Annotated in this window: 50 protein-coding genes and 2 pseudogenes; 28 read left to right on the top strand and 24 right to left on the bottom strand. The window is 63.2% G+C overall.

Translation table 11 applies throughout. The annotated features are described in order from the left end of the window. Positions 1-635: IS3 family transposase (locus CQW31_RS26190; RefSeq protein ID WP_143524246.1), on the top strand; the 635-nt coding region annotated here is incomplete at its 5' end. Positions 636-745: 110 nt separating this feature from the next. Here the strand turns inward: CQW31_RS26190 and CQW31_RS26185 are convergent. Both CQW31_RS26185 and olsB read right to left on the bottom strand, forming a co-directional pair. After that, positions 746-1534, bottom strand: a complete 789-nt coding sequence (locus CQW31_RS26185; RefSeq protein WP_054885080.1) for a lysophospholipid acyltransferase family protein — start codon at positions 1532-1534, stop codon at positions 746-748. Continuing rightward, positions 1534-2289, bottom strand: a complete 756-nt coding sequence (gene olsB / locus CQW31_RS26180) for an L-ornithine N(alpha)-acyltransferase (protein WP_054885079.1) — start codon at positions 2287-2289, stop codon at positions 1534-1536. Before olsB ends, CQW31_RS26185 begins: the two co-directional genes overlap by 1 nt. A 147-nt stretch (positions 2290-2436) precedes the next feature. On the opposite strand from olsB, the gene CQW31_RS26175 reads away from it, so the two are divergent. The 6 genes from CQW31_RS26175 (at position 2437) to CQW31_RS26150 (ending at position 7179) form a co-directional block, all read left to right on the top strand. Next, positions 2437-3324 carry an acyl-CoA dehydrogenase gene (locus CQW31_RS26175; protein ID WP_099815766.1) on the top strand — a complete coding sequence of 296 codons (888 nt, stop codon included), beginning with the start codon at positions 2437-2439 and terminating at the stop codon, positions 3322-3324. Between the two features lie 68 nt (positions 3325-3392). After that, on the top strand, positions 3393-4472 hold the full coding sequence (locus CQW31_RS26170) for a serine hydrolase (RefSeq protein WP_099815765.1): 1080 nt from the start codon (positions 3393-3395) through the stop codon (positions 4470-4472). Next, a complete protein-coding gene (locus tag CQW31_RS26165; protein WP_054885076.1) occupies positions 4469-4765 on the top strand; it encodes a hypothetical protein in 297 nt (98 codons plus the stop codon). Before CQW31_RS26170 ends, CQW31_RS26165 begins: the two co-directional genes overlap by 4 nt. A 44-nt stretch (positions 4766-4809) precedes the next feature. Next, complete coding sequence (locus CQW31_RS26160) at positions 4810-5391, top strand: YceI family protein (RefSeq protein ID WP_099815764.1); 582 nt, start codon at positions 4810-4812, stop codon at positions 5389-5391. A 1-nt stretch (position 5392) separates the two neighbouring features. After that, a complete protein-coding gene (locus CQW31_RS26155; protein ID WP_054885074.1) occupies positions 5393-6550 on the top strand; it encodes a phosphatidylserine/phosphatidylglycerophosphate/cardiolipin synthase family protein in 1158 nt (385 codons plus the stop codon). 50 nt (positions 6551-6600) lie between these two features. Then, on the top strand, positions 6601-7179 hold the full coding sequence (locus tag CQW31_RS26150; RefSeq protein WP_054885073.1) for a DJ-1/PfpI family protein: 579 nt from the start codon (positions 6601-6603) through the stop codon (positions 7177-7179). On the opposite strand, the gene CQW31_RS26145 is transcribed toward CQW31_RS26150, so the two are convergent. Beyond that, positions 7176-7574: a nuclear transport factor 2 family protein gene (locus CQW31_RS26145; protein WP_054885072.1), complete on the bottom strand. Its 399-nt coding sequence runs from the start codon at positions 7572-7574 to the stop codon at positions 7176-7178. The two genes, CQW31_RS26150 and CQW31_RS26145, sit on opposite strands and share 4 nt — an antisense overlap. Before the next feature lie 115 nt (positions 7575-7689). On the opposite strand from CQW31_RS26145, the gene CQW31_RS26140 reads away from it, so the two are divergent. Beyond that, complete coding sequence (locus CQW31_RS26140) at positions 7690-8280, top strand: GNAT family N-acetyltransferase (protein WP_054885071.1); 591 nt, start codon at positions 7690-7692, stop codon at positions 8278-8280. Next, positions 8277-9149 (top strand): carbon-nitrogen hydrolase family protein, encoded by an 873-nt coding sequence (locus CQW31_RS26135; protein ID WP_099815763.1) that lies wholly within the window; start codon positions 8277-8279, stop codon positions 9147-9149. The genes CQW31_RS26140 and CQW31_RS26135 overlap by 4 nt, the downstream gene beginning before the upstream one ends. A gap of 119 nt (positions 9150-9268) precedes the next feature. On the opposite strand, the gene CQW31_RS26130 is transcribed toward CQW31_RS26135, so the two are convergent. Next, positions 9269-10792, bottom strand: a complete 1524-nt coding sequence (locus CQW31_RS26130; RefSeq protein WP_099815762.1) for a fumarate hydratase — start codon at positions 10790-10792, stop codon at positions 9269-9271. A gap of 250 nt (positions 10793-11042) precedes the next feature. Here CQW31_RS26130 and CQW31_RS26125 point away from each other — a divergent pair, with 250 nt between their 5' ends. After that, complete coding sequence (locus CQW31_RS26125) at positions 11043-11963, top strand: iron-sulfur-binding ferredoxin reductase (protein ID WP_099815761.1); 921 nt, start codon at positions 11043-11045, stop codon at positions 11961-11963. A 123-nt stretch (positions 11964-12086) separates the two neighbouring features. On the opposite strand, the gene pyk is transcribed toward CQW31_RS26125, so the two are convergent. Then, positions 12087-13541 carry a pyruvate kinase gene (gene pyk, locus CQW31_RS26120; RefSeq protein WP_054885067.1) on the bottom strand — a complete coding sequence of 485 codons (1455 nt, stop codon included), beginning with the start codon at positions 13539-13541 and terminating at the stop codon, positions 12087-12089. 181 nt (positions 13542-13722) lie between these two features. Between pyk and CQW31_RS26115 the strand changes: the two genes are divergently transcribed. The 3 genes from CQW31_RS26115 (at position 13723) to sbcB (ending at position 16078) form a co-directional block, all read left to right on the top strand. Beyond that, positions 13723-14109 carry a hypothetical protein gene (locus CQW31_RS26115; protein WP_099815760.1) on the top strand — a complete coding sequence of 129 codons (387 nt, stop codon included), beginning with the start codon at positions 13723-13725 and terminating at the stop codon, positions 14107-14109. Positions 14110-14233: 124 nt separating this feature from the next. Continuing rightward, positions 14234-14593 (top strand): PilZ domain-containing protein, encoded by a 360-nt coding sequence (locus CQW31_RS26110; protein WP_054885065.1) that lies wholly within the window; start codon positions 14234-14236, stop codon positions 14591-14593. A gap of 45 nt (positions 14594-14638) precedes the next feature. After that, positions 14639-16078, top strand: a complete 1440-nt coding sequence (gene sbcB, locus CQW31_RS26105) for an exodeoxyribonuclease I (RefSeq protein WP_099815759.1) — start codon at positions 14639-14641, stop codon at positions 16076-16078. Positions 16079-16145: 67 nt separating this feature from the next. Here sbcB and mvaT read toward each other — a convergent pair whose 3' ends face one another. Beyond that, entirely contained in the window at positions 16146-16523 is a 378-nt protein-coding gene (gene mvaT / locus CQW31_RS26100; protein ID WP_099815758.1) for a histone-like nucleoid-structuring protein MvaT, read from the bottom strand. Positions 16524-16820: 297 nt separating this feature from the next. Here mvaT and purU point away from each other — a divergent pair, with 297 nt between their 5' ends. Next, positions 16821-17672 (top strand): formyltetrahydrofolate deformylase, encoded by an 852-nt coding sequence (purU, locus tag CQW31_RS26095; RefSeq protein WP_023378897.1) that lies wholly within the window; start codon positions 16821-16823, stop codon positions 17670-17672. Between the two features lie 147 nt (positions 17673-17819). Beyond that, positions 17820-18050, top strand: a complete 231-nt coding sequence (locus CQW31_RS32270; RefSeq protein WP_099815757.1) for a hypothetical protein — start codon at positions 17820-17822, stop codon at positions 18048-18050. Here CQW31_RS32270 and CQW31_RS26085 read toward each other — a convergent pair. From CQW31_RS26085 to CQW31_RS32260, 5 genes and pseudogenes are all read right to left on the bottom strand, one after another. Beyond that, positions 17956-18948, bottom strand: a complete 993-nt coding sequence (locus tag CQW31_RS26085; protein ID WP_099815756.1) for a lysylphosphatidylglycerol synthase transmembrane domain-containing protein — start codon at positions 18946-18948, stop codon at positions 17956-17958. The two genes, CQW31_RS32270 and CQW31_RS26085, sit on opposite strands and share 95 nt — an antisense overlap. Further along, positions 18945-19709 (bottom strand): DUF2334 domain-containing protein, encoded by a 765-nt coding sequence (locus tag CQW31_RS26080; RefSeq protein ID WP_099815755.1) that lies wholly within the window; start codon positions 19707-19709, stop codon positions 18945-18947. Before CQW31_RS26080 ends, CQW31_RS26085 begins: the two co-directional genes overlap by 4 nt. Next, entirely contained in the window at positions 19702-20823 is a 1122-nt protein-coding gene (locus CQW31_RS26075; RefSeq protein ID WP_099815754.1) for a glycosyltransferase family 1 protein, read from the bottom strand. Before CQW31_RS26075 ends, CQW31_RS26080 begins: the two co-directional genes overlap by 8 nt. A gap of 198 nt (positions 20824-21021) precedes the next feature. Beyond that, a pseudogene (locus CQW31_RS32265) lies at positions 21022-21618 on the bottom strand (methyl-accepting chemotaxis protein); the annotation flags it as partial. 261 nt (positions 21619-21879) lie between these two features. Next, a pseudogene (locus CQW31_RS32260) lies at positions 21880-22896 on the bottom strand (cache domain-containing protein); the annotation flags it as partial. Positions 22897-23060: 164 nt separating this feature from the next. On the opposite strand from CQW31_RS32260, the gene CQW31_RS26065 reads away from it, so the two are divergent. Then, a complete protein-coding gene (locus CQW31_RS26065; RefSeq protein WP_099815752.1) occupies positions 23061-24536 on the top strand; it encodes a helicase HerA-like domain-containing protein in 1476 nt (491 codons plus the stop codon). A gap of 158 nt (positions 24537-24694) precedes the next feature. On the opposite strand, the gene CQW31_RS26060 is transcribed toward CQW31_RS26065, so the two are convergent. Beyond that, positions 24695-26167: an inorganic phosphate transporter gene (locus CQW31_RS26060; protein ID WP_099815751.1), complete on the bottom strand. Its 1473-nt coding sequence runs from the start codon at positions 26165-26167 to the stop codon at positions 24695-24697. Positions 26168-26483: 316 nt separating this feature from the next. After that, positions 26484-26684: a hypothetical protein gene (locus CQW31_RS26055; RefSeq protein ID WP_027917930.1), complete on the bottom strand. Its 201-nt coding sequence runs from the start codon at positions 26682-26684 to the stop codon at positions 26484-26486. Between the two features lie 454 nt (positions 26685-27138). On the opposite strand from CQW31_RS26055, the gene pcaR reads away from it, so the two are divergent. The 7 genes from pcaR to pcaC all read left to right on the top strand — a co-directional run bounded on the left by pcaR (position 27139) and on the right by pcaC (position 35053). Then, positions 27139-28014, top strand: a complete 876-nt coding sequence (gene pcaR, locus CQW31_RS26045) for a pca regulon transcriptional regulator PcaR (RefSeq protein ID WP_054885056.1) — start codon at positions 27139-27141, stop codon at positions 28012-28014. 291 nt (positions 28015-28305) lie between these two features. Next, positions 28306-29649 (top strand): MFS transporter, encoded by a 1344-nt coding sequence (locus CQW31_RS26040; RefSeq protein ID WP_099815750.1) that lies wholly within the window; start codon positions 28306-28308, stop codon positions 29647-29649. A 152-nt stretch (positions 29650-29801) separates the two neighbouring features. Next, positions 29802-31007, top strand: a complete 1206-nt coding sequence (pcaF, locus tag CQW31_RS26035) for a 3-oxoadipyl-CoA thiolase (RefSeq protein WP_177332383.1) — start codon at positions 29802-29804, stop codon at positions 31005-31007. A 188-nt stretch (positions 31008-31195) separates the two neighbouring features. Then, on the top strand, positions 31196-32485 hold the full coding sequence (locus tag CQW31_RS26030; protein ID WP_054885053.1) for an MFS family transporter: 1290 nt from the start codon (positions 31196-31198) through the stop codon (positions 32483-32485). Between the two features lie 9 nt (positions 32486-32494). Further along, positions 32495-33847 (top strand): 3-carboxy-cis,cis-muconate cycloisomerase, encoded by a 1353-nt coding sequence (locus CQW31_RS26025; RefSeq protein ID WP_099815749.1) that lies wholly within the window; start codon positions 32495-32497, stop codon positions 33845-33847. 11 nt (positions 33848-33858) lie between these two features. Continuing rightward, on the top strand, positions 33859-34650 hold the full coding sequence (gene pcaD / locus CQW31_RS26020) for a 3-oxoadipate enol-lactonase (protein WP_099815748.1): 792 nt from the start codon (positions 33859-33861) through the stop codon (positions 34648-34650). 10 nt (positions 34651-34660) lie between these two features. Beyond that, the gene (gene pcaC, locus CQW31_RS26015) at positions 34661-35053 is read left to right on the top strand and encodes a 4-carboxymuconolactone decarboxylase (RefSeq protein ID WP_099815747.1); all 393 of its coding nucleotides are present in this window, start codon (positions 34661-34663) and stop codon (positions 35051-35053) included. Here the strand turns inward: pcaC and CQW31_RS26010 are convergent. The 6 genes from CQW31_RS26010 to ttgA form a co-directional block, all read right to left on the bottom strand. After that, positions 35050-35562, bottom strand: a complete 513-nt coding sequence (locus CQW31_RS26010; protein ID WP_099815746.1) for a DUF962 domain-containing protein — start codon at positions 35560-35562, stop codon at positions 35050-35052. The genes pcaC and CQW31_RS26010 overlap by 4 nt on opposite strands. A gap of 191 nt (positions 35563-35753) precedes the next feature. Then, positions 35754-36677, bottom strand: a complete 924-nt coding sequence (locus CQW31_RS26005; protein ID WP_099815745.1) for a LysR family transcriptional regulator — start codon at positions 36675-36677, stop codon at positions 35754-35756. 190 nt (positions 36678-36867) lie between these two features. Beyond that, positions 36868-38124, bottom strand: coding sequence for an OprD family porin (locus tag CQW31_RS26000; protein ID WP_054885048.1), 1257 nt, complete (start codon positions 38122-38124; stop codon positions 36868-36870). 353 nt (positions 38125-38477) lie between these two features. Next, positions 38478-39932 carry an AdeC/AdeK/OprM family multidrug efflux complex outer membrane factor gene (locus tag CQW31_RS25995; RefSeq protein WP_054885047.1) on the bottom strand — a complete coding sequence of 485 codons (1455 nt, stop codon included), beginning with the start codon at positions 39930-39932 and terminating at the stop codon, positions 38478-38480. Continuing rightward, a complete protein-coding gene (gene ttgB / locus CQW31_RS25990; protein WP_054885046.1) occupies positions 39929-43081 on the bottom strand; it encodes a multidrug efflux RND transporter permease subunit TtgB in 3153 nt (1050 codons plus the stop codon). The genes CQW31_RS25995 and ttgB overlap by 4 nt, the downstream gene beginning before the upstream one ends. A gap of 3 nt (positions 43082-43084) precedes the next feature. Further along, a complete protein-coding gene (gene ttgA / locus CQW31_RS25985; protein ID WP_099815744.1) occupies positions 43085-44239 on the bottom strand; it encodes a toluene efflux RND transporter periplasmic adaptor subunit TtgA in 1155 nt (384 codons plus the stop codon). A 252-nt stretch (positions 44240-44491) separates the two neighbouring features. Here ttgA and ttgR point away from each other — a divergent pair, with 252 nt between their 5' ends. Further along, complete coding sequence (gene ttgR, locus CQW31_RS25980; protein ID WP_099815743.1) at positions 44492-45124, top strand: efflux transport transcriptional regulator TtgR; 633 nt, start codon at positions 44492-44494, stop codon at positions 45122-45124. 76 nt (positions 45125-45200) lie between these two features. Here ttgR and CQW31_RS25975 read toward each other — a convergent pair whose 3' ends face one another. Next, positions 45201-46652 carry an MDR family MFS transporter gene (locus tag CQW31_RS25975; RefSeq protein ID WP_099815742.1) on the bottom strand — a complete coding sequence of 484 codons (1452 nt, stop codon included), beginning with the start codon at positions 46650-46652 and terminating at the stop codon, positions 45201-45203. A gap of 352 nt (positions 46653-47004) precedes the next feature. Between CQW31_RS25975 and CQW31_RS25970 the strand changes: the two genes are divergently transcribed. After that, positions 47005-47874, top strand: coding sequence for an oxaloacetate decarboxylase (locus CQW31_RS25970; RefSeq protein WP_054885042.1), 870 nt, complete (start codon positions 47005-47007; stop codon positions 47872-47874). A gap of 19 nt (positions 47875-47893) precedes the next feature. Here the strand turns inward: CQW31_RS25970 and CQW31_RS31390 are convergent, their stop codons facing one another. Together CQW31_RS31390 and CQW31_RS25965 are read right to left on the bottom strand one after the other, a co-directional pair. Next, complete coding sequence (locus CQW31_RS31390) at positions 47894-48067, bottom strand: hypothetical protein (RefSeq protein WP_165837344.1); 174 nt, start codon at positions 48065-48067, stop codon at positions 47894-47896. Between the two features lie 44 nt (positions 48068-48111). Further along, positions 48112-49020: a LysR family transcriptional regulator gene (locus CQW31_RS25965; RefSeq protein ID WP_099815741.1), complete on the bottom strand. Its 909-nt coding sequence runs from the start codon at positions 49018-49020 to the stop codon at positions 48112-48114. Between the two features lie 102 nt (positions 49021-49122). Between CQW31_RS25965 and CQW31_RS25960 the strand changes: the two genes are divergently transcribed. Continuing rightward, positions 49123-49998, top strand: a complete 876-nt coding sequence (locus CQW31_RS25960) for an MBL fold metallo-hydrolase (RefSeq protein ID WP_099815740.1) — start codon at positions 49123-49125, stop codon at positions 49996-49998. Between the two features lie 28 nt (positions 49999-50026). Next, a complete protein-coding gene (locus CQW31_RS25955) occupies positions 50027-50641 on the top strand; it encodes an NAD(P)-dependent oxidoreductase (protein WP_054885039.1) in 615 nt (204 codons plus the stop codon). 87 nt (positions 50642-50728) lie between these two features. On the opposite strand, the gene CQW31_RS25950 is transcribed toward CQW31_RS25955, so the two are convergent. Continuing rightward, the gene (locus CQW31_RS25950) at positions 50729-51604 is read right to left on the bottom strand and encodes a LysR substrate-binding domain-containing protein (protein ID WP_099815739.1); all 876 of its coding nucleotides are present in this window, start codon (positions 51602-51604) and stop codon (positions 50729-50731) included. Between the two features lie 129 nt (positions 51605-51733). Between CQW31_RS25950 and CQW31_RS25945 the strand changes: the two genes are divergently transcribed. Further along, positions 51734-53371: a 5-guanidino-2-oxopentanoate decarboxylase gene (locus CQW31_RS25945; protein WP_099815738.1), complete on the top strand. Its 1638-nt coding sequence runs from the start codon at positions 51734-51736 to the stop codon at positions 53369-53371. A gap of 112 nt (positions 53372-53483) precedes the next feature. On the opposite strand, the gene CQW31_RS25940 is transcribed toward CQW31_RS25945, so the two are convergent. Beyond that, a partial coding sequence (locus CQW31_RS25940) for an IS3 family transposase (protein ID WP_143524246.1) occupies positions 53484-54118 on the bottom strand: 635 nt, incomplete at its 5' end.

Below are 54118 nucleotides of genomic sequence, written 5' to 3'. Positions count from 1 at the left end.
AGGACAAGCTGGTGAACAAGAAGGTCGTTGAACGACTGATGGCTGAGCAAGGGTTGAAGTCAGTGGTACGGCCTAAGAAATACCGTTCCTATCGTGGTGTTGTCGGCAAGGTGGCGGCGAATTTGCTGGAGCGAAATTTTGTTGCCCAACGGCCTAATCAGAAGTGGGTGACCGACGTGACTGAATTCAAGGTGGCGCAACAGAAGCTCTATCTCTCGCCGGTGATGGATTTGTACAACGGTGAAATCGTGGCGTACGAAACGGCCAAACGTCCTTGCTACAGCCTGGTTGGGAACATGCTCGACAAGGCCCTCGACTGCTTGGGAGAGAAGCCGAAGCTTGTGCTGCATTCAGATCAGGGATGGCATTACCAGCAGGCTCAGTATCGTCACAAGCTCCGTGGGCGAGGCGTGAAACAGAGCATGTCGCGCAAGGGCAATTGCCTGGACAACGCGGCCATGGAAAGCTTCTTCGGTACGCTCAAATCTGAATTTTTCTACCTGAAGCGCTTTGAGAGTGTCGATGAGTTGAAAGCGGGCCTGGACGAGTACATCCGCTACTACAACCATGACCGCATCAAACTGAAGCTCAATGGCCTGAGCCCTGTTGAGTACAGGGCTCAGGCTGCAGCATAGAACTGTCCAACTTTTAGGGGGCAGTCCAGGATCACTACAGGCTCGAAAAATGTGATGTACCTGTGGGAGCGGCTTTAGCCGCGAAGAGGCCAGTGCAGGCAATCCATGAATCAAGCAGCGCGTGCCTGACGCCGAGGCATCACCGCCACTTCCTCAGCCCCGAACAACGCCATGTGAATCGCCTGTTGCGCCTGAAATGCCAGCGCCGCACGTTCCTTCTCGACGCTGCCAATCGGCTTCAACAGGTGAATGCACACCTCACTCCGTGGCTCGGCAAACAAGCGCATCAGGTGTGAAACCAGGTCATCGTCGCCAATGAATGGCGCAATCGGGTCCGCCTCGCCATTGCGCAAGTACTGGATGGCCACCGGCTGCACTGCCACGCCCTGGTCGATGGCCCCGGCCAGCAGACGACCGTGGAAGGTGCGCAACTGGCGCCCGTCGGTGGTGGTGCCTTCGGGAAAGATCAGCAGTGGCCGTGCCTGGCCCAGTTGCTCGCTGATCTGTTCGCGCAGGCGTTGGCCATCGCCGCCACCGCGGCGGATGAACAGCGTGCCGGCCTTTTCCGCCAGCCAGCCGGCCACCGGCCAGTGACGCACTTCGGCCTTGGACAGGAACGACAGCGGCAGCAGCATGCCGAGCAGGGGAATGTCGGTCCAGGAAACGTGGTTGCTGACCCACAACATCGGCTGTTTTGGCAGCTCACCGATTACCCGTACCTCGAAGGGCAAGGCGGCGACCAGGCGTTTCATGAACCAGCAGGACCAGCGCTGGCGAAGCTCGATCGAAGCCTTGATGCCCAAGCGTTCGCCCCCGGCAATGACACCGGCCATGAGCATGCCCAGCGACAATACCAGCAGCAGCCGCCAGAGGCGGGCGACTACCCGCAGGCCAGGCATCAGACCGCTGCCTTGAAGTGGCGGGCGTAGCGCGGGCAGAGGTCGTCGCGCTTGAGCAGGATGAACACGTCGGCGACCTGGAAATCCTCGTCCCAGCACGGCTCGCCGCAAATTTTTGCGCCCAGGCGCATGTAGGCCTTGAGCAGTGGCGGCATTTCAGCGATCACGTTGTTCGGCAGGGCCAGGCTGGGCAGCGGGTTCTTCGGCACGGCACGCAGGTGCTCGGTGCACAGGTAGCGCTCGCGCAGGCGCTGCATGACCGCGTGGGCTTGCATGCCGCCGTCCTGCATGGGGATGCTGGCGCAGCCCATCAGGTAGCTGTAGCGCCCCTCGTTGAGCACCTCCGCCAGCTCACCCCAAAGCACGGCAATGGTGCCGCCGTTGCGGTAGTTGGCGGCGACGCAGGTGCGGCCGAGTTCGAGAATCGGGCCCTGCAGTTGCAGCAGGCCATGCAGGCTGAATTCTTCTTCGCTGTAGAAGCGCCCCAGGCTGCTGGCTGCCTGGTGGTCGAGCAGGCGCGTGGTGGCCACCAACTCGCCAGTGCTCAGGTCGCGCACGCCGATGTGGCGGCAATGTACGTCGTAGTCATCCATGTCCAGGCCCAGTTCGGCGCCTTTGAGCTTGGCCTTGAACTCCGCGCTGAACACCTTGTAGCGCAGGGCCTGGGCTTCCTGCAGGGCCGCAGCGCCGACCAGGCGTTCGGCTTGCAGACGGCGTTCAGTGCTGTTGTCGCCAGAGTGAGCGATCCGAGTCATTACGAGTCTCCATAAGCCAGCCATGAAAGGTTGCGGCCGGTCGGCTTTGTTGTGCAAAGTCAGCCTAGGTAGGCGCGGTGTCACCCCTGTGAACCTTTGGTGATGCTTGCATGACACACCCCGACAGCCCCCGTGAAGGAGCGTCCGATGGCTTGGTTGCAACGACTCAACGACCCCCTCCGCCAGCCCCTTTCCGGCACTTTGGGCGAGGCCTATGCCGCGCAGCTCGAACGCCTTGGCGCGGTAGCCCCGTTCGAACTGGCGGTGCTGGGCGGCCGCGCCATGGCCACGCCAGGCCTGGCGTTCCTCATCGGTTACCAAGCTGCCTTGCGCGTGCTCTGGCCCAGCGCACCGGCCAGCCTGGGTGCGCTGTGCGCCACCGAGCGGCGCAGCGTGCGCCCGGCAGACATGCATACCCGGCTGGTCGGTTTGCGCCTCAATGGCGCCAAGGATTTCGTCACCGCCGGCCTGGATGCCGAGTGGCTGCTGGTGGCCGCACGCAGCGAAGCGCTGGGTGAAGCGCCGCGGCTGAGTCTGGCGGTGGTCTACCCGGGGGAGGCCGGGGTTACGCTGGACGCATTGCCGACCCTGCCGCTGATGCCCGAAGTAGAACATGGTCGCCTGCACTTGCAGGACGCGGCGTGCGAGCTGCTGGCTGGCGATGGCTGGGACGCTTACGTCAAACCGTTCCGCTCGCTGGAAGACTTGTACGTGCTCGCGGCGCTGACCGCCTGGCTTTACGGGGTAGGGCAGGAGTGTGGTTGGCCGCAGGAGCTGCGCCTGCGTCTACTGGGGCTGTTGGCGGCATGTGCCGAGGGTAGCCGACAGTGCGCTGACAGCGTCGGCTGCCACCTGCTGCTGGGGGGATTGTTTTCGCAGTTTCAGGAGCTGCGCGGGGCAATCGACAAGGCGCTGCTGGCAGGGCCGGAGCAGTGGGCGCAACTTTGGCAGCGCGATCAGGGGGTGCTTGCATTGGCCACTGCGGCGCGGGAAAAGCGCCTGGCCAAGGCCTGGTTGGCAGCAGGGCTGTCATGAAAGCCTGAAAAACTGGGGGACCTTTTGGATCCTGGGGCCGCTTCGCAGCCCACACTTGGGCGATAACGATGAAAGCACTGCTTCTGAGTCTTGCATTGGCTGTGTGCCCCGCCTGGGCCGAGGTCTGGCCGGAACCGGACTGGCCAGTCGACGACACTGCCCTCGACTGGCAAGCCGTCGATGCCTACGCTTTTCCGGAGCGCAACGCCAGCGAGCGCAGCGGCATCCGCACCGACGCCTTGTTGATCATCCGTGACGGTCGCATCCTCCACGAACGCTACAACGCCCCCACCACCGCCGATACCGCGCACCTGACCTGGTCGGTCAGCAAGAGCGTGCTGGCCACCGTGCTCGGCGTGGCCCAGGGTGAAGGCCGCTTCCAGCTGCAGGACCCGGCCGCACGCTTCTACCCGCCGATGCAGGCCCACCCTGATGTGCAACTGGCCGACCTGCTGCACTGGGCCAGTGGCCTGGACTGGCAGGAAGACTACGAGTACGCACCGCTGAAGTCTTCGGTGGTGGCCATGCTCTATACCCGCGGGCGCGACGACATGGCGGCTTATGCCGCTGCCCGCGCCAGTGCCGAAAAGCCTGGCCAGCGCTTTCTCTACTCCAGCGGCGACAGCAATGTGCTGGCTGCCGCACTGCGCGGCATGCTCGATGCCAGTACCTATGCCGACTACCCCTGGCATGCGCTGTTCACCCCGCTGGGCATCGACAGCGCGGTGTGGGAGCGTGATGGCGAGGGCACGTTCGTCGGCTCTTCCTACCTCTACCTCAGTGCCCGCGACCTGGCGCGCATCGGTTTGTTGATGCAACGCGATGGTCGCTGGCAAGGGCACCCGCTGTTGCCAGCAAGCTGGGTTGCGTTCAACCGCACAGCGTTCACCCAGGCCGCCGCAGTAGCCGGTGAACCCACCCCGGGCGGCCACTGGTGGCTCAACCTGCCACTGGCAGGAAGCCCGACACCGTGGCCCGACGCCCCGACCGATACCTATGCGGCGCTCGGCCACTGGGGCCAGGCGTTGTATATCGTGCCGTCGCAGAAGCTGGTGATCGTGCGCTATGCCGATGACCGCGACGGCAGCTACCGCCATAACGAACTGCTCAAGCGGGTGCTCGCAGCACTGACCAGGGAGGGCGCATGAAGCGCGTGCTGTTGCTGATGATCGTCGCCTTGCTTGGCTGGGCATGGCTGGAGCGCCAGGCATTGGCGGACTTCCCGGGCATCCTCTCGGCCTATTCGGCCAAGGAGTACTGCTCGTGCCGCTTCGTGATGGGCTTCGACGAAGCCTATTGCCGGGGTTATGTGAAGCAATGGTTGCCACTGAGCCGGCTGGAGGAAGACGGCCCACAGCGGCGTGTCCGCGCCGAAGGCCTTGGCCAGCGCAACCAGGCGGTCTGGCAGGGCGCGCAGGCGGGCTGCCGCTTGCTGCCATGAGGACGGGCGGGTAAGGTTGGCGGTCAAGTTTCACGAGACCTGCCATGTTCAAGCTGCCCCGTATCCTGCCTGCCCTGCTGCTGGCTTTGTGCCTGCCCGCCCACGCCAACTGGCACCTCGATGGCGAGTCCTCACGCCTGTCGTTCGTCACCGGCAAGAACGGGGACACTGCCGAGGTGCATCGCTTCCTGGTCTTGCACGGCAGCGTCGACCGCAAAGGTGCGGCAGCGCTGCGTATCGAGATGGACTCGGTGAGCAGTGGCATCCCGCTGCGTGACGAGCAGATGCGCGACAACCTGTTCGAGGTGCAGCGCTTCGCCGAGGCGAACGTGAAGGCGCAGATCGACCTGCGGCCGATCAACGACCTGGCCGATGGCGCACAAATCGAGCTGCGCCTGCCGCTGACGGTCACCCTGCATGGCCAGTCGCACAGTTATAACGCGCTGTTGCTGGCCACTCGCCTGGATGAGCGGCGCTTTCAGGTGGTGACCCTCGAACCGCTGGTGTTGCGGGCCTCGGACTTCGGCCTGCTGCCGGGGCTGGAAAGCCTGCGCACGTTCGCCAAGCTGAAATCCATCAACCCGTCGGTACCGGTCAATGCGGTACTGATCTTCAACGCCCGCTGACATGTCGGGGCCGGTCTTCCCATGGCGGGGTGGCAATCAGTTCGAACTGCTGATCGACGGCCCCGAGTTCTTTCCGCGCATGCTCCAGGCGATCATGCGCGCCGAGTTCCAGGTCGACCTCGAACTGTATCTGGTCGAGGCGGGTGCATGTGCCGAGGCTGTGGTAGAGGCGCTGGAGCAGGTGGCTTTGCGTGGCGTACGCGTGCGTTGCCTGTTCGATGACTACGGCTCGCTGGCCTTTACCGCAGCGTTGCGCCAGCGCCTGGTGGAAGCCGGGGTGTACTTGCGCTGCTACAACCGCCTGCGCTGGAAGCGGGGATTTCGCAACCTGTATCGCGACCATCGCAAGCTCTTGCTGGTGGACGAACGATGGGCGGTGGTGGGCGGCACGGGCGTCACCGATGAGTTCTGGACGCCAGGGGAGCCGGCCAGCGCCTGGCACGAAGTGATGGTGCAGATGCAAGGGCCAGTGGTGAGCGACTGGCAGTTGCTGTTCGATCGCCAGTGGCAAGCCAACAACCGCCGCACCGCCTGGCGCCCGGCTGAAGGCTTTGGCCTGCCGCGCCTGCCAAGGGTGCCGGTGCAGGGCCAAGGCATGGGCCGCGTGGCCTATGCCGACGCCCGTCAGCACCAGGACATCCTGCATTCGCTGGTGCGGGCGATCAACAGTGGCAAACAGCGGGTGTGGCTGGCCACGCCCTATTTCCTGCCGACCTGGAGCGTGCGCCGGTCGTTGCGCCGCGCCGCCAGCAAAGGCGTCGATGTGCGGCTGCTGCTGACCGGGCCGCGCACCGACCACCCTTCTGTGCGTTATGCCGGGCATCGCTATTACCCCCGCTTATTGCGCGCCGGGGTGCGCATCTACGAATACCAGCCGTGCTTCCTGCACCTGAAGATGGTGTTGATCGACGACTGGGTCAGTATTGGCTCGTGCAATTTCGACCACTGGAACCTGCGCTTCAACCTGGAGGCCAACATCGAGGCCTTGGACCCGCCGTTGACGGCTGCCGTGCAGGCCAGCTTCGAGCGTGATTTCGCCTTGAGCGAGGTTGTCGACCTTCACCACTGGCATGCCCGCCCGCTGTGGCGACGGGTGAAGCAGCGCGTATGGGGCTGGCTGGACCGGCTGGTGGTCAACTTGCTCGACCGGCGCGACTGAGAGCGGCTATCGTGCAGTGACTGTCCAAGGCAATCGAAGGAGTGGGTGCGATGACGGCGAAGAAGATTCTCATGCTGGTGGGCGACTATGTCGAAGACTACGAGGCCATGGTGCCGTTCCAGGCCCTGAGCATGGTCGGACACACGGTGCATGCGGTGTGCCCGGAGAAGGTCGCAGGGCAGACCGTGCGCACGGCGATTCATGATTTCGAAGGCGAGCAGACCTACAGCGAAAAGCCCGGGCACAATTTTGCCCTCAACTATGATTTCGTGCGGGTGCGGGCCGAGGGTTACGACGCGTTGCTGATCCCGGGTGGCCGTGCGCCGGAATACCTGCGCCTGGACGAGAAGGTGCTGGAACTGGTTCGGGCGTTCGACCAGGCGGGCAAGCCGATTGCCGCAGTGTGCCATGGCGCGCAGTTGCTGGCGGCGGCGGGTGTGCTGGAAGGGCGCGAGTGCAGTGCCTATCCGGCCTGTGCGCCGGAAGTACGCCTGGCCGGTGGCACGTTCATCGATATCGCGGTGGACCAGGCGCACGTCGATGGCAACCTGGTGACCGCGCCGGCGTGGCCGGCGCACCCGGCATGGCTGGCCGCTTTCCTCAAGGTACTGGGTACCCGGATCGCTTAACCGACTTGCTCGACCCAGTCGTTGAGGTTGTAGTAATTGGTCACCCGGGCAATCTTGCCGCAGTGAATGTAGAAGAAGGCCCCCGCCGGCAGCACGTAGGTCTGGCCATTGGCTGCCGGCAGCCCTTCGTCGTCGGCCAGGTATTGGCCATGCACGGTGAATTCCGCAGCCGCCCGGCTGCCGTCGGCGTTCTGCATCACCACGATGTCGGCCAGGCGCTCGCGGTAGCAGCGGTTCATCTTGTCCATGAACGCAGCGAATCTGGCTTTGCCCATCTGCCGCTCGCCCTGGTTGATGTCGTGGATCACGTCTTCGCTGAGCAGTGCCAGGAAGGCCGGCATGTCGCCAGCATTGAAGGCGGCGTAGTAAGCATTTACCAGTTCGGTAGCGGTCATGGAACAATACCTGTCGTGTAGGGAAAAGGCGGTGCGTTGGCTCGGATGATAGGGTTTCCCCTCAAGCCCGGCTTAGCCGAGCGCGTCATCCACATCGACAAAACGACCGCCAAGCATGGAAATACGCCTGTTGCACGGCGCCGCTATCGCGCCTTACATCGATGACCTCGCTCGCCTGCGCCTGACCGTGTTTCGCGAGTTTCCCTACCTGTACGACGGTACCCCGGAGTACGAGGCCGACTACCTGGCCAGCTATGCCCGTTCCGGGCGCAGCCTGGTGGTGCTGGCCCTGGATGCCGGCCAGGTCATTGGCGCCTCGACCGCCCTGCCGCTGGTGGACGTAGCCCCGGAGTTCCAGCAGCCGTTCCTGGCGCTGGGGCGCGACCCGGCCAGCGTCTACTACTTCGGCGAGTCACTGGTGCTGCCCGAGTACCGTGGCCGCGGCCTGGGCGTGCGCTTTTTCATCGAGCGCGAATCCTATGCCCACAAGCTGGCCGAGTTCGACTTCTGCGCGTTCTGTGCCGTCGAGCGACCGGGAGGACACCCGCGCCGGCCTGCGGATTACAAGCCGCTGCATGGGTTCTGGCGCAATCGTGGCTTCCTGCACGACCCTTCCCTGCGCACCCGCTATGCCTGGCGCGACCTGGACGAGCAGGAAAGCTCGGAAAAGATCCTGTCGTTTTGGACCAAGGAGCTGCCGATTTGATTCGTCTCGCAGCTTGCCAGTACGCCATCGAGTTGCATGAAACCTGGGATGCCTATGCCGACCATCTGCAGGCCTTGTGCGCCGAGGCGGTGGAAGCGGGCGCCAGGTTGCTGCTGTTGCCGGAATACGCCGGGCTGGTGCTTAGCGGCCAGTTGCCGGCCGAGCAGCGGGGTGACCTCAAGGCTTCGATCGCCGGCATCCAGCCGCTCATCGAGCCGTGGCTGGCGCTGTGCGAAGGGATTGCCCGGCGCTGGGGCATCTACCTGCAGCCGGGCAGCCTGCCGGTGCTCGACCTGGATGGGCAGTACCGTAATCGGGCCTGGCTGTTCGGCCCAAAGGGCAAACTCGGTTATCAGGACAAGCTGATGATGACCCGCTTCGAGCGGGAGCAGTGGGGCATTGCTGCCGGAGAGGGGCTGCAGGTGTTCGACACTGATCTTGGGCGCCTGGGCATCCTGATCTGTTACGACAACGAGTTCCCGATGCTGGCGCGGCGCCTCGCCGAAGGTGGTGCCGACCTGATCCTGGCGCCGAGCTGTACCGACACCGAGGCGGGTTACCACCGGGTGCGCATTGGCGCACAGGCACGGGCATTGGAAAACCAGGTAGCCGTGTTGCAAAGCCCGACGGTAGGGGTGGCGCCCTGGTCGCCGGCACTGGATGAGAACATCGGCCGGGCTGGGCTGTTCGTTCCGCCGGATCATGGGATGCCGGGGGACGGGGTGGTTGCGCTGAGTGGGGCGATGAGCCCGGTGAGCAGCCAGTGGCTGGTGTGTGAGGTGGATCTTGAGGAAGTGCGGCGGGTGAGGCGGGAGGGGCAAGTGTTTACCCGCAGGGACTGGCCGGAACAGTTCGAGAGGCTTCTGTGAGAGCGGCGGCGCCTGTTCGCGGGCACGCCCGCTCCACAGATACAGCGTAGCCTTCAGGCTTGAGCCGTACTTGTGGGAGCGGGCGTGCCCGCGAAGCAGGCGCCGCCGTTACAGCAGGTTTACTTCACTTCGACTGCCAGGCTCTGGGCAATCTTGCTCTGCCACAGGGCAGGGCCAGTGATGTGCACCGACTCACCGTTGCTGTCGACGGCGACGGTCACCGGCATGTCCTTGACCTCGAACTCGTAGATCGCTTCCATGCCCAGTTCGGCGAAGGCCAGGACCTTCGACTTGCGAATCGCCTGGGCCACCAGGTAGGCGGCGCCGCCGACGGCCATCAGGTACACGGCCTTGTTGTCCTTGATCGCTTCGATCGCGGTCGGGCCACGCTCGGACTTGCCGATCATGCCCAGCAGGCCGGTCTGCTCAAGGATCTGGCGGGTGAACTTGTCCATGCGGGTCGCGGTGGTCGGGCCGGCTGGGCCTACCACTTCGTCACCGACTGGATCGACCGGGCCGACGTAGTAGATGAAGCGGCCCTTGAGGTCTACCGGCAGTTGTTCACCGCGGTTGAGCATCTCGACCATGCGCTTGTGGGCCGCATCGCGACCGGTGAGCATCTTGCCGTTGAGCAGGATGGTCTCGCCCGGTTTCCAGCTGGCGACTTCTTCCGGGGTGATGTCGTCGAGGTTGACGCGACGGGCGCTTGGGCCGGCTTCCCAGACGATTTCCGGATAGGCGTCCAGCGACGGCGCTTCCAGCTCGGCCGGGCCGTTGCCGTCGAGCACGAAGTGGGCGTGACGGGTGGCGGCGCAGTTCGGGATCATGCACACCGGCAGCGAGGCGGCGTGAGTCGGGTAGTCCATGATCTTGACGTCGAGCACCGTGGTCAGGCCGCCCAGGCCCTGGGCGCCGATGCCCAGCTGGTTGACCTTCTCGAACAGCTCCAGGCGGATCTCTTCGAGGCGGTTTAGCGGGCCACGGGCTTTCAGTTCGTGGATGTCGATGGACTCCATCAACACTTCCTTGGCCATGACCGCAGCCTTCTCGGCGGTACCGCCGATGCCGATGCCGAGCATGCCAGGCGGGCACCAGCCAGCGCCCATGGTCGGAACGGTCTTCAGCACCCAGTCGACGATCGAGTCGGACGGGTTGAGCATGGCCATCTTCGACTTGTTCTCCGAGCCGCCGCCTTTGGCTGCAACGTCCACTTCGACCTTGTCGCCAGGGACGATGGAGTAGTGGATGACGGCCGGGGTGTTGTCCTTGGTATTCTTGCGGGCACCGGCCGGGTCGGCCAGGATCGAAGCGCGCAGGACGTTTTCAGGCAGGTTGTAGGCGCGACGCACACCTTCGTTGATCATGTCGTCGACGCTCATGGTGGCGCCGTCCCAGCGCACGTCCATGCCCACGCGGATGAACACGGTCACGATACCGGTGTCCTGGCAGATCGGGCGGTGGCCAGTGGCGCACATGCGCGAGTTGATCAGGATCTGGGCGATCGAATCGCGTGCCGCAGGCGACTCTTCACGCAGGTAGGCCTCGTGCATCGCCTGGATGAAATCGACGGGGTGGTAGTACGAAATGAATTGCAGGGCGTCGGCGACGCTCTGAATCAGGTCGTCTTGCTTGATCACGGTCATGCAGCGCGCTCCTCTTAAAGACGGGAACATTCAAAAAGACGCTCGACGGTGCCGACCAGCGTGTCGAAGCGCCTTGCAAGGCGCGCCGGCAGGCTGGCCGACGCAAAAGGGCGCGGCAGTATAGCGCGCCTCACCGCGCGAAACACCTGCGCGTGGTCTGGACCATGGTCGGCAGGCGCCAGGCATCCTTTTTGCTGCCAATGCGCGCTTGGCATACAGTGACTCGATGATCGACGGAGACAGACTTACCATGCCCGAACTTTGCGTGGGCGAGCGCCGCTGGGCGGTGCCGAACGGCAGCAACCTGCTCGATGCCCTCAACGGTGCCGGGCTGAATGTGCCCTACAGCTGCCGTGCCGGCAGTTGCCACGCCTGCCTGGTGCATTGCCTGGAAGGGCAGCCGGCGGACGCCTTGCCCGAGGCCCTGGCGCTCGACAAACATGCCCTGGGCTGGCGCCTGGCCTGCCAGTGCCAGGTGGTAGAGGACCTGCGGGTGGCCGTGTTCGACCCGCAGCAGGACGGGGTGCCGGCACAGGTGTGCGCGGTCGACTGGTCTGGCGATGTGCTGCGCGTGCGGCTGCGACCGGAGCGGGCGCTGCGTTATCAGGCGGGGCAGCATGTGGTGTTGTGGAATGGCGCTGTTGCCAGGCCTTACTCACTTGCCAGCTTGCCGGGGGAGGATGACTTCCTCGAGTTTCATATCGATTGCCAGCATCCCGGTGCCTTTTGCGACAAGGCGCGTGGGTTGCAGGTGGGCGACGAGTTGCGCCTGGGCGAGTTGCGGGGCGGGGCGCTGCATTACGACCCGGACTGGCAGGCGCGGCCGCTCTGGCTGCTGGCAGCGGGCACTGGCCTGGCGCCGTTATGGGGCATCTTGCGCGAAGCGTTGCGCCAGGGGCATCAAGCGGATATCCGGGTAATGCATGTGGCGCGGGACAACGCTGGGCACTACATGGCTGAGTCGCTGATGCAACTGCAGGGGGTGACGGTCGAGCTGGTACTGGCGGAACAGATGGAGGAGGCGCTGGCGGGGTTGCGGCCGTCATCGCGGCAGACAGTGGCGCTGGTGTGCGGGGCGCCGGGACGCGTCGAGCGGTTTGCCCGGCGGCTGTTCATTGCCGGGGTGCCGCGGGGGCAGGTGTTTGCCGATGTGTTCGTCGAGCATGCCTGAATGAGCAGGGAGGGCTTTGCCCTCCTTTCGCGACACAAGGCCGCTCCTACAGGGAAATGCAATCGCCTGTAGGAGCGGCCTTGTGTCGCGATTGGGCCGCAAAGCGGCCCCATTTGGAGCAGATCAACCGACCATCGGGTCACCGACGTGGAGGATCTTCATGCCGTTGGTGCCACCGATGGTGTGGTAGCTGTCGCCCTTGGTCAGGATTACCCAGTCACCTTGCTCCACCAGGCCGCGCTTGAGCAGCTCGTCGACGGCCGCCTGGCTGACCTTGTCGGCCGGCAGCGAAGCCGGGTCGAAGGCAATCGGGTAGACGCCGCGGAACATGTTGGCGCGGGCCTGGGTGGCGCGGTGCGGTGACAGCGCGAAGATCGGCACGTGCGAACGCAGGCGCGACATGATCAGCGGGGTGTAGCCGCTTTCGGTCAGGGCGATGATCGCCTTCACGCCCGGGAAGTGGTTGGCGGTGTAGATGGCCGCCAGAGCGATGCTTTCGTCGCAGCGCTCGAAGGTGGTGTGCAGGCGGTGGCTGGACTTCTGGCTGGTCGGGTGCTTTTCGGCACCGGAACAGATACGCGCCATGGCCTGTACGGCTTCGATCGGGTAGGCACCTGCGGCGCTTTCGGCCGACAGCATCACCGCATCGGTGTTGTCGAGTACGGCGTTGGCCACGTCGGACACTTCGGCGCGGGTCGGCATCGGGTTCTGGATCATCGACTCCATCATCTGGGTCGCGACGATCACCGCCTTGTTGTTGCGGCGGGCGTGCTGGATGATCTTCTTCTGGATGGCGATCAGCTCGGCGTCGCCGATTTCCACACCCAGGTCGCCACGGGCAACCATGACGGCGTCGGAGGCGAGGATCAGCTTGTCGAGTGTTTCATCGTCGGCAACGGCTTCGGCGCGTTCGATCTTGGCCACCAGCCAGGCGCTGCCGCCAGATTCGTCACGCAGCTTGCGGGCGTATTCCATGTCGCTGGCGTCACGCGGGAAGGAGACGGCCAGGTAGTCCAGGTCCATTTCCGCGGCGAGCTTGATGTCGGCCTTGTCTTTTTCGGTCAGGGCCGGAGCGGTCAGGCCGCCACCTTTGCGGTTGATGCCTTTGTGGTCCGACAGCGGGCCACCGATGATCACCACGCAGTGCAGGGCATCTGCGGTGGCGGTCTCGACGCGCATGACCACACGGCCGTCGTCGAGCAGCAGTTCGTCACCGACGCCGCAGTCCTTGACCAGGTCGGGATAGTCGATACCGACGATGTCCTGGTTGCCTTCGGTCAGCGGGTGGGCGGTGGAGAACGTGAACTTGTCACCGATCTTCAGTTCGATGCGCTTGTTGGCGAACTTGGCGATGCGGATCTTCGGACCCTGCAGGTCGCCCAACAGTGCGACATGGCGGCCGTTCTTGGCGGCGATGTCACGGATCAGGCGGGCGCGTGCCTTGTGCTCGTCCGGCGTGCCGTGGGAGAAGTTCAGGCGTGCCACGTCCAGGCCGGCAAGGATCAGCTGTTCGATCACTTCCGGCGAGTTGCTGGCGGGGCCAAGGGTGGCGACGATTTTGGTACGGCGGATGCTCATGCACAGACTCCTATAGTGAAGCGCAGCGAAAGGCTACTCCTCAATTACGCTGTAGTCATTGTTCCGTTGCACTACCTGCGGCCGATGCAGGGTGGCATTTGAACGGGTGGGAGTATCCTTGCAAAACGCTGTGAAGATTTGCCGGCAATGGCCGATACACTGGCATCAAAGGAGATACCCCATGCGCGCCCTGATCATCATTGCCCTGGCGGCCAGCACCGTCGGCTGCACCCGCTGGTCCATGGACCACCACCTGAACAACGCCTACCGCGCCTATGACCGGGGCGACTGTTCGAAGGTCATGCTGGAGTTGTCGCAGGTCGACCGCACCAGCCGTGCGCGGCCGTTCATCCACCCGGAAGTGTCGCTGCTGCGCGGTCAATGCCTTGAGCGTGACATGCTTTATGTGGATGCCGCGCAAACCTACGAGTACCTGATCCAGCAGTACCCGGGCAATGAATACGCCTATCGCGCCAAGGCGCGGCTGGAGACCCTGCAGAAGCTCGGTCACTACCGGGGTGGGGAGGCGGCAGTGACCAACCCGGTGACTACCCCCACTTGGCGTTAACACCAAGGTGTCTCTAATTTCACGGGATTTGCCCGGGCTGCTGCGCTAATCTGTAACTCAGTCGTTACAGCAACCGCCAGTACCTCGCATTCCTGGCACCAGGTACAGGACTGCACTCGCTATCATGTTCATCCAGCGCCATATCGAACGCCATCAGTTGCCTTGTGTGCTGACGGTCTACAACCGTTTCACCGATCAGCCGATCGGTCAGCTGGGCAATGCCTCCGAAGACGGCATCATGCTGATCAGCTCGCTACCCGTGCTGGTCGGGCCGGACTTTGAACTGCAATTGCGCCTGCCGTTGGCGGGTGGCGGGTTTCAGTTCATCAACCTGACCGCCAGCTGCCTGTGGTGCCGGGAAGACCAGACCCCGGGCCACTACGATTCTGGCTTCATGCTGTTGCAGGCGCCGCGCGAATACGACGAATTCGTCCGCTCGCTGCGCGACTATTTCAGTTTCCGCCCCGCCAACGCTTCCGCCTGAGCCTGTCTCCGCTAGAATCGGTCGACCTTGAAACAGGACGACCCCGTGACTTCCAGCATCTTCTGGCACGACTACGAAACCACAGGCATCAACCCGCGCTGCGACCGGCCGCTGCAGGTTGCAGGTGTGCGCACCGATTTCGAACTCAACGAGATCGAAGAACCGATCAACCTCTACTGCCGCCCCTCGGACGATATTCTGCCGCACCCGGCGGCCTGCCTGGTCACTGGTATCACCCCCGAGCAACTCGCCAGGCAGGGCTTGTGCGAAGCCGAGTTCATGACCCGGGTGCACGCGCAACTGGCGCGCCCCGGCACATGCAGCGCCGGCTACAACACCCTGCGTTTTGACGATGAAGTCACCCGCTACAGCCTGTACCGCAACTTCTTCGACCCTTATGCCCGCGAGTGGCAGGGCGGCAACAGCCGCTGGGACCTGATCGACGTGGTGCGCACTGCCTATGCCCTGCGCCCGGAGGGTATCGTCTGGCCACAACAGGACGGGCGCACCAGCCTGCGCCTGGAATTGCTCAGCCAGGCCAATGGCATCGACCACGGGCATGCCCATGAAGCGCTTTCCGACGTACGGGCCACCATTGCTTTGGCACGCCTGATCAGGCAGAAACAACCCAAGTTGTACGAATGGCTGTTCCAGTTGCGCAGCAAGCACAAAGTGATGGAACAGATCTGCCTGTTGCAGCCGATGGTGCATATATCCGGGCGTTTTTCTGCGGCGCGTAATTATCTGGGCGTGGTCTTGCCGTTGGCCTGGCACCCGCGTAATCGCAATGCACTGATTGTGTGCGACCTGCACCAGGAAACCCTACCGTTAATAAGGGAAAGTGCCGAGGTACTGCGCGAGCGTTTGTACACGCGGCATGAGCAATTGTCCGAGGGGCAATTACCGGTTCCGCTCAAGTTGGTGCAGATCAATCGCTGCCCCGTAGTGGCTCCGCTTTCGGTATTGCGCCCTGCCGATCAGCAGCGACTGGGCATCGATTTGCCACAGGTGCAATCACGTGCTGAACAATTGGCTAAGCAACAGGCGCTGTGGCAAGACAAGCTGGAGTTTATCTATGGCAAGGAAGATTTCACTGCGGTGGAAGACCCGGAACAGCAGTTGTATGACGGTTTCATCGGTGATCGCGACCGTCGCTTGTGCGAGCAAGTTCGTACGCTGGACCCTGCCCAGTTAGCGCATGGCCACTGGATGTTCGATGATCCGCGCCTGCCGGAGTTGCTGTTCCGGTATCGCGCCCGTAACTTCCCGCAGACCCTGAACAGCGAAGAGCGCCAACGCTGGTATGGCTTCTGCCAGCAACGCCTGAGCGACCCGCAGTGGGGCGCACCGAACACGCTGGGGGATTTCGAGCAGGCCAGGCTGAGCGCCTGGGCCAGCGCCGACGAGGCCGGACGGCGGGTGTTGGAGGCGTGGCAGGCGCATGCCCGCAACTTGGCTGAGCAGTTTGCCATCAGTGTTGAATGAACAAACAAAAACGCCGGCATCATGCCGGCGTTCTTGTTGGTATATGTAGCAGCGTTGCTGCGGACAATCAGTCCAGCAGGGTCGCCCAGCTTTCAACCACGTCGCCGCCCCATTTGGCTTTCCATTCTTTCAGGGTCTTGTGGTTGCCGCCTTTGGTTTCGATCACTTCACCGTTGTGCGGGTTCTTGTATTGCTTGACCTTGCGCGCACGCTTGGTAGCAACAGGTTTCGCTGCACCGCGTGGGCCTTTGCTCAGTTTCGACTCTGGGTCGAGCAGGGCAATGACGTCGCGCAGCGACTTGGAATATTCGCCCATCAGGTTGCGCAGTTTGCCTTCGAACTCCAGTTCTTTCTTCAGCTTGTCATCCTGCGACAGGTTGGCCAGGCGGGCCTGAAGTTCCTTGATGGCTTCTTCGGTAGCGCGGTACTCGTTGATCAGGGACATGGAGTGTTCCTTTAATGCGTGTTCAGAAATGTGTGAGGCAATAATAGACAGGCGATACTCTCAAGTAAACATATTATTCAGTACTTAACTGTTATTAGCCCTGTGACAAAATATCTCAAGATTAAGAAAATTTTACATAAGGCCCTGGACTTCGGCCTGGTTGTCATCAAGCTGTAGCCGCCGGGCTCACGGCCAGGGTGGCCGGGCATATCATTGCCGGCGGGCGCGATGATTACTGCGTTTTTCTGGTCGGGCCGCTAGAATGAGCGCCTTTGCGAAGTTCTGGAGTCTTAATTCATGCGCACCTATCGTCTGGTGATCGCCTGCCCCGACCGTGTTGGCATCGTGGCGAAAGTCAGTAATTTCCTGGCCTTGTACAATGGCTGGATCAACGAAGCCAGCCACCACTCTGATGAACAGAGCGGCTGGTTCTTCATGCGCCATGAAATCCGCGCCGAATCGCTGCCATTCGGTATCGAGGCGTTCCGTGAGGCCTTCGCGCCGATCGCCGAAGAGTTCTCCATGACCTGGCGTATTACCGACTCGGCGCAGAAGAAGCGTGTGGTCTTGATGGCCAGCCGCGAATCGCACTGCCTGGCTGACCTGCTGCACCGCTGGCACACCGATGAACTGGACTGCGAGATCCCGTGCGTGATTTCCAACCACAACGACCTGCGCAGCATGGTCGAGTGGCACGGTATTCCGTTCTTCCACGTGCCGGTCGACCCCAAGGACAAGGCCCCGGCCTTTGCCGAAGTGTCGCGCCTGGTTCAGGAGCACGCGGCTGACGTGGTGGTGCTGGCGCGTTACATGCAGATCCTGCCGCCGCAACTGTGCCAGGACTATGCCGAAAAGGTCATCAACATCCACCACAGCTTCCTGCCATCGTTCGTCGGCGCCAAGCCGTATCACCAGGCAGCCCTGCGTGGCGTGAAGCTGATCGGTGCGACCTGCCATTACGTAACCGAGGAGCTGGACGCCGGCCCGATCATCGAGCAGGACGTGGTGCGTGTGAGCCACGCCGACAGCATCGAAGACATGGTCCGCTTCGGCCGTGATGTCGAGAAGATGGTTCTGGCCCGTGGCCTGCGCTATCACCTGGAAGACCGCGTACTGGTGCATGGCAACAAGACCGTGGTATTCGACTGATAGTCAGTGGGGCTGCGCAGCAGCCCTTGTGGGAGCGGGCGTGCCCGCCAAGCAGGCGGTGCGATGGATGGCACCGGCTTCGCCGGTGTTCGCGGGCACGCCCGCTCCCACAGGGGCGTGAAGCACCCCCGTTAACGGGAGTCACTTATGGCCAAGCGTAACCAGCCCACAGCCTCATCCCCACCCACCCTCGGCGAAGGCTGCCTGGCCCGCTACGACCCCGAAGCGTTGAGCGACGACGACGGTACCGACTTCCCCGATGCCGCCCAATTGTGGCGCCAGCTCAACCCGTCTGACCCCGCCAGCGCTCCAGCAACGGACGCGCCAGCAGGCAGAAAAACACCGGCCCGCCCGCCAGCAGATAAAAGTAGTAAGTGATCGCCCGCCAGATGAAGATCGCCGCTGCGGCTGTCGAACTGCCCACCAGCGGCGTCAGCAGGCTGGCTGAAGTCAGCTCGGCGGCACCAGCGCCACCTGGCAGCAGGCTGAATTGCCCGGCGCTGAGCGACAGCATCTGCACCAGGAAGCTCGGGATCCACGACAGCTCCACCCCCAGGCCCTGCAGCACCAGGTACAGCACGCTGTAGCGCAGGCTCCAGTGCAGGCAGGTGAGGGTGAACACCAGCGCCAGGGTGCGTTTTGGCAACTGCCAGGTCTGTGCCAGCGCATCGATGAAATGCAAGACCTTGCGGGCCCAGCGGCGTTTGCGCCTGGCGGGCATGCCCAGGCGTTGCAGCAGGCGCCCGTTGAAGCGCATCACAGCCCGGCGATAACGCAGCAGTACCACGATCATGGTCAGGGCTGCACACAGCAGCAAAGCGCTGCCCAGCAACATGCTTTGCTGACTGCGCCCGAGGCTGTGGAACAGGGCATAACCGGCAATCGCCAGCATCGCGCAGAAAAAGAACAGCAGGTCGTTCAACTGATCCATGGCAAATACCGCACCACTACGGGCCGGCCCGATGCGGTCACGGGCGAGCAGGGCCATGAGGGTGATCGGGCCGCCGCTGCCGCCAGGCGTGGTACAGATGGCGAACTCGGTGGCCATCACCACGCCCAGGCTGCGCACCCGGCCCAGCTGCGCCGCCTGCTGGCCGAGCAGCAGGCGCAGGCGCATGGCATTGATCACCCAGCACAGCAGGATCATGCCGAGCAGGGCCAGCAATAACCGGGTGTCGAAGGCCGCCAGCCTGGGCAGCAGTTCGTCGCCGCCGAGCCAGGCCGGCACCAGCAAGGCGCCAGTTAGTGCCACGGCCAGCCAGCCGAAGCGGTTCATGCGCCCACCTGGCGCTCCAGCCACGCCGACTTGGTCAGTGGCTCCCGGCCTTGCTGCAGCAAGTGATCGAGGGTGCGCAGCCAGTAATTGCGCGATGAGCGGTGGCGCATGTCGACAGGATGCAAACCCAGACGCAGGGTGTCAGCGCTGCGCCAGCGCCGACACTGCCAGTCGCAGACCACCTTCGACAGCCCCCGGCGCCACGCGCTGCGTGCGCTCCATACCAGCCCCGGCGCCTCGAACGCGGTGAAGTCCGGCAAGCGGTAAAGGTGCCGGGGCGTGCTGGTGTAACGCAGGGGGAGCTGGCTCAGTGCCTGCCGGGTGCCTTGGCTCATCAGCCAGGCCGGGGCGACGAACCCGGCCACTGGCCAGCCTTGCCCGGCGAACAGCGCCAGGCCTCGTTCCAGGCGCTGCAGGGCTTGCGCCTGGTCCAGGGCATAGAATTCGCCTTCGTGGGTGTAGATGCGCCGCATGAAGTACTCGCCGAGGCTGCGCGGGGTGGGCCCATCGTCGGCGTGGTAAAAGCCGTGCAGGGCCAGCTCGTCACCCTGCGCCAGGCGCCGTTCGAGCAGGCGGCAGAAGGTTGGTGAGCGGGTCAGCGGGTTGCGGTGATGAAAGTCCGGCACCACCAGCCAAGTCATTGGCACGTCACCCATCTCGTCCACGGCCTGCACGAACGGCTGGTAGTCCGGCCAAGTCTCGGGCGCCACATCGTGCAGCACCAGCATCAGGCTGCCCGAGGCGGTAGCGGCCTCAGCCATGGGCGCGGACCTGAGGTTGGTGACCGAGCACTGCCTGGTAGTGTTGCAGCAGGCCGCAGACCACGTTGTCCCATGAATAATGTTGCTCCACATGGCGGCGAGCCTGGGCACCCAGCTTGCGCACGCCGGCTTCGAACGCTTCGCGCACCGCCAAGGCCATCGCCCGGCCATCATTGGCCGGGCACAGGCGGCCACACTGATCGTTGACGATTTCGCCGAACGCCCCGGCGCGAACCGCGACCACCGGCGTGGCACTGGCCATGGCTTCGAGGATGACCAGGCCGAAGGTTTCCTGGTCGCCAGCATGCACCAGCAGGTCGGCGCTGGCCATCAGCCGGGCGACTTCTTGCGGCGGGCGGAAATGGTCGATGACGGTGACGTTCCCGGGCACGTTGGCCGGCATGTTCGAGCCGACCAGCAACAGGTGGTAGGGCTGCCCAAGGTGTTGCATGCATTCGAGCAGCACGGGCAGGTTCTTCTCCCGTGAGCCACGCCCGGCATAGATGAGCAGGCGGCTGGTATCGGCGATGCCCAGCTGGGCCCGCAGTTGCGGGTCGCGCCGGTCAGGGTGGAAGGTCTGCAGGTCGACACCCAGCCGCTGCACGTGCACGTCGCGCACGCCGAGGCGGCGCAGTTTGTCGGCCATCACCAGGCTCGGCGCCAGCACCCGGTCGAAATTGCCATAGAGTTTGCTCACATAGGCTTCGACATTCGGTGTGAACCAGTTACCCATGCGGTTGCTCACCAGCAGTGGCAGGTCGGAGTGGTAGAAGCCGATCACTGGCACGTCGAGCTTGCGCCGGGCTTCCAGCGCCGCCCAGGCAGTCAGGTAAGGGTCGCCGACTTCGATCAGGTCGGGCTTGAGGTGGCGCAGCACGTTGCACCAGGGCGCCAGGCGCACCGGGAAGCGGTAGCCGTTGCCGAAAGGCAGGGGCGGTGCAGGGACCTGGTAGATGCCATCGGCATGGCTGGCGCTGGGGCCGGGGATCAGAAGGCTGTGGCGTACGCCCGCAAGCGCGTCGAGGCGATGGTGTTTGGCGTCGAGGTAAGTCCGCACGCCGCCGCTGGCCGGGGCGTAGAACATGGTGATGTCGGCGATGTGCACGATCAGCATCCCTCCGGGATCGTCTTCGGGTTTGTCATCTGGCGATGACGCGCCTAAAGGTTGACCTACCAGAAGGATAGTTTGTTCGATCGGGTTGGGCGGCAGGGCAGGGGTGGATTCTTCGCGGCTTAAGCCGCGCTCCTGCAGGGAATTGCGCAATCCTGTAGGAGCGGATTTAGCCGCGAAGCAGGCGACGCGGTCTGGCGGTCAGATCCGGAAACTGCCGACCAGATGCTTCAGGCGGGTGGCCTGCTGCTCCAGGTCCGAGCAGGCGCGCAGGGTGGCCTGGAGGTTCTCGACACCTTCCTGGTTGAGCATGTTGATTTCGTTGATGTCCATGTTGATCGAGTCGACCACTGCGGTCTGCTCTTCCGTGGCAGTGGCCACCGACTGGTTCATGCCGTCGATTTCGCCAATGCGCACGGTCACGCTGTCCAGGCGCTCGCCGGCCTGGTTGGCGATCTGCATGCTGTCCTGGCTGTGGCGCTGGCTCTGGCTCATGGTATCGACCGACTCGCGGGCGCCGACCTGCAACTCTTCGATCATGGTCTGCACCTGCTGTGCCGACTCCTGGGTGCGGTGCGCCAGGTTGCGTACCTCGTCGGCAACCACGGCGAAACCACGCCCGGCCTCACCGGCGCGGGCCGCTTCGATCGCAGCATTGAGCGCCAGCAGGTTGGTTTGCTGGGAAATACTGGTGATCACTTCGAGGATCTGGCCGATGTTCACGGTCTTGCTGTTGAGCGTCTCGATGTGCGCGCTCGAGGTGACGATCAGGTCGGACAGGCGGTTCATCGCGGCGATGTTGCGCTCCACCACCTGCTGGCCTTCCTCGGCCAGCAGGCGCGCGGAGCTGGCGTGCTGCGAGGCTTGAGCGGCATTGCCAGCGATTTCCTGGGCAGCGGCGCCAAGTTCGTTGATGGCTGCGGCGACGCTGTTGGTGCGGTTGGACTGCTCGTCGGAGTTGGCCATCGATGAATTCGAGGCGCTGATCACGCGCAGGGCCACTTCATTGACCTGCTCGGTCGCCGACGACACTTCGCGGATCGAGCCGTGGATGCGTTCGACGAAGCGGTTGAAGGCTTTGCCGAGGATGCCGAACTCGTCGTCGCTGTGGATGCTCAGGCGCTTGGTCAGGTCGCCTTCACCTTCGGCGATGTCTTCCATGGCCCGGGTCATGGTGAGCAGCGGCTGCATCAGCACGCGGATCAGCAGGCCGAGCAGGCCGATGATGATCACCACCGCCACCAGCGTGGCGATCACCGCCGAGGTGCGGAAGGTGCTGAGCATGGCAAAGGCCTTGTCCCTGTCCACCGAAAGGCCGATGTACCAGTTGGCCGAAGGCAGGCCCTTGATCGGGGTGAAGGTCAGCAGGCGGGCTTGGCCGTCGGAGCTGACTTCGGTCAGCGCGCCGGACAGTTTCGGCGTGTCCTGTGGGAACAGGTCCGACAGCGACTTCATCACCAGATCCTTGTCCGGGTGGACCAGGATCTTGCCTTGGTCGTTGACCAGGAAGGCATAACCCATGCCGCCAAAGTTCAGCGAGTTGATGATTTGTACCAGGCCATCGAGGGCAAGGTCGCCACCGACCACGCCGACGTTGGCGGAAACCTTGCTGATGATGCCGATGACCATCTTGTTGGTGGCCATGTCGATGTAAGGCTCGGTGAGAATGGTGCCCTGCGCGTTCATGCCGTCCTTGTACCAGGGGCGGGTGCGCGGGTCGTAGCCATCGGGCATCTTGGAATCAGGGCGCACGCTGAAGCCACCATCGACCTTGCCCAGGTAGACCGTGAGGAAGCTCGAGATCAGGGCATTCTGGCCCATCAGTGTTTCAGCGTTGGCCGGTTGCTGGGCAATGTTCTGCGCTAGGTTTTCGACCAGTTTGATACGGCCATCGAACAGGTTGCGGATGTTGGTCGAAGTGGACTCGCCCATTTCAGCCAGATAATTCTCCAGATCCTGGCGGATCGCATTACGCTGAAGGTAATCGTTGTAAAAGGTGAACAGGCTGAAGGCGAGTATCACGATCAATGACGCAGCCAGAAGGATCTTGTGGCTGAAACGCAGGTTTTTGTTCATGGCGTAATCGATTCCGCTAAGGTTTTATCGGGCGTTCGCACGGTATCGCTGCAAAAAGTGCAACATCCCGAAAAGTCCTTTTCGGTTGCTCCTGTCTATTAAGGCGAATATCACCCAATGGTATCGGCCGAATTAAGCCAAAGCTTGAGCGGGGGATGAGAGAGATGTCGGATACTTCGACCATAGTTATAGGTGCTGACCCAGGCGGTCAGCCAGTCCAGCAAGCCATGCGCCTGGCCAATCGCCATGGCCTGGTCGCCGGTGCTACGGGTACTGGCAAGACCGTGACCCTTCAGCACCTGGCGGAGGTGTTCAGCGATGCCGGGGTGGCGGTGTTCGCGGCAGACGTCAAAGGCGACCTGTGCGGCCTGGGTGCTGCAGGCACGCCACAAGGCAAAGTGGCCGAGCGAATCGCTGGCATGCCTTGGCTTGGGCATACCCCCCAAGCCTATCCGTTAACGCTCTGGGATGTGGCGGGGCAGTCGGGCCACCCGTTGCGGACCACGCTCAGCGAAATGGGCCCGCTGCTGCTTGGCAACCTGCTGGAGTTGACCGACAGCCAGCAGGCCGCCCTGTATGCGGCATTCAAGGTGGCAGATCGCGAAGGCTTGCTGCTGCTCGACCTGAAAGATCTCAAGGCCCTGTTGGCGCACCTGAAGGACAACCCGCAACTGCTCGGCGAAGACAGTGCGTTGATGACCACTGGCTCGACTCAGGCCTTGCTGCGCCGGCTGGCGACGCTGGAGCAGCAAGGGGCCGAGGCGCTGTTTGGCGAACCGGCGCTGCAACTGGAGGACCTGTTGCGGCCGGATGCCGATGGCCGCGGGCGTATCCACCTGCTCGACGCCAGCCGGCTGGTGCATGAGGCGCCGAAGGTGTACGCGACATTCCTGCTGTGGTTGCTGGCTGAGCTGTTCGAGCAACTGCCGGAGCGCGGTGATGCTGACAAACCGGTACTGGCGCTGTTCTTCGATGAGGCGCATCTGTTGTTCAACGGCACGCCGAAAGCACTGCAGGACCGCCTGGAACAGGTGGTACGGCTGATCCGTTCCAAGGGGGTTGGCGTGTATTTCGTCACCCAGTCGCCGGGCGATCTGCCCGATAGCGTATTGGCCCAATTGGGCTTGCGTATCCAGCATGGCCTGCGCGCCTTTACCGCCAAAGAGCAAAAATCGCTCAGGGCCGTGGCGGATGGCTTCCGCCCGAACCCGGCGTTTGACAGCCTGGCGGTGCTGACCGAACTAGGGATTGGCGAGGCGTTAGTCGGCACCCTGGAAGACAAGGGCACGCCGGCGATGGTCCAGCGGGTGCTGATCGCGCCACCGCAATCGCGGATCGGGCCGCTGAGTGCGGCCGAGCGCAGCGCGTTGATTGCGGCTTCGCCTTTGCTGGGGCGGTATGACAAGGCGATCGACCGGGAGTCGGCGTATGAGATGCTGACCCAGCGCAAAGGTGAGCCGGTCGAGCCGGCGCCAGTGCCGAAAGCGGATGAAGAGAGTTTCGCCGACAAGGCAGGGGATTTTTTGCAGAGTGCGGCGGGGCAGGCGATCAAGTCGGCGGTGCGCCAGGCGGCCAATCAGTTCGGGCGGCAATTGGTGCGGGGGTTGATGGGGTCATTGCTGGGTGGCAAGAAGAAGTGAAGGCAGCGCGGCCTTTGTGGGAGCGGCCTTGTGTCGCGAAAGGGCCGCCCAGCGGCCCCAGCAATCTGTGCTTTTGCATAGATCCTGGGGCCGCTTCGCAGCCCTTTCGCGACACAAGGCCGCTCCCACAGGGCGCCTTTTCAGTGCAGCGGGATCGCTCAGGCCAGTGCCTTGGACGCCAGCCAGAACAGGCCGGCCGCCAGGCCCATCGAGGCCGGCAGGGTCAGTACCCAGGCCAGCAGGATGGTCTTCACGGTGCCGCCTTGCAGGCCGCTCTTGTTGGCGACCATGGTGCCGGCAACGCCGGACGACAGCACGTGGGTGGTCGACACCGGCAGGGCGAACACGTTGGCCATGCCAATGGCGCAGGCTGCGGTGATCTGCGCAGACATGCCCTGGGCATAGGTCATGCCCTGCTTGCCGATCTTTTCGCCGACGGTCAGTACCACACGCTTCCAGCCGACCATGGTGCCCAGGCCCAGGGCCAGGGCAACGGCCACGATCACCCAGAACGGGGCGTATTCGGTCGTGGCGGTCAGGTCCTTGCGCAGCTTCTCGAGGTCGGCCTTTTCACGGGCCTCCAGGCCAGGCAGCTTGCCTACTTTCTTCGCAGTGTCGTCCAGGCACAGCAAATAGCGGCGCACTTCAACACGCTTCTCGGCATCCAGCGCATGGTAGTCGGTCACGCCTTGCAGCGACGCCTGCAAGGCGGCAATGGTCGGTTCGGTCTGTTGCGGGTTGCAGCTGAACTGCTCCGGCAAGTCGGTCGACTTGGCCTTGCCCAGTGCCAGGAACTCGCCGAGGGTGGCGGCGTTGCGCTGGTAGAACTGGCTCATATGCAAGGTGGCGTCGCGGGTGCGCTCGATCTGGTAGGTGGTGCTGTTCAGGTCGAGGACGAACTTGGCCGGAACGATGCCAATCAGCACCAGCATGATCAGGCCGATGCCTTTCTGGCCATCGTTGGAGCCGTGCACGAAGCTCACGCCCATGGCCGAAATCACCAGGACCAGGCGGTTCCAGAACGGTGGGTGCTTCTTGTCGTCGAGCTTGCGGCGCTGTTCAGGCGTCTTGTGCATCTTCGACAGCGGGCGCCACCATTTCAGGCCGATGAGCACCAGGGCTGCGACAGCGAAGCCGGCGATCGGCGAGACCACCAGCGACATGGCGATGTCGATCGCCTTCTGCCAGTTGACGCCATCGCCCAGCGGGATGTCGTTGATCAGTGCATTGGCCAGGCCCACCCCGAGGATCGAGCCGATCAGGGTGTGCGAGCTGGATGCGGGGATGCCGAAGTACCAGGTTCCGAGATTCCAGGTGATGGCGGCGGCCAGCAACGAGAAGACCATGGCCAGGCCATGCCCGGTATTCACATTGATCAGCAGCTCGACCGGGAGCAGGTGCACGATGGCGTAGGCCACCCCGACACCACCGAGCAGAACGCCGAGGAAGTTGAACACCCCGGAGAAGAACACGGCCAGGTGTGGTGGCATGGCTTTGGTATAGATGACGGTGGCTACCGCGTTAGCGGTGTCATGAAAGCCATTGATGAACTCGAATGCGAGCACGAAGGTCAGGGCGAGCAGCAGGCTCACCAATACCCAGGCATCCAGTCCGCTGAATAAATCGATCATGAAGGTTGTCTGGCGGTCATAGGGGGGCGGGATTATGCCAGAAAACCTTGGCAATCGATGCACCCACTGCTGACCGATGGCAGCGTTGTGAGTGCGCTCTCAGCCTGGCTGGCGGCGAGATCTGGCGGAATAAGTTCCGCAAAAAAACGAGAAAAAAGCAAAAAAAACGGCAAATATCCGGGAAAATCCAAGAGCGATCAGGCTTCAAACGGTTGTATGAAATTTGTGTGATTCCATTTCATCCTCGGCTTTTCAGTAAAGATAAGCCGCGTCGAGGGCGCTGCGCCCGCGACGTGATGGCCGTGCAGCGAGCAGATCAGGGTTGCTCGCTGCGCAGTTCCTTTTCCATTTTTTCCAGTTCCTGGCTGAACGCCTGGTCCTGGACAGTGGCACGTTTGCGCCACGGCTTGCGTTCCGGTTCCGGTTGCGCGGCATAGGTGGTGACTTCACCACCGTAAACTTCCTTGTAACGTTCTGCCTGGCGCTCGAGTTCTGCGCGCAGTTCATCTTTCGTCACAGTAATACCTGAATGAGTAGTCGTGGGTTGGTGTTGTGCACAGGACAAATTGTCCATACATGCGACGTGCTGTGGGCGAACGAAACCTGGCCAGTGTTGCATGGCAGCGTGTCGATCCGGGCCAGCGGAATCGATTATAGCAATCAGTAAATCGTCAAACAGGGGGTGTTTATGTAATGGCGTGCAAAGTTTCAATAACCTTGGCGGTTCGTACAAACTTTGAGCAAACAGTACCTGCTGCAGTTCACTGTCTTTTAACCAAAGCAGAAATAAAACGGCCCCGCACGAGGCGAGGCCGTTGCCTTGGGACTTCTACGGTGGGTACCTGACCAGTCTCTCCAAAGAAGCCACATGTGGCAGGAGAAAGGTATAAGTAAATTTGTCGGCGGTCAATTGCGATTATCGGCCGTTCGTTCGATAATCGCACGAGCCAGCGATTTATTTGAGGTGAGCGATGAACGACGAAACCACGGCCAACGAAACTGCCAACCCAGAAGCGCCCCGCCCAAGCGCACCTGCGCTGGCACCGCCGATCGTGGCTTCGCCGGCCAAGCGTATCCAGGCGTTTACGGGTGACCCTGATTTCATGACCTCCCTGGCGCGTGGCCTGGCGGTGATCCAGGCCTTCCAGGAGCGCAAGCGCCACCTGACCATCGCCCAGATCAGCCATCGCACGGAAATCCCCAGGGCTGCCGTGCGCCGCTGCCTGCACACCTTGATCAAGCTGGGTTACGCCACTACCGATGGGCGTACCTATTCGCTGTTGCCGAAAGTGTTGACCCTGGGCCATGCCTACTTGTCGTCAACACCGCTGGCGGTGTCGGCCCAGCCCTATCTGGACCGCATCAGCGACCAGTTGCACGAGGCTGCCAACATGGCAACCCTCGAAGGCGACGACATCCTGTATATAGCCCGCTCGGCTACGGTGGAGCGGCTGATTTCGGTCGACCTGTCGGTCGGCGGGCGGTTGCCGGCCTATTGCACGTCCATGGGCCGTATCCTGCTGGCGGCGATGGACGACACCAGCCTGCGCGAATACCTCGACCGCGCCGACCTCAAGGCGCGCACCAGTCGTACCCTGAATGACCCAGAGTCATTGTTCGCCTGCATTCAGCAAGTGCGGGAACAGGGTTGGTGCGTGGTCGACCAGGAACTGGAACAAGGGCTGCGCTCGATCGCCGTGCCTATCTATGATGCGTCCGGGCAGGTGCTGGCGGCGCTGAACGTGAGCACTCACGTCGGGCGGGTGACGCGCAGTGAACTGGAGCAACGCTTCCTGCCGATCCTGCTGGCGGCCAGCCGCGATCTTTGTCACCAGTTGTTCGGCTGACAGCATTGGCGAGACTGTTTCCTGTTCGATAAACGCACAGTGTCGCTCCGGGTCAATTGCGCCTCCTCCAATCGCTGATTAATGTCTCTCGCAACGGTCGGCTCAGCCGACCGATACAAGAAAAACATAAGAGGCGCATCCCATGACCACTGTCACTCGACTGCCGCGGCCGCACCCGTTCGCAGTACCGTTGTATCCAGGCTGACTCAGGCCGCACTTCATCGCTATCAAGCCCTGTACTGTCGACCCTGGTGCAGTGGCCGAACCGTGCCCCCTTTCTGGATAACAACAATGAACCAACCACAGTCTGTCGGGAACGATCTCGACGTTCAGTCCTTCATCAATCAACAACCGCTGTCGCGCTATCAGTGGCGCGTGGTGATCCTCTGCTTTTTGATCGTCTTCCTCGATGGCCTCGACACGGCTGCAATGGGCTTCATCGCGCCAGCCCTGTCGCAAGAGTGGGGGATCGACCGTGCCAGCCTCGGCCCGGTAATGAGTGCCGCGCTGATCGGCATGGTGTTCGGTGCCCTGGGTTCCGGGCCGCTGGCCGACCGTTTCGGGCGCAAGGGTGTGCTGGTCGGTGCGGTGCTGGTGTTCGGTGGTTTCAGCCTGGCTTCGGCCTATGCCAGCAACGTTGATCAGCTCCTGGTGCTGCGCTTCCTCACGGGCCTGGGGCTGGGGGCGGGGATGCCCAATGCCACCACGCTGTTGTCCGAATACACCCCTGAGCGCCTCAAGTCGCTGCTGGTGACCAGCATGTTCTGCGGCTTCAACCTGGGCATGGCCGGCGGTGGCTTCATTTCGGCGAAGATGATCCCTGCCTACGGCTGGCACAGCCTGCTGGTGGTCGGTGGCGTGCTGCCGCTGCTGCTGGCCGTGGTGCTGATGGTCTGGCTGCCGGAGTCGGCGCGATTCCTGGTGGTGCGCAACCGCGGTAACGACAAGGTGCGCAAGACCCTGGCACCGATCGCGCCGGCGGTGGTGGCCCAGGCGGCCAGCTTCAGTGTGCCGGAGCAGAAGGCCGTGGCTGCGCGCAATGTGTTTGCGGTGATCTTCTCGGGTACTTATGGCCTGGGCACGGTCCTGCTGTGGCTGACCTACTTCATGGGCCTGGTGATCGTCTACCTGCTGACCAGCTGGCTGCCGACGCTGATGCGCGACAGCGGCGCCAGCATGGAGCAGGCTGCGTTCATCGGTGCGCTGTTCCAGTTCGGCGGCGTGCTCAGCGCGGTAGCGGTGGGCTGGGCCATGGACCGCTTCAACCCGCACAAGGTCATTGGCATCTTCTACCTGCTGGCCGGTGTGTTTGCCTACGCCGTGGGCCAGAGCCTGGGCAATATCACCGTGCTCGCGACCCTGGTGCTGGTGGCTGGCATGTGCGTCAACGGCGCGCAGTCGGCCATGCCGTCGCTTGCAGCACGCTTCTACCCGACCCAAGGCCGCGCCACAGGCGTATCGTGGATGCTGGGTATCGGCCGCTTCGGCGCCATCCTTGGGGCCTGGAGTGGTGCAACGCTGTTGGGCCTGGGCTGGAATTTCGAGCAGGTCTTGACCGCCTTGCTGGTGCCGGCGGCGCTGGCGACGGTGGGGGTGATCGTCAAAGGGCTGGTGAGCCACGCCGACGCGACCTGATCCGGCGGGGCTGCACTGCGGCCCCGTAAACGGAGATGGATAGCAGAGCAACATTTGGTTCGATAATCGCACATATAGTCGATTATCGAATTGTAAGCGACCCCTCTGTCTCCTTAATCTGGGCTCAACGTAGCACCCCTGGCAGGAGAAGCCTGATGCGTGAAGTATTTATCTGTGACGCCATCCGCACCCCGATCGGCCGCTTCGGCGGCGCCCTGGCCGGCGTGCGTGCCGACGACCTGGCGGCCGTGCCGCTGAAGGCGCTGATCGAACGCAACCCGTCGGTACAGTGGGGCGAGCTCGACGAAGTGTTCTTCGGCTGCGCCAACCAGGCCGGTGAAGACAACCGCAACGTCGCGCGCATGGCCCTGTTGCTGGCCGGCCTGCCAGAGAGCGTGCCGGGCGTGACCCTGAACCGCCTGTGCGCTTCGGGCATGGATGCCATCGGTACTGCCTTCCGTGCCATTGCCAGCGGCGAGATGGAGTTGGTGATTGCCGGCGGCGTCGAGTCGATGTCGCGTGCGCCGTTCGTCATGGGCAAGGCCGAAAGCGGCTATTCGCGCAACATGAAGCTGGAAGACACCACCATCGGCTGGCGTTTCATCAACCCGCTGATGAAAAGCCAGTATGGCGTCGATGCCATGCCGGAAACCGCCGACAACGTGGCTGATGACTACAAAGTGTCCCGCGCTGACCAGGACGCCTTCGCCCTGCGCAGCCAGCAGAAGGCGGCTGCGGCCCAGGCCGCCGGCTTCTTCGCCGAAGAGATCGTGCCGGTGCGTATCGCCCACAAGAAGGGTGAAACCATCGTCGAGCGTGACGAGCACCTGCGCCCGGAAACCACCCTGGAAGCGCTGACCAAGCTCAAGCCGGTCAACGGCCCGGACAAGACGGTTACCGCCGGCAATGCCTCGGGCGTCAACGATGGCGCTGCGGCACTGATCCTGGCCTCGGCCGAGGCAGTGAAGAAACACGGCCTGACCCCGCGCGCCCGGGTACTGGGCATGGCCAGCGCCGGCGTCGCGCCGCGTGTCATGGGCATCGGCCCGGTGCCGGCGGTGCGCAAGCTGACCGAGCGCCTGGGTGTGGCGGTCAGTGATTTCGATGTGATCGAGCTCAACGAAGCGTTTGCCAGCCAAGGCCTTGCGGTATTGCGTGAGCTGGGCGTTGCCGACGATGCGCCGCAGGTGAACCCCAACGGCGGCGCCATCGCCCTCGGCCACCCGCTGGGCATGAGCGGTGCGCGCCTGGTGCTGACAGCACTTCACCAGCTGGAGAAGAGCGGCGGCCGCAAGGGCCTGGCGACCATGTGTGTGGGCGTTGGCCAAGGTCTGGCGTTGGCCATCGAGCGCGTTTGATCGGTGCCGGCCTCTTCGCGGGTAAACCCGCTCCCACAGGGGGAACCACGCCTCCCTCTGTGGGAGCGGGTTTACCCGCGAAGAGGCCGGCGCTTTCGACACAAGGCCATTTGCCAGCCCGCAAGCTGAACGAGTGTGTTACCGGGTATGTCTAGACTTACCTGTGACCCTTCAGGAGTAAACACACCATGACCTCAACCTATTACACCGGTGAAGAGCGCAGCAAGCGCATCTTCGCTATCGTCGGTGCCTCATCGGGCAACCTGGTTGAATGGTTCGACTTCTACGTCTATGCCTTCAGCGCGATCTACTTCGCCGCGTCGTTCTTCCCCTCCGACGACCCCACCGTGCAGTTGCTCAACACGGCCGGTGTCTTCGCTGCAGGTTTCCTCATGCGCCCGATCGGTGGTTGGCTGTTCGGCCGCCTGGCCGACCGCCATGGCCGCAAGAATTCCCTGATGATCTCGGTGCTGATGATGTGCTTCGGCTCGCTGATGATCGCCTGCCTGCCGACCTATTCGAGCATCGGTGCCTGGGCACCGGCGCTGCTGCTGCTCGCCCGCCTGATCCAGGGCCTGTCGGTGGGAGGCGAGTACGGCACCACCGCGACCTATATGAGTGAAGTGGCCCTGCGCGGCCAGCGCGGCTTCTTCGCGTCGTTCCAGTATGTGACCTTGATCGGTGGCCAGTTGCTGGCGGTACTGGTGGTCGTCATCATGCAACAACTGCTCACCGATGAAGAATTGCGCGCCTGGGGCTGGCGCATTCCGTTCGTGGTTGGCGCCATCGCCGCGCTGATTTCGCTGATGCTGCGCCGCTCGCTGCACGAGACCAGCAGCGCCGAAACCCGCAAGGACAAGGACGCCGGCACCATCAAAGGGCTGTTCCGCCACCACACCGCAGCGTTCATCACCGTACTGGGTTATACGGCCGGCGGTTCGCTGATCTTCTACACCTTCACCACCTACATGCAGAAGTACCTGGTCAACACGGCCGGGATGCCGGCGAAGACCGCCAGTTTCGTGATGACCGGCGCGCTGTTCCTGTACATGGTGATGCAGCCGTTTTTCGGCATGCTCTCCGACCGCATCGGCCGGCGTAACTCGATGCTGCTGTTCGGGGCGCTGGGCACGCTCTTCACCGTACCGCTGCTGATGGCGCTGAAGACCGTGAGCAGTCCGTTCATGGCCTTCGTGCTGATCACCCTGGCGCTGTGCATCGTCAGTTTCTACACCTCGATCAGTGGCCTGGTGAAAGCCGAGATGTTCCCGCCGCAGGTCCGTGCGCTGGGCGTGGGCCTGGCTTATGCAGTAGCCAACGCGGCATTTGGTGGCTCGGCCGAGTACGTGGCCCTGGGCCTGAAGACCATGGGCATGGAAAACACGTTCTACTGGTACGTGACGGCCATGATGGCAATCGCTTTCCTGTTCAGCTTGCGCCTGCCCAAGCAGGCGGAATACCTGCACCACGATGATTAAGGACGTTGCATGAGCAACCAATTGTTCGACGCCTACTTCACCGCGCCGGCCATGCGCGATGTGTTCTCCGACCGTGGCCGGCTGCAGGGCATGCTCGATTTCGAAGCCGCGCTTGCGCGTGCCGAGGCCGCCGCCGGCTTGGTACCGCACAGCGCCGTGGCGGCCATCGAGGCAGCTTGCCAGGCCGAGCGCTATGACGTGCAGGCCCTGGCCGATGCCATCGCCACTGCCGGCAACTCGGCGATCCCGCTGGTCAAGGCGCTAGGCAAGGTGATCGCCAGTGGTGTGCCCGAAGCCGAACGCTACGTGCACCTGGGCGCCACCAGCCAGGATGCGATGGATACCGGGCTGGTCTTGCAGTTGCGCGCTGCACTGGACCTGATCGAAGCCGATCTCGGCAAGCTGGCCGAGAGCCTGGCTCGCCAGGCCTTGCTGCATGCCGACACGCCACTGGTGGGGCGCACCTGGCTGCAACATGCCACGCCTGTGACGCTTGGCATGAAGCTGGCGGGTGTGCTCGGTGCCTTGACTCGCCATCGCCAGCGCCTGCAGGAACTGCGCCCGCGTCTGCTGGTGCTGCAGTTCGGCGGTGCTTCGGGCAGCCTGGCGGCCTTGGGTAGCAAGGCCATGCCGGTGGCTGAAGCGCTGGCCGAACAACTCAAGCTGAGCCTGCCCGAGCAACCTTGGCACACCCATCGGGATCGGCTGGTGGAGTTCGCTTCGGTATTGGGCCTGGTTGCCGGCAGCCTGGGCAAGTTCGGCCGTGATGTCAGCCTGTTGATGCAGACTGAAGCCGGGGAGGTGTTCGAGCCTTCCGCACCGGGCAAAGGTGGCTCCTCGACCATGCCGCACAAGCGCAACCCGGTGGGTGCGGCGGTGCTTATCGGCGCCGCTACCCGCGTGCCGGGCCTGCTTTCGACGCTGTTCGCCGCCATGCCCCAGGAGCATGAGCGCAGCCTCGGCCTTTGGCATGCCGAATGGGAAACCTTGCCGGATATCTGCTGCCTGGTCTCTGGCGCCCTGCGCCAGGCCCAGGTGATCGCCGAAGGCATGGAAGTGGATGCCGAGCGCATGCGCCGCAACCTCGACCTGACACAAGGCCTGGTGCTGGCCGAAGCGGTCAGCATCGTGCTCGCCCAGCGCCTGGGCCGTGACCGTGCCCACCACTTGCTGGAGCAATGCTGCCAGCGGGCCGTGGCCGAACAGCGCCATTTGCGCGCCGTGCTGGGTGACGAGCCGCAGGTCAGTGCCGAGCTGAGCGCGGAAGAACTCGACCGCCTGCTCGATCCTGCTCATTACCTCGGCCAGGCCCGCGTCTGGGTGGCGCGCGCCGTGGCTGAACATCAACGTTTGACTGCCTGAAGGAGACCGCTGTGGCGCACTTGCAACTGGCCGATGGCGTACTGAACTACCAACTCGACGGCCCGGCCGATGCGCCGGTGCTGGTCCTGTCCAACTCGCTGGGTACTGACCTGGGCATGTGGGACAGCCAGATTCCGTTGTGGAGCGAGCACTTTCGCGTGCTGCGCTACGACACCCGTGGCCATGGCGCTTCGCAGGTCACTGATGGCCCTTACAGCATCGAGCAACTGGGCCGGGATGTACTGGCGCTGCTCGACGCGCTGGACATCCAGCACGCGCACTTCGTCGGCCTGTCCATGGGCGGCCTGATCGGCCAGTGGCTGGGTATCCATGCAGGCGCGCGCCTGCACAGCCTGACCCTGTGCAACACCGCCGCCAAGATCGCCAACGATGAGGTGTGGAACACCCGTATCGACACCGTGCTCAAGGGCGGCCAGCAAGCCATGGTCGACCTGCGCGATGCGTCCATCGCCCGCTGGTTCACCCCGGCGTTTGCCCAGCAGCAGCCACAAGAAGCCCAGCGCATCTGCCAGATGCTGGCGCAAACCAGCCCGCAAGGGTATGCCGCCAACTGCGCGGCCGTGCGTGACGCCGACTTCCGCGAGCAACTGGGTCGCATCCAGGTGGCGACGCTGATCGTCGCCGGCACCGAAGACGTGGTCACCACACCGGAGCACGGCCGCTTCATGCAAGCCGGCATCATCGGTGCCACCTACGCCGAGTTCCCGGCCGCGCACCTGTCCAACGTCGAAATCGGCGAGGCATTCAGCCGCCGCGTGCTCGACTTCCTGCTGGCTCGCTGAGGATTTGGCCATGGATGAGAAACAACGTTACGACGCTGGCATGCAGGTTCGCCGTGCGGTGCTGGGTAATGCCCATGTGGACCGCAGCCTGGAGAAGCTCAACGACTTCAACGGCGAATTCCAGGAAATGATCACCCGGCATGCCTGGGGTGACATCTGGACCCGTCCGGGCCTGCCGCGGCACACCCGCAGTCTGATCACCATCGCCATGCTGATCGGCATGAACCGCAACGACGAGCTCAAGCTGCACTTGCGCGCGGCAGCCAACAACGGCGTGACCCGCGACGAGATCAAAGAAGTGCTGATGCAAAGCGCGATCTACTGCGGCATCCCGGCAGCCAATGCCACCTTCCACCTGGCCGAGTCGGTGTGGGATGAGCTGGGCGTAGAGTCGCGGGGTTAAACCCCGCGCACGGCCACCGGCCCGGCATTGGCTTCCACAGCCTGTTTCAGTGCCGGGCACAGGCCCAACATGAATGCCGCTTCAGCCACCACGAACAGCGGGCCGATGATCAGCCCGCTGATATCGTCGATGAATGCCGGTTTGCGGCCTTCGTAATGATGCCCGACGAACTGGATGATCCAGCCCACCACGAACGCACCCAGCCCGGCGCCGAGCCACAGGCCGGTGGTTTGCGTGGCCAGTGCCTGGCCGAGCCACAGGCACAGGCCCAGCAGCAGGCCCATGACCAGGCCGAAGCGCAGGTCCAGGCGCAGGTAGAAGCGCACGGCAGCGGCCGCGGCGAGCAGGGCAGGTGATAGCCAGATACCGGCAACGTCCCAGCCGGGGCGCGACAGCAGCACTGTGACGGCGACGACGATCAACGGAATGCCGACGAAGTGAGTGGCGATGTTGCGTGGGTCGCGGTGGTAGTTGGCGTATTGACTCAGGTGTTCGACGAGGTTTTTCATTGTTGTTCCTCCCTGGTTTGCCTGATCGGGGTGTGCTGGCTGTGCTGGCCTCTTCGCGGGTAAACCCGCTCCCACAGGTACGGCGCAGTTCTCCGCAGCTGTGGTATCCCTGTGGGGGGGTTACCCGCGACAGGGCCGGCACTGGCAACCCATATAGCCCAGAATAGCCGGAAGCCACCACCATCATCAGCTCAGCGAATGGCCGTCACGCGCATTGGTGCATCCAGCCCCACCAGGGTCTCGATCATTGCCCGTGCCGCCGGTGACAACCGGTAGCCGCTGCGGCTGACCACTCCACACCTCACGCTCAGCACTTCCAGTGCCGGTGGCAGGTTGCGCCAGTGCAGGCGCACCAGGCGCCCGCTGGCGAGGTCCTCGGCCACGGCCTCTTCACTGGCCGTGCCCACGGCATCGCTGGCCAGCACCACGCTGCGCAATACCGCCAGGTGCTCGGTCTGCAGGTGCGGGATGAAGTCGCTGCGCCCACTGAGGTTGGCCAGGCGCTTGCGCACGCCAGGGGCGAGCAGGGCGCTGGCCAAGGGGTAGGCGAACAGATCGTTGGTCGACAGGCTGTCCTTGGCCAGCAGCGGGTGGCCGGGGCGGCAGAAGAACAGCCCGGGGCGCGGCGTGAGCGGTTCGGTGTGGAAGTTGGGGTCGGCTTCGAAGGGGCGGATGTCGTCAACGAAGAACTCGATTTGTTCGCGCCGTAAGGCCTGGCCCAGGCGCTCGGCATTGTCCACCATCAGCGCCGTGCGGATGCCGGGGTGGCTGGCGATGAAATGCTGCAATGCTTGCGGGACCAGGCGCACAGCCAGGGGCGGGCCGCTGCCAAAATGCAGCTCACCCGCGTCGAGCTTGGTCATCTGCAGCACTTCATTGCTCAACTGGTTGGCGCCTTGCACCAGGCGGCGGGCGTGCTGCAGCACCACCAGGCCCTCGGGAGTAGGGTGCAGGGCTTTGCTGGCGCGGTCGACCAGAGGGCACCCGAAGTTTTGTTCGAGGCTCTGGATGGCCCGGCTGAAGGCGGGTTGGGTGATGCCCATGGCTTCGGCGGCGCGGACGAAACTGCGGTATTCGGTGAGGGCGATGAAGTAGCGCAGTTGGCGAAGGTCCATGTCGAGGCTCTGCGGCGGAACAGGGCTCGATTTAAGCGGTTACTGCATATGTCGTCAAAGAAGGTTTATTGATTTGGTTATGTCTTTTAATTATTTAAAGGGCAGCTGGCCTCTTCGCGGCAAAAGCCGCTCCCACAGGTCTGACGCAGTACCTGTGGGAGCGGCTTTAGCCGCGAAGAGGCCGGTGGATTTAGAGGAGATTCAGCGGATAGCTCACGATCAAGCGGTTCTCATCGAACGCGTTGGTACTGAAATCCCGGCGCATGGTGGAATTACGCCATTTCACCGACAGGTCCTTGAAGGTGCCGGACTGGATCACATAGGCCAGCTCGCTTTCCCGTGCCCATTCCTTGCCGTCGGTCACGCCGCCGGCGGTGACATTGTCGCCCTTGATGTAGCGGTTCATCAGGGTCAGGCCGGGAATGCCGACGGTGACGAAGTTGAAGTCATGGCGTACCTGCCAGGAGCGCTCCTTGGCATTGTCGAAGCTTGAGTTGTAGCTGTCGTTGGCCAGGGTGCCGCCACTGGTGCCGTTGACCCGCAGCCAGGCATTGTCACCGCTGACCTTCTGCAGGCCGACGTAGAAGGTGTTGCCCTTGTAGCGCGCCGAAAGCATCGCCGAGGCGGTCTTGTTGTCCAGCTGGCCTGCGCGTTCGGCGCCATCTTCCTTGCCCCAGAAATAGCCCAGGTTGGCCCCCAGCGTCCATTCGCCCAATGGCTGGCTGTGCACCACGTTGAGGTACTGCTGGCGGTAGATGTCCTTGAGCTGGGCGTCCCACAGGCCGATCATGGTGCGCTTGTCGTTGAACGTGTATTCACCGCCGCCAAAGTTGAAACGGTCGGAGGTGAAGGCCGCGCGGCCATTGAGCGACATGTCTTCCATGCTGGCGTCGTTGCGCGGGCTGTTACCGCGGAACTGGCCGGCATACAGGGTCAAGCCTTCGATCTCTTTCGAGGTGAGCTGGCCACCACGGAACGTCTGCGGCAGCGAGCGACCGTCGTCCGAGCGCAGGATCGGCAGTACCGGCATCCATTCGCCGACTTTCAGTTCGGTCTCGGAGACCTTGGCTTTCAAGGCCACGCCCAGGCGGCCGAAGTCGTCGGCGGGGCGGCCGTCGTCATGCACGGGCAGCAGCTGGGTGTTGGTGGTTCCCTTGCCACCGTCCAGCTTGACCGAGTACAGGCCGAGCACGTCAATGCCGAAGCCGACGGTGCCTTGGGTGAAACCGGAGCGGGCATCGAGGATGAAGCTCTGGGTCCATTCTTCAGCCTTGCCTTGCGGATGAGCCGGGTCGACGAAGTTGCGGTTGATGTAGAAGTTGCGCAGGTTGAGGCTGGCCTTGGCGTCCTCCAGGAACCCGCCATTGTCGGCGGCGTATACGGGCAGGGCGCAAGAAATGGCCAACAGGCCGGGCAGCAGCTGGCGTGCGGGTTGCGAAGTGCTCATCTGTCGTAAATCTCTTGTTTTTATGGGCGACCCGCTACTCGGCAGGATGCGGCCTGTAGGTGCGGGTCTTTTGATGAACTTGCGAAGCGTTGCGTGGGGGATGGTGCGGGGCTGGGCGGGGGTGAGGCAATTCGCCGCAAACGGTATTGGGCGGTAATCGAACGCTATGTAACGTCTAGTTAATTATTTGCCTGCACCGGCCTCTTCGCGGGCTTGCCCGCTCCCACAGGTACTGCACAGCCTTCAGATTCTGTGCAATACCTGTGGGAGCGGGCAAGCCCGCGAAGAGGCCAGTACAGGCGAGACACAAAAAAGCCCAGCGCGAGGCTGGGCTTGAGACGGTTGCCGGTCGATCAGCCTTTCGGTGTGTCCACCGAAGCCTGCTGGTTGGCCTGGCCACTCTGCTCGTACCAGCCACCGCCGAGCGCCTTGTACAGATTGACCTCGCTGGTCAGCTGCGAGAGGCGGTCGGTGATCAGCGACTGCTGCGACGAGTACAGGTTGCGCTGGGCATCGAGGAAGGTCAGGTTGCTGTCGATACCGATGCGGTAGCGGCGTTCGGCCAGGCGGTAGTAGTCCTGGTTCGCCTGCACCAGGTCGCGTTGCGCCTGCAGCTGCTCTTCGAAGGTCTTGCGCGCCGCCAGGCCATCGGAGACTTCCTGGAAGGCCGTCTGGATGGTTTTTTCGTACTTGGCGACGTTGATGTCCTTCTGGATCTTCGAGTAGTCCAGGCTGGCCTTCAGGCTGCCGGCGTTGAAGATCGGCAGGTTGATCTGCGGCTGGAACAGCCAGGTGCCCTGGCCGCCGGCGAACAGGTGGCCCATGTCGGGGCTCAGGCTGCCGGCGTTGGCGGTCAGGCTGATGCTCGGGAAGAACGCAGCACGGGCCGCACCGATATTGGCATTGGCGGCTTTGAGCAGGTGCTCGGCTTCCTGGATGTCGGGGCGACGCTGCAGGATCTCGGACGGCAGGCCGGCCGGCACTTCGGCCAGCTGGTCGGCATCGAGCTCCAGCGGCTTGGCCAGGTCGGCCGGAATGCCGGTACCCAGCAGCACGGTCAGGCTGTTGACGTCCTGCGCCACCAGGCGCTGGTACTGCGAGTACTTGACCCGTGCGCCTTCCACGGCGGTGCGCGACTGGCTGACGTCGAGCGCCGAAGCCACACCGACTTCGTTGCTGCGACGGGTGAGGTTGTAGCTTTCCTCGTAGGTCTTCAGCGTCTCTTCGGTCAGCTTGAACAGGGCCTGGTCGGCCTGCCAGGTGTAGTAGGCGTTGGCCACGCTGGCCACCAGGGCGATCTGCGTGGAGCGGCGCGCCTGCTCGCTGGACAGGTAGGTTTCCAGGGCCTGCTCGGTCAGGCTGCGGACGCGGCCGAACAGGTCCAGCTCATAGGCGCTGACACCCAGGGTGGCCGAGTACTGGCTGGTGATGCCGGATTCGCCGGTTTGCGACATGTTCGCCGGCACACGCTGGCGGCTGCCGCTGCCGGTGGCCGAAACCGCCGGGAACAGGTCGGCCCGCTGGATGCGGTACTGGGCACGATAGGCGTCGATGTTCAACGCCGCCACACGCAGGTCGCGGTTGTTGACCAGCGAGGTCTGGATCAGCTGCTGCAGTGCCGGGTCGTGGAAGAACTGGCGCCAGCCCTGTTCGGCGGCGGCGACTTCGGCCGACTGGGTCGGCGAGTACGCAGGGCCTTGCGGCCACTGCGCAGCCACCGGCGATTCCGGGGTCTGGTAGTCAGGAATCAGCGAGCAGCCGCCGAGAATGAAAGCGGTTACCGCCAGGGACAACAAAGACTTGGTCATTGCCCAGCCTCATAACGTGGAGTTTCAGGGGTGGCGTCCTTTTCCGGCTCTTTGCTGCCGAACAGCGACGACACTGCGACGAAGAATAGCGGTACCCAGAAGATTGCCAGGACGGTCGCACTGATCATGCCGCCGATCACACCCGTGCCGATGGCGTGCTGGCTGCCGGCGCCGGCGCCGCTGGAGATGGTCAACGGTACCACGCCGAGGATGAACGCCAGCGAGGTCATGATGATCGGGCGCAGACGCATGCGGCACGCTTCGATGGCCGAGTCGTACAGGCTGCGGCCCTGCTCATGCAGTTCCTTGGCGAATTCGACGATCAGGATCGCGTTCTTCGCCGCCAGGCCGATGGTGGTCAACAGGCCGACCAGGAAGTACACATCGTTGGACAACCCGCGCAGGCTGGTGGCGATCAGTGCACCGATGATACCCAGCGGTACGACCAGCACCACGGCGATCGGGATCGACCAGCTTTCATACAGCGCTGCCAGGCAGAGGAACACGAACAGTACCGAGAGGGCGAACAGCGCCGGCATCTGCGAACCGGAGAGTTTTTCCTCGTAGGACGTGCCGGTCCAGGAGAAGCCGACGCCGCTTGGCAGTTCACTGGCAATGCGCTCGACCTCGGCCATGGCGTCGCCGGTACTGTAGCCCGGGGCCGGGGCACCCAGGATTTCCATGGCCTCGACGCCGTTGTAACGCGACAGCTTCGGCGAACCGTAGGTCCACTCGCCCTTGGCGAAGGACGAGAACGGTACCATCTCGCCGGCGCCGTTGCGCACGTACCATTTCTGCAGGTCTTCCGGGCTCATCCGCGAGTTGGGTTCACCCTGGATGTACACCTTCTTGACCCGGCCACGGTCGATGAAGTCGTTGACGTAGCTGGCACCCAGGGCAATCGACAGGGTGTTGTTGATGTCGGAGATGGTCACGCCGAGGGCGCTGGCACGTTCGTCATCGATGGTCAGCTGGTATTGCGGTTCGTCGTTCAGGCCGTTCGGGCGCACGGCACTGAGGATCTTGCTCTGTGCGGCCTTGGCCAGGAACTGGTTGCGCGCTTCCATCAGCTTGGCATGGCCGACGCCGCCGCGGTCCTGCAGGAACACGTCGAAGCCGGTGGCGTTACCCAGCTCCAGCACCGCAGGCGGGGCGAAGGCGAACACCATCGCGTCACGGAAGGTAAAGAAGTGCTGCTGGGCACGCTGGGCCAGGGCGAACACGCTGTTCTCCTTGGAACGTTCACCCCACGGCTTGAGCATGATGAACGCCATGCCCGAGCTCTGGCCGCGACCGGCGAAGTTGAAGCCGTTCACGGTGAATACCGAGGATACGGTGTCGGCTTCGTCCTTGAGCAGGTACTCGCGCATCTGGTCGACCACCACCTGGGTGCGCTCGGCACTGGAGCCAGCCGGTGTCTGCACCTGGGCGAACAGTACGCCCTGGTCTTCTTCAGGCAGGAACGCGGTAGGGATGCGGGCGAACAGCCAGATCATGCCGACCACGATCAGCGCATAGGCCAGCAGGAACGGCACCTTGTTGCGCAGGATCGCGCCGACACTGCGCTCATAACCGTTGACGCTGCGGTCGAAGTTACGGTTGAACCAGCCGAAGAAGCCACCTTTGGCGGTGTGGTGCTCGCCTTTCTTCAGCGGCTTGAGCATGGTTGCGCACAAGGCCGGGGTGAAGATCAGCGCCACCAGCACCGACAGGCCCATGGCCGATACGATGGTGATGGAGAACTGCCGGTAGATCACACCGGTGGAGCCGCCGAAGAACGCCATGGGCAGCAGTACCGCCGACAACACCAGGGCGATACCCACCAGGGCGCCCTGGATCTGCTCCATGGAGCGCTTGGTTGCCTCCTTGGGTGGCAGTCCTTCCTCGGACATCACCCGCTCGACGTTTTCCACCACGACGATGGCATCGTCGACCAGCAAGCCGATGGCCAGGACCATGGCGAACATGGTCAGGGTGTTGATGCTGAAGCCCGCAGCGGCAAGGATGCCGAAGGTGCCCAGCAGCACCACCGGTACGGTCATGGTGGTGATGATGGTGGCGCGGAAGTTCTGCAGGAACAGGTACATCACCAGGAACACCAGGACCACCGCTTCGATCAGGGTGTGAATCACGCCGCTGATCGATTCGGTGACCACCGGGGTGGTGTCATACGGGAACACCGCTTTCACCCCAGGCGGGAAGAACGGTTCCAGGTCGGCAATGGTCTTGCGCAAGGCCTTGGCGGTGTCCAGGGCGTTGGCGCCGGTGGCCAGTTTGACTGCAAGGCCGGAAGCCGGCTTGCCGTTGAACTGGGCACTGACCGCATAGTTTTCACCGCCCAGGCCGACCTGGGCAACATCACCCAGGCGCACCTGCGAACCGTCGCTGTTGACCTTGAGCAGGATCTTTTCGAACTGCTCGGCGGTCTGCAGACGGGTCTTGCCGATGATGGTGGCGTTCAGCTGGGTGCCTGGCATGGCCGGGAGCCCGCCAAGCTGGCCGGAGGACACCTGCACGTTCTGTGCAGCCACCGCGGTCTTGACGTCGACCGGGGTCAGCTGGAATTTGTTCAGCTTGGCCGGATCGAGCCAGATACGCATGGCGTACTGCGCACCGAACACCTGGAAGTCACCCACACCGGCAGTCCGCGAAATCGGGTCCTGCATGTTGGAAACGATGTAGTTGGCCAAGTCGTCCTTGGTCATGCTGCCGTCTTCGGACACCAGGCCGATCACCAGCAGGAAGTTCTTCACTGCCTTGGTGACGCGGATACCCTGCTGCTGCACTTCCTGCGGCAGCAACGGGGTGGCCAGGTTCAGCTTGTTCTGCACCTGGACCTGGGCGGTGTCAGGGTTGGTGCCCTGCTCGAAGGTGGCGGTAATGGTCATGCTGCCGTCGGAGTTACTTTCCGACGACACGTAACGCAGGTTGTCGATACCGTTGAGCTGCTGCTCGATGACCTGCACCACGGTGTCCTGCACGGTCTGCGCCGAGGCGCCCGGGTAGGTCACGGCGATGGCGATAGCCGGCGGCGCGATGCTTGGGTACTGGTTGATCGGCAGCTTCAGGATCGACAAGGCGCCGACCAGCATGATCACCAAGGCGATCACCCAGGCGAAGATCGGGCGATCGATAAAGAACTTCGACATGGTTTACTCCGCTTTGGCGTCTGCTTTGGCCGCGCTGGCCTGATCAGGTTTGCCTGGCTGCTTGACGTTGGTGGCGTCGCTGACCTTGACCTCGACACCTGGGCGCACGTACTGCAGGCCCTCGGTGATCAGGCGGTCGCCCGGGTTCAAGCCTTCCTCGATCAGCCAGTCGCTGCCCAGGGTACGGCTGGCCTTGAGCTGGCGCAGTTCGACCTTGTTCTCCTGGTTGACCACCAGTGCGGTCGGCGCGCCCTTGAGGTCGCGGGTCACGCCCTGTTGCGGGGCCAGGATGGCATTGGCATTGACCCCGGCCTTGAGCCGCGCATGCACGAACATGCCAGGCAGCAGGGTGTGGTCGGGGTTGGGGAACAGCGCACGCAGGGTCACCGAGCCGGTGGTCTCATCGACCGCGACTTCGGAGAATTCCAGGCGGCCTTCCTGCTTCAGCAGGCTGCCGTCTTCCAGCACCAGCTGTACCGAGGCGGCGTTGTCGCCGGCCTTCTGCAACTGGCCGCTTTCCAGGTCACGGCGCAGCTTGAGCAGCTCGGCGGTGGACTGGGTGACGTCGACGTAGATCGGGTCGAGCTGCTGGATGGTGGCCATGGCGTTGGTCTGGCCATTGCTTACCAGGGCGCCTTCGGTGAACGCGGAACGGCCGATGCGGCCGCTGATCGGTGCGAGGACCTTGGTATAGCGCAGGTCGATCTGCGCGCTTTTCAGCGAAGCTTCGGCTTGCAATCGTTTGGCATTGGCGTCGTCGTATTCCTGTTTCGACACCGCCTGCTCGTTGACCAGCTGCTTGTAGCGCTCGGCCAGCGACTTGGTGGACTGCAGGTTGGCCTGGGCGTTGGCCAGGTTGGCTTCGTACACGGCCGGGTCGATCTGGTACAGCTGTTGGCCTTCCTTGACCTCGCTGCCTTCCTTGAACAGGCGCTTGAGGATGATGCCATTGACCTGTGGGCGTACTTCGGCGACGCGGTAGGCACTGGTGCGGCCCGGCAGTTCCGAGGTCAGAGTGAAGGGTTGTGGCTGGATGGTCACGACGCCGACCTGAGGAGCCTGCGCTGCGGGCGGGGCTTCTTCTTTCTTACAGCCACTTAGCAGGGTTGCCAGGGCGACGGCGGAAACCAGAGCGGTAACGGCTGGCTTGAATTGCATAGGATCCTCGGGTCGCAAGAGCAGGGAGACGCTCAAGAGTAATGGAAGAGTCTTGTCAGAAAAAAACTATCCGGTGGATAAATAGCTTACTAACGAATATACTTACATTCACGGTTGTTTGTAAATACCGCTGGGTAGTACTTGGCTACTACCGCAGCCCTTGATTAGCCCATCCGAGAGTCACCCTGCAGAGGTGACCCCGGCGGTTTCCCCCCTGCACAGCGCAGCGGGCCCAGATGAGGTTGCACTGCCATGGTCCGTCGAACCAAAGAAGAAGCCCAAGAGACCCGCGCCCAGATCATCGAGGCAGCGGAAAGGGCCTTCTACAAGCGCGGCGTCGCGCGCACCACATTGGCCGACATCGCCGAACTGGCGGGCGTGACCCGGGGGGCGATCTACTGGCATTTCAACAACAAGGCGGAGTTGGTGCAGGCGCTGCTCGACAGCCTGCATGAAACCCATGACCATCTGGCGCGGGCCAGTGAAAGTGAAGACGAACTGGACCCGCTCGGCTGCATGCGCAAGCTGTTGCTGCAGGTGCTCAACGAGCTGGTGCTGGACGCCCGTACCCGGCGTATCAATGAAATCCTGCATCACAAGTGCGAGTTCACCGATGACATGTGTGAAATCCGCCAGCAGCGCCAAGGCGCGGTGCTGGACTGCCATGTGGGCATCGACCTGGCGCTGGCCAATGCCGTTCGCCGAGGTCAGTTGCCGGCGGAGCTGGATGTCGGGCGCGCTTCCGTCGCCTTGTTCGCCTATGTTGACGGCTTGATCGGGCGCTGGTTGCTGCTACCGGACAGCTTCGATCTGCTGCGCGACGCGGAAAAATGGGTCGACACAGGGCTGGATATGCTGCGCTTGAGCCCCGCGCTGCGCAAATGACACTTTGTTAAGGATTGTGAGGAAGTGTTTCCCTCATGTATTAAGTGAGTATTAATGCTGTGGGCTCCCACAGCCCTTAACGGCCGCGCAATTGCCGGTCCGGCAACGCCAGGGCCGCCAGCAGCCCCAGCAAGGCAATTCCCGCACTGCCCAGCAACAACTGGCGGAACGTCTCCAGCAGTTTCATCTGCGTGTGCGGGTCCGCCTCACCTGCCTTCAGGCTCCCCAGCAGCGGGTTGCCCAGCAACTCGAAACCACCTTGTTGAAGCAGCGCCAGCAGCAGGCTGGACATGCAGGCCACGCCCATGGCCCCGCCGAGCGAGCGGAACAGGTTGGTAGTGCTGGTGGCCACGCCGATATCCTTGCTTTGCACCGCGCTTTGCGTACCCACCAGCGAGGTTGGGAACTGCAAGCCGCAGGCGATACCGGTCAGCAGCATGAACACGGCACTGAGCAAGCCAGCCTGGGGGGGCGTGATGGCCATGGCGAAGATTGCCATGGGCATCAGCACGGCACCGGCCAGAATCTGTGGTTTGAAGCGCCCGGTGCGGCTGGTCATGCGGCCACCGGTGTAGGCACCCAAGGGCAGGCCCATGACCAGCGGCAGCAGGTGCAGCGCGGCACTGTCGGCACCGGCGCCAGTGATGCCCTGGTAGCGCAGCGGTATCAGCATGGTCAGCGAGATCGACTGGAAGCTGGCGAAGAAGATCACCCCCCAGCACAGCACGGCCACCCGGTTGCCAAACAGGCCCATGGGCAGCAGCGGTTCCTGGCAGCGCCGCTCATGGCCAATGAACAGGCTCAGGCCAAGCAAGGCGCAGGCGAACAGGGTCAGCACCGCGGGTGCGCTCCACGCCTGGCCTTGGCCGACCAGGGTAATGCCCAGCAGCAGACTGCCCAGCCCGAGGATCATCAGTACCGCGCCGAGGTAATCGACCCGGGCCTGACGGTGCTGCACTGGCATGCCGGCCAGGGCGCGGCGGATCGCCCACAGCGCGACCAGGCCCAGCGGCAGGTTGATCCAGAACACCCAGCGCCAGGACAGGTACTCGGTCAGCCAGCCTCCGAGCACTGGCCCGGCCACGCTCGCCACGGCGTACATGCTGCTGAAGTAGCCCTGATAACGGCCCCGTTCACGCGGTGGCACGAAATCCCCGATGATTGCCTGGCTCACCGACACCATGCCGCCGGCACCGATGCCTTGCAGTACGCGCGCCATGACCAGCTGCTGCATGTCCTGAGCCAGGGCGCAGGCGATCGAGGCCAGGGTGAACAGGCTGATGCCTGTCAGGATCATCCGCCGCCGGCCATACAGGTCACCGAGCTTGCCGTAGATCGGCACGGCTACGGTCATCGCCACCATGTAGCCAGAAATCACCCAGGCAAGCAGGCCGACGTCGTTGAACCGGGCCGAGATGGCCGGCAGCGACACGGCGACGATGGTCTGGTCAAGGGCACCAAGGAAGATCGCCAGCATCAGGGCGGTCAGCACGTTGCGCAGGACGGTCGGGGGCAGGGCGGCTGTCACGGGAGTACCTTGTCTGGAAGGGTGACGCGATAGGCCGATTGTAACCCGAGTTAGGTAGCTTCCTATGTACTATCTGCATCGCCTATGCAAGATCGGCATTGGCGCATTCATCCAGAGCAGCATGGCTGCATGATATCGTTGGTATGCCACAGGGGCTGAAAGCCGCGGCCTGCACCAGCTTGGTGCAGCAATTTGTCGCAGGTTGTCAAGCCACTGTCTCCCACACCTTTTATTCCTCTGCCTGCATGTCGAGCATGACCGCCCAGATGGCGACGGTTGGAACAGGTCAGGTAGACCCGATTCAGGGGTCGGTAGCAACCGTTCAATTTCTACATATATAAGCGGAGTGATCATGCCCAAGGCTTCCCATCAAGATCTGCGTTTTGCCTTCCGCGAGCTGCTCGCTTCAGGGGCCTGCTACCACACCGCCTCCGTATTCGACCCGATGTCGGCGCGCATCGCTGCCGACCTGGGCTTCGAAGTCGGCATCCTCGGCGGTTCGGTGGCTTCATTGCAGGTGCTGGCCGCACCGGACTTCGCCCTGATCACCTTGAGCGAATTTGTCGAGCAGGCCACCCGCATTGGCCGTGTGGCGCAACTGCCGGTGCTCGCCGATGCCGACCACGGTTATGGCAATGCGCTCAACGTCATGCGCACGGTCATCGAACTGGAGCGCGCCGGCGTCGCTGCGCTGACCATCGAAGACACCCTGCTGCCTGCCCAGTTCGGACGCAAGTCCACTGACCTGATCTCGGTCGAGGAGGGGGTGGGCAAGATCCGTGCGGCCCTGGAAGCGCGTGTCGACTCGTCGCTGTCGATCATTGCCCGGACCAACGCCGGGGTGCTTTCCACCGAAGAAATCATCGTCCGCACCCAGAGCTACCAGAAGGCGGGTGCTGACGGTATCTGCATGGTCGGTGTGAAGGATTTCGAGCAGTTGGAGCAGATTGCCGGGCACCTGACCGTGCCGCTGATGCTGGTGACCTACGCCAACCCTGCCCTGCGTGACGACGAGCGCCTCGCTCGCCTGGGTGTGCGTATCGTGGTCGATGGCCATGCCGCCTACTTTGCCGCGATCAAGGCCACCTATGACTGCCTGCGCCTGCAGCGCGGCCAGCAGAACAAGTCCGAGAACCTGAGCGCCACCGAGCTCTCGCACACCTATACCCAGCCTGAGGACTATATTCGCTGGGCCAAGGAGTACATGAGCGTCGAGGAGTGATTGGCGTGGCGCCAATCAACTAACGGACGGCACTCAAGGTTGCGGTGTGGGGCACGCAGTGTTCCTGCTCGCAACGGTTGGCCGCACTGGGCTGGCTGCGTAGCAGTTCGGCCCGCCAGCAGGCCGAGCCATACAGCGCCGCGACCGCGGTCAGGGCCATGACCATGGCGACTCTTCTGGACTTGATGCCCATGGTGCTCACCTCCTGTTACTGCACAGGTGACACTCTAAGCATAGTCAATACAAATCCCGGTCCCACTCCGGTTCGTCCTTGAACCGTTGCACCAGAAAATCCAGCATGCTGCGCAAGGTCGCCGGCATATGCTTGCGCGAGGTGTAGACCGCGTTCAGGTTCAGCTCCCGTGGCCGCGCTTGCGGCAGCAGCCGCACCAGGGCGCCGCTGCGCAGTGCCGAGGCCGCCTGGTAGGTTGGCAGCATGGCGATGCCGGCACCTGCCAGTGTTGCGTTCTGCAGCGTCATGACCTCGTTGGCGCTGATGTTGCCTTGCACCGGCACGGCAATCTGCTGGCCGCCCACCTCGAAATGCCACAGGCTGTGGCCGAAATAGGCATGGGTCAGGCAGTTATGCTGGCTCAGTTCCTCGACCCGATGCGGCGTGCCGTGCTCGCGCAGGTAGGCGGGTGTTGCACAGATTACCGAACGGCACACGGTCAGGCGCCTGGCAATCAGGTTCGGGTCCAGATCGTTGCTGGTGCGGATCGCCAGGTCGATCCGCTCGTCCACCAGGTTGACCGTGCGATCGAGCATCTGCAGTTCAACCTTCACCCCAGGGTAGCGCCGCACATATTCGGCGACCGCATCGGCCAGCTGCGCCTGGCCAAACGACGTACTGACACTGATACGCAGGGCACCCTTAGGCGAATCTTGCGGTTGTTGCACGGCGGCCTGCAGGTCGCCGGCCAGGTCCAGCAACTGCCGGCAGCGGGGCAGGGTTTCCTGGCCGGCAGCAGTCAGGCTGAGCTTGCGCGTGGTGCGCTGCATGAGCCGTGCGCCGACCCATTCCTCCAGCTCGGCCAGGTAGCGCGACACCACAGGCCGCGACAGCTGCAGGTGGTCTGCCGCTGCCGACTGGCTGCCCAGATCGACGACGGTGACGAAAACGCGCATGGCGTTGAGACGGTCCATTATTTGCCCGATTTTAGAAACAAACTATGTCTGAGCATCGCATTTTTTGTCATGGATCGGGCAACTAAGCTGTTGCCCATCGTTCATCCCGCAGGAGTCACCATGTCGTTCTTCACCCCCTTGCGTGGCCTGCTGCTGGCCTGCATCACCCTGGCCGGCCCGGCACTGGCCTCCGAGCCGTTGCAGCTGGAGGTTTACAACCCGGGGCATCAGGCCATTTTCCCGGTCAGTTCGGTGATCGTCAGTGGCGAGAAAGAGGCCATCCTGGTCGATGCCCAGTTCGGCAAGGCCCAGGCCGAGCAACTGGTGCGGCGCCTGCAAGCCAGCGGCAAACGCCTGACCACCATCTACATCAGCCACGGCGACCCGGATTACTACTTCGGTCTGGACACCGTGACCCAGGCCTTCCCCGACGCCAAGGTGTTCGCCTCGGCAGCCACGCTGGCCCATATCCGCCAGACCATGGACGCCAAACTGGCCTACTGGGGGCCACAGATGGGCGCGGACAAACCGGCACGGCTGGTGCTGCCGCAGGTGCTGCACGGCCACACCCTGATGCTGGAAGGTCGGTCGCTGGAGGTCGTCGGCCTGGATGGCCCGCAACCGGATCGCAGCTTCGTCTGGATTCCGTCGATCAGGGCAGTGGTCGGCGGTGTCGTGGTTGCGCAGAACATCCACGTGTGGATGGCTGACACCCAGACAGCCAGGTCCCACGCCGACTGGCTTGCCACCCTGGCGAAGATCGAGACCTTGGCACCGCGTACGGTGGTGCCTGGCCATTACCTGGGCCAGAGCGACCACTCACTCGACGCCGTGCGCTTCACGTCGGGCTACATCCGCGCGTTCGATGCCGAAGCGGCGAGGGCGAAGGATAGCGGCGCGTTGATTGAGGCGATGAAACAGCGCTACCCCGCGCTTGCCGATGAGAGTTCGCTGGAGCTCGGCGCGAAGGTCGCCAAGGGCGAAATGAAGTGGTAATTGCGTTCAACTGACAGGAGCATTTTCGATGAGCAAGATCGCAATCATTGGCGCCACCGGCCGTGCCGGCAGCCAATTGCTGGAAGAAGCCCTGCGCCGTGGCCACAGTGTGGTGGCCATTGCCCGTGACCCATCGCAGTTGCAGGGGCGTGAAGGTGTAACCACCCAGGCATTGGATGCCAAGGACAGTGCCGCCCTGCAGCAGGCGGTCGCAGGCGTCGACGCGGTGCTCAGTGCAGCGCATTTCTCGACCCTCGAACCCCACGCTATCATCGAGCCGGTGAAGCGCGCCGGGGTCAAGCGCCTGCTGGTGGTGGGCGGCGCAGGCAGCCTGCTGCTGCCTTCCGGGCACCGCGTGATCGACAGCCCGGACTTCCCGGAGGCCTACAAGGCCGAGGCCAGTGCCGGGGTGCGTTTTCTCGATGTGCTGCGCCAGGAGCCGACGCTGGACTGGACCTTTCTCTCGCCATCGGCGGAGTTCGTCGAAGGCGAGCGCAGCGGGCACTACAAACTGGGCAAGGACCATCTGCTGATCGGTGCTGATGGCAAAAGCACGATCACCTTTGCCGACTTTGCCATTGCCATGCTCGATGAGCTGGAGAAACCGGCGCACTCGCGCCAGCGCTTCACCGTCGGTTACTGAGTCGTCTGCTTCGCGGGCATGCCCGCTCCCACAGGTTTCAAGCCTGGTGCCGAACCTGTGGGAGCGGGCGCGCCCGCGAATAGGCCCTCATTGACTGGCTCGGCTTTCCAGCCAATCGAACAATTCCACCAAGCCTGGCGGATGGCTCTTGGGGTGGCTCACCAGGTAATACCCTTTACCGGTCTGCACCTTCAGCGCAAACGGCATGCACAGCCGCCCCCCGCGCAAGTCATCACCGATCAGCGCCCAATCACCAATCGCCACCCCGGTTCCCTGCGATGCCATGGCCATCGCCATGTCTAGTGTTTCGAAATGCTGCTTCGGCCCCTGTGCCTCCAGCACCACGCCTGCGGCCTGCAGCCACAGCCGCCAGTCATGTTCATCCCGTGATGGATGCAGCAGCATGTGCCGGGCCAGATCCTGGATCTGCTGCAGGGGGACCGCCCCTTTCAACAGCGAAGGCGCGCACACCGGTGTCAGTTGCTCGTCGAACAGCTTGCGCACCCGCAGCCCATGGTTCGGCGCAGCGCCATAGACCACGGCGGCATCGAACCCCTCACGGCGAAAGTCCACCCCGTGCTGCACCGTGGTGGTCAACTCGACCGGCACGTCGGGTCGCAGCGCCTGCCACTCCATCAGCCGCGGCAGCAGCCAGCGCATCACGCAGGTCGGTGCCTTGAGCTGCAAGGTGGCGCTGCGCCCGCCCACTTCACGCACGCCTTGTTCGATAAGGCCGAAGATCTGCTGCACCCGAGGCAGCCAGTCCTGGCCTTCGCGGGTCAGGCTCAGGCCGCGAGCCTGGCGCTGGAACAAGGCGTAGCCCAGGTGCTCCTCGAGCCCGGCGATCTGCCGGCTGACGGCGCCTTGAGTGATATGCAGCTGCTGTGCGGCACGGGTGAAATTGCAGTGCTGTGCGGTGATCAGAAAGGTGTGCAGGGCGGGCAGGGGGGGTAGCCGTTTCATTGCGCTGAGCCATGATTACAGGACATGGCTAGTATGTGTTTTTTTGCATTGTGGCGGTAGCGCTGCCTTGGGTCCAATGGGCGCAGATTGCAACAAGATTCTCCCCAACAAGATCTTAGGTGAAACCCCATGGCAACCTGCGGCGAAGTATTGGTCAAACTCCTTGAAGGCTATGGCGTGGACCATGTCTTCGGCATTCCCGGCGTACATACCGTGGAGCTCTACCGTGGCCTGGCGGGCTCGTCGATCCGCCACATCACCCCGCGCCACGAGCAGGGCGCCGGGTTCATGGCTGATGGCTATGCGCGTACCCGCGGCAAGCCAGGCGTGTGCTTCATCATCACCGGCCCCGGGATGACCAACATCACCACCGCCATGGGCCAGGCCTATGCCGATTCGATCCCGATGCTGGTGATTTCCAGCGTGCAGTCGCGCGATCAGCTGGGCGGTGGCCGCGGCAAGCTGCACGAATTGCCGAACCAGGCAGCGCTGGTGTCGGGCGTTGCAGCGTTCTCGCAGACGCTGATGAGTGCCGATGACCTGCCGCAGGTGCTGGCTCGCGCCTTTGCCGTGTTCGATGGCGCCCGCCCGCGCCCGGTGCATATCGAGATCCCGCTGGACGTGCTGGTCGAGCCCGCCGACCACCTGCTGCCTGGCCGCCCTGTGCGCAGTGCTCGCGCAGGTGCTGCACCCCAGGCTGTAGCCGCCATGGCCGAACGCCTGGCCAATGCCCGCCGGCCGCTGATCCTGGCCGGTGGTGGCGCGCTGGCTGCGGGCGCACCGCTGGCGCTGCTGGCTGAGCACTTGCACGCACCGGTGGCACTGACCATCAATGCCAAAGGCCTGCTGCCAGCCAACCACCCGCTGCAGATCGGTTCGACCCAATCGCTGGTCGCCACCCGTGAGTTGGTGGAAGAGGCCGATGTGGTGCTGGCAATCGGCACCGAACTGGCCGAGACCGACTATGACGTGACCTTCAAGGGCGGCTTCAAGATTCCCGGCAGCCTGCTGCGCATCGACATCGACCCGGACCAGACCGTACGCAACTACCTGCCGGAACTGGCGCTGGTGGCGGATGCCGAACTGGCTGCGCAATCCCTGCTTGAGGCCTTGCGTCAGCTACCCGCACCGGTGTGTGCCGAGGGCTGGGGCGTTGCCCGTGCGCAGCGCCTGCGCGAAGCGTTGGCAACGGGCTGGGACCAGCCGACGCTGAGCCAGACACGCCTGCTCAGCAGCATTCTGCAAAGCCTGCCCAACGCCATTCTGGTTGGTGACTCAACCCAGCCGGTGTACACCGGCAACCTGACCCTGGACATGGATCAGCCGCGCCGCTGGTTCAATGCCTCGACCGGCTACGGCACCTTGGGTTATGCATTGCCAGCGGCGATGGGTGCCTGGTTGGGCAGCGCCGAGCAAGCGGCCGAGCGTGCGCCAGCGGTCTGCCTGATTGGCGATGGCGGGCTGCAGTTCACCCTGCCAGAGCTTGCCAGCGCGGTGGAGGCGCAGGTGCCGCTGATCGTGCTGCTGTGGAACAACCAGGGTTACGAGGAAATCAAGAAGTACATGGTCAATCGGGCGATCGAGCCGGTCGGGGTGGATATCCATACCCCAGACTTCATCGGCGTGGCACGGGCGCTGGGTGCCGAGGCTGTGCACGTGGCCGATGTCGCGCAGCTGCAGGCTGCGCTTGGCAAGGCGGTGGCGCGCAAGGGGCCGACCTTGATCCAGGTCGACCAGAACCAGTGGCAGGCTTCAGTGGTGGAGTGAAATAGAGTCTTTCCTGCCCGGGCCTCTTCGCGGGTAAACCCGCTCCCACAGGTACTCCCCAGCATTCGAGGCTTGTGGTGATCCTGGACTGCCCCCTAAAAGTTGGACAGTTCTATGCTGCAGCCTGAGCCCTGTACTCAACAGGGCTCAGGCCATTGAGCTTCAGTTTGATGCGGTCATGGTTGTAGTAGCGGATGTACTCGTCCAGGCCCGCTTTCAACTCATCGACACTCTCAAAGCGCTTCAGGTAGAAAAATTCAGATTTGAGCGTACCGAAGAAGCTTTCCATGGCCGCGTTGTCCAGGCAATTGCCCTTGCGCGACATGCTCTGTTTCACGCCTCGCCCACGGAGCTTGTGACGATACTGAGCCTGCTGGTAATGCCATCCCTGATCTGAATGCAGCACAAGCTTCGGCTTCTCTCCCAAGCAGTCGAGGGCCTTGTCGAGCATGTTCCCAACCAGGCTGTAGCAAGGACGTTTGGCCGTTTCGTACGCCACGATTTCACCGTTGTACAAATCCATCACCGGCGAGAGATAGAGCTTCTGTTGCGCCACCTTGAATTCAGTCACGTCGGTCACCCACTTCTGATTAGGCCGTTGGGCAACAAAATTTCGCTCCAGCAAATTCGCCGCCACCTTGCCGACAACACCACGATAGGAACGGTATTTCTTAGGCCGTACCACTGACTTCAACCCTTGCTCAGCCATCAGTCGTTCAACGACCTTCTTGTTCACCAGCTTGTCCT

Origin of the sequence: Pseudomonas sp. 382 (genome assembly GCF_002759075.1) — a bacterium.
In the GTDB taxonomy this organism is placed as follows: domain Bacteria; phylum Pseudomonadota; class Gammaproteobacteria; order Pseudomonadales; family Pseudomonadaceae; genus Aquipseudomonas; species Aquipseudomonas vlassakiae.
Note: the sequence above shows the minus strand (reverse complement) of the source record. Positions and strands in the feature narration are given on the sequence as shown.

Excerpts from the sequence above, each read along its gene's own strand:
- CQW31_RS26185 (WP_054885080.1), bottom strand. The coding sequence starts at position 1,534 with ATGCCTGGCCTGCGGGTAGTCGCCCGCCTCTGGCGGCTGCTGCTGGTA.
- olsB (WP_054885079.1), bottom strand. The coding sequence starts at position 2,289 with ATGACTCGGATCGCTCACTCTGGCGACAACAGCACTGAACGCCGTCTG.
- CQW31_RS26175 (WP_099815766.1), top strand. The coding sequence starts at position 2,437 with ATGGCTTGGTTGCAACGACTCAACGACCCCCTCCGCCAGCCCCTTTCC.
- CQW31_RS26170 (WP_099815765.1), top strand. The coding sequence starts at position 3,393 with ATGAAAGCACTGCTTCTGAGTCTTGCATTGGCTGTGTGCCCCGCCTGG.
- CQW31_RS26165 (WP_054885076.1), top strand. The coding sequence starts at position 4,469 with ATGAAGCGCGTGCTGTTGCTGATGATCGTCGCCTTGCTTGGCTGGGCA.
- CQW31_RS26160 (WP_099815764.1), top strand. The coding sequence starts at position 4,810 with ATGTTCAAGCTGCCCCGTATCCTGCCTGCCCTGCTGCTGGCTTTGTGC.
- CQW31_RS26155 (WP_054885074.1), top strand. The coding sequence starts at position 5,393 with ATGTCGGGGCCGGTCTTCCCATGGCGGGGTGGCAATCAGTTCGAACTG.
- CQW31_RS26150 (WP_054885073.1), top strand. The coding sequence starts at position 6,601 with ATGACGGCGAAGAAGATTCTCATGCTGGTGGGCGACTATGTCGAAGAC.
- CQW31_RS26145 (WP_054885072.1), bottom strand. The coding sequence starts at position 7,574 with ATGACCGCTACCGAACTGGTAAATGCTTACTACGCCGCCTTCAATGCT.
- CQW31_RS26140 (WP_054885071.1), top strand. The coding sequence starts at position 7,690 with ATGGAAATACGCCTGTTGCACGGCGCCGCTATCGCGCCTTACATCGAT.
- CQW31_RS26130 (WP_099815762.1), bottom strand. The coding sequence starts at position 10,792 with ATGACCGTGATCAAGCAAGACGACCTGATTCAGAGCGTCGCCGACGCC.
- CQW31_RS26125 (WP_099815761.1), top strand. The coding sequence starts at position 11,043 with ATGCCCGAACTTTGCGTGGGCGAGCGCCGCTGGGCGGTGCCGAACGGC.
- pyk (WP_054885067.1), bottom strand. The coding sequence starts at position 13,541 with ATGAGCATCCGCCGTACCAAAATCGTCGCCACCCTTGGCCCCGCCAGC.
- CQW31_RS26115 (WP_099815760.1), top strand. The coding sequence starts at position 13,723 with ATGCGCGCCCTGATCATCATTGCCCTGGCGGCCAGCACCGTCGGCTGC.
- CQW31_RS26110 (WP_054885065.1), top strand. The coding sequence starts at position 14,234 with ATGTTCATCCAGCGCCATATCGAACGCCATCAGTTGCCTTGTGTGCTG.
- mvaT (WP_099815758.1), bottom strand. The coding sequence starts at position 16,523 with ATGTCCCTGATCAACGAGTACCGCGCTACCGAAGAAGCCATCAAGGAA.
- purU (WP_023378897.1), top strand. The coding sequence starts at position 16,821 with ATGCGCACCTATCGTCTGGTGATCGCCTGCCCCGACCGTGTTGGCATC.
- CQW31_RS32270 (WP_099815757.1), top strand. The coding sequence starts at position 17,820 with ATGGCCAAGCGTAACCAGCCCACAGCCTCATCCCCACCCACCCTCGGC.
- CQW31_RS26085 (WP_099815756.1), bottom strand. The coding sequence starts at position 18,948 with ATGAACCGCTTCGGCTGGCTGGCCGTGGCACTAACTGGCGCCTTGCTG.
- CQW31_RS26080 (WP_099815755.1), bottom strand. The coding sequence starts at position 19,709 with ATGGCTGAGGCCGCTACCGCCTCGGGCAGCCTGATGCTGGTGCTGCAC.
- CQW31_RS26075 (WP_099815754.1), bottom strand. The coding sequence starts at position 20,823 with ATGCTGATCGTGCACATCGCCGACATCACCATGTTCTACGCCCCGGCC.
- CQW31_RS26065 (WP_099815752.1), top strand. The coding sequence starts at position 23,061 with ATGTCGGATACTTCGACCATAGTTATAGGTGCTGACCCAGGCGGTCAG.
- CQW31_RS26060 (WP_099815751.1), bottom strand. The coding sequence starts at position 26,167 with ATGATCGATTTATTCAGCGGACTGGATGCCTGGGTATTGGTGAGCCTG.
- pcaR (WP_054885056.1), top strand. The coding sequence starts at position 27,139 with ATGAACGACGAAACCACGGCCAACGAAACTGCCAACCCAGAAGCGCCC.
- CQW31_RS26040 (WP_099815750.1), top strand. The coding sequence starts at position 28,306 with ATGAACCAACCACAGTCTGTCGGGAACGATCTCGACGTTCAGTCCTTC.
- CQW31_RS26030 (WP_054885053.1), top strand. The coding sequence starts at position 31,196 with ATGACCTCAACCTATTACACCGGTGAAGAGCGCAGCAAGCGCATCTTC.
- CQW31_RS26025 (WP_099815749.1), top strand. The coding sequence starts at position 32,495 with ATGAGCAACCAATTGTTCGACGCCTACTTCACCGCGCCGGCCATGCGC.
- pcaC (WP_099815747.1), top strand. The coding sequence starts at position 34,661 with ATGGATGAGAAACAACGTTACGACGCTGGCATGCAGGTTCGCCGTGCG.
- CQW31_RS26010 (WP_099815746.1), bottom strand. The coding sequence starts at position 35,562 with ATGAAAAACCTCGTCGAACACCTGAGTCAATACGCCAACTACCACCGC.
- CQW31_RS26005 (WP_099815745.1), bottom strand. The coding sequence starts at position 36,677 with ATGGACCTTCGCCAACTGCGCTACTTCATCGCCCTCACCGAATACCGC.
- CQW31_RS26000 (WP_054885048.1), bottom strand. The coding sequence starts at position 38,124 with ATGAGCACTTCGCAACCCGCACGCCAGCTGCTGCCCGGCCTGTTGGCC.
- CQW31_RS25995 (WP_054885047.1), bottom strand. The coding sequence starts at position 39,932 with ATGACCAAGTCTTTGTTGTCCCTGGCGGTAACCGCTTTCATTCTCGGC.
- ttgB (WP_054885046.1), bottom strand. The coding sequence starts at position 43,081 with ATGTCGAAGTTCTTTATCGATCGCCCGATCTTCGCCTGGGTGATCGCC.
- ttgA (WP_099815744.1), bottom strand. The coding sequence starts at position 44,239 with ATGCAATTCAAGCCAGCCGTTACCGCTCTGGTTTCCGCCGTCGCCCTG.
- ttgR (WP_099815743.1), top strand. The coding sequence starts at position 44,492 with ATGGTCCGTCGAACCAAAGAAGAAGCCCAAGAGACCCGCGCCCAGATC.
- CQW31_RS25970 (WP_054885042.1), top strand. The coding sequence starts at position 47,005 with ATGCCCAAGGCTTCCCATCAAGATCTGCGTTTTGCCTTCCGCGAGCTG.
- CQW31_RS31390 (WP_165837344.1), bottom strand. The coding sequence starts at position 48,067 with ATGGGCATCAAGTCCAGAAGAGTCGCCATGGTCATGGCCCTGACCGCG.
- CQW31_RS25965 (WP_099815741.1), bottom strand. The coding sequence starts at position 49,020 with ATGGACCGTCTCAACGCCATGCGCGTTTTCGTCACCGTCGTCGATCTG.
- CQW31_RS25960 (WP_099815740.1), top strand. The coding sequence starts at position 49,123 with ATGTCGTTCTTCACCCCCTTGCGTGGCCTGCTGCTGGCCTGCATCACC.
- CQW31_RS25955 (WP_054885039.1), top strand. The coding sequence starts at position 50,027 with ATGAGCAAGATCGCAATCATTGGCGCCACCGGCCGTGCCGGCAGCCAA.
- CQW31_RS25950 (WP_099815739.1), bottom strand. The coding sequence starts at position 51,604 with ATGAAACGGCTACCCCCCCTGCCCGCCCTGCACACCTTTCTGATCACC.
- CQW31_RS25945 (WP_099815738.1), top strand. The coding sequence starts at position 51,734 with ATGGCAACCTGCGGCGAAGTATTGGTCAAACTCCTTGAAGGCTATGGC.